Source organism: Lysinibacillus sp. NPDC094177 (assembly GCF_050279145.1).
GTDB lineage: Bacteria > Bacillota > Bacilli > Bacillales_A > Planococcaceae > Lysinibacillus.
In genome coordinates this window covers 230687-288357 of record NZ_JBNNTW010000002.1, presented here as the reverse complement: position 1 = coordinate 288357, position 57671 = coordinate 230687, and the positions used below count along the sequence as shown (strand labels likewise).

Here is a 57671-nt window from a genome sequence, read left to right as displayed (position 1 = left end):
CTTTCAGGACTCTCTCCCCCTTACGCTAATCTATGCTTCTTATCATTAAACATATGCCTTGCGAGAAAGATATAGACCCTGAATTGCCTATTATTTCATTACTTGTAAACCGAGATGTACCAAGAGAGATTTCTTCATTTGTTGTTTCATACTTTACTTGCCTTAATGTTACATCTTTAATAGGCTCTTCATGTGCAAAGAAAGACAGATAACGGTATTGCTCATTTGCTTCAATGATGTGTGTGCCTGGCATTAAAAATTGCAACATATTTGCATGATTAATAATCTTCAATACTATTTGTGGATGCTCTTTTTGTAAACGATAAATCGAACGAACTGCTGCTTCATAATGATCTAAACGTCCACCTGTAACACCTGTAAGTACAATTTCTAGCGGTGTATAGGTCAAGGCTTTTAATAACGCTAAGTCTGTGTCTGTTTCGTCTTTTTCTTCCTGGAATCTTTGTCTATCATTTGTATGTGCCATCACCAGCTCATATTCCTCTTGCGATAGTGAGTCAAAATCTCCTACTATGGCATGTGGTATGATTCCTTGCTCGATTAAGTATAGCGCTCCTCGGTCAGCTCCGATAAATAACACATCTCTTTGCTCTTTAAATGGACTAAATGAACAGAGTTCCTCTCTTGGTCCACCTGCACAAACAACGACTACTGTCATCCTTGAATCGCTGCCTCACCAGCAGCTAAAATTTCCTGTAAAGCTGCTGAACGATCTTCTTTACTATAAATTGCTGAACCAGCTACAAAAATTGTTGCACCTGCTTTTGCACAAGGAATAATCGTCTCTGCATTAATACCACCGTCGATCTCTATAGCAATATCGAGATTACGTTCTTTAATAATTGTTGCTAATGCTTCAATTTTTGGCACAACAGAATGAATGAATTTTTGTCCACCAAACCCTGGATTCACTGTCATAAACAACACCATATCAATATCCTCTAATATATGCTGAATAGATTCAATTGGTGTATGTGGATTTAATACAACACCAGGTTTTACTCCACATGAACGAATTAATTGGATTGTACGGTGTAAATGGCGGCAAGCTTCTACATGCACCGTAATATAGTCTGCTCCTGCTTTGGCGAATTGTTCAATATATTGATCCGGATTTTCGATCATTAAATGAACGTCTAGCGGTAAATCCGTTAATGGACGGATTGCATCTAATACGATAGAACCAAAAGAAATGTTTGGCACAAAATGACCATCCATAACATCGATATGAATAAGCTGAGCCCCCGCCTTTTCTACTTCCTTTACTTCTTCTCCTAATTTAGCAAAGTTAGCTGCTAAAATTGATGGTGCTATTTGTATCATCATTAATACCTCGGCTTTCGATCCATAATTTCTTGCATAAATTGTTCGTAGTGTTTATAACGATAGTCACGAATTTCTCCCACTTCTACCGCTGCCTTTACTGCACATTTAGGTTCCTTTAAGTGTAAACAGCCTCTAAATTTACAATCATCTGCAATACGGGCCATTTCAGGGAAGCACGCACCTAATTCTTCTTTTTCTATTTCATCAAAATCAAATGAACTAAATCCTGGGGTATCTGCTAATAAGCCATCACATACCTCGATTAATTCAACGTGGCGAGTTGTATGTTTCCCACGCCCTAAGCTTTGTGAAATAATTCCTGTTTTTAAATTTAAATCTGGAATCAATGTATTTAGTAGTGTGGATTTCCCAACTCCAGATTGCCCTGCTAACACGGAAGTTTTCCCCTTTAAAATGGGTTGTAGACGATCAACTAATTCTTCCTCACCCTTATAGGTTTGTAGCACCGTATAACCCATACTTTCATAATCTGCTATATAACCTTGTAATTCCTCACGTTCATGGTCTTCTAGCAAATCCATCTTTGTTAAACAAATAATCGGATGAACATGAAATGACTCTAAAACAACTAGGAAACGATCCAGTAAAATTGTATTAAAATTAGGTTCTTTTACAGAAAACACTAAAATGCCTTGATCAATATTAGCAATTGGAGGACGTACTAATTCATTTTGACGTTCCATAATTTTTTGGATAGTTCCGTCCGAGCCTTCTGTTTCCAGAGTATATTCTACCATGTCGCCAACGAGTGGGGATTCCCCGCGATTGCGAAATACCCCACGTCCTCGACATTGTAATAGTTGTTCTCCATCATATACATAGTAATAACCGCTTAATGCTTTACGAATTTGGCCTTGCGCCATCCAATTCCCCCTTATTTAACATCATCAGAGCTGAAACTATCTTCAGCAATGATTTCCGAATCACGTATAACTTTATATGCGCCTACTTGGCCCTCTTCAATGACAAGCTGTATTTTATAGTCTGTATCAGCCGTAATAGTAAATGAATCAGCTGCTGATGACATCGTATGGTTTTTATCTTGAATCACAATACGAATATTTTGCTTCATACCTTCCTCAGCTGGTTCATATGGTATTTTCACAGCCACAGTTTTCACCAAAGTTTTTTTAGGTTTTTCGGCAGGTCCCTTACTTATGACAACAACGATTGTAGATCCTACTTCAACTTCAGTCCCAGCTTTTGTCAATTGCGAAATAACACTTCCAGCAGCCACTGTATCATTATAGTCTTCCGAAGAAATACGCCATTTTAGGCCTTTTCTACTTACATACTCATCCATTTGAGCCTTTGTGTAATTCTCAACATTATCCACGGTTACCATTTGCACTCCTGCGCTTACCGTAAATTTCATCGTTGTATCTTTAGCAATTACTTCTTCTTGAGGTTTCGGCTCTTGCTCAATAATTTGTCCTTCTGGCTCTGTTGAATGCACGTACTTAATTTCAGGCTCTAAAAATTTATCCTTTAACATTGATTTAACTTGGCTAATTTGCTGTCCTCTATAATCTTCCACTTTCGTCGTCTCTATCCCAAGACTAACGATTAAGTCTATTTCCGTACCTTTTACACGCTCTGTACCCTCAGAAGGGTCCGTTTCAATGACCTTACCCTTTTCGACGCTCTCATCATAACGCTCCTGAGGTTCTTTACCGACAGTAAAACCTTCAGCCACTAATTTCTTAGTAGCTTCCTCAGTTGTCATATTAGCCACACTAGGTACAGGTATCTTTTTCGGGCTAAATAGATTTGTGGCAAAGAATAAGAATAGGAAAATGGCGATGGCTGCTATTACTAGTCCAGCAACATATATTGGCCATTTTTTCTTTTTCTTTACAGGTACTGCCTTTTCAACAGGCTTCTTAGCTTCGGGTTTCGGCTTTGATTGTGCAATTGGTTCGATTACTCTTGTCTTCGTTAAATCTTCGTCTTTACGTATAGTTGGCTCTTTTATAATCGGAATAGCCTTTGTAATATCATTATCTTCCGGTATTACAAACTTCGGTTCATTGATACGATTTGGTGATAAAACTGTCTCTAAATCTGCTTGCATTTCTTCTACAGTTGAATAACGATGAGAAGCATCTTTTGCTGTAGCTTTTAGCACAACATTTTCCACACTTTGTGGAATTGTAGCATCGAATGCACGAACTGACGGTGTCTCTGATTGTAAATGTTTAAGCGCTATAGAAACAGCTGACTCGCCTGAAAATGGCAATTCCCCTGTTAATAATTCATATAAAACAATGCCAAGTGCATAAATATCAGATCTGTTTGTTGCCGTACCACCACGAGCCTGCTCTGGTGATAAATAATGCACCGTTCCAAGCACGGAGTTCGTTTGTGTAAATGACGTTGCACTAAGCGTCATCGCTATGCCAAAATCAGTTATTTTAACATTGCCCTCTGCATCCATTAATATATTTTGAGGCTTAATGTCACGATGGATAATATGATTTTCATGAGCATTGGCAATTGCTGATGTTAACTGCTTCATAATATGCACACTTCTGGCAGGAGAAATTGGTGCAAATTCCTGTATGTACTGCTTCAATGTTTTTCCTTGAACATACTCCATCACAATATAATGTAGATCACCATCATCACCTACATCATAAATACTTACGATATTTGGATGAGTAAGGCTTGTAGCAGAAAGTGCTTCACGTTGAAAACGTCGATGCAAATCATCCTCATTGGTAAAATCATAGCGTAATATTTTGATCGCTACATCACGGTTTAAAATCATGTCATGTGCTAAATAAACATTGGACATACCACCGCCACCAATAAGCTTAATAATTTTATAGCGGTCACTAATTCGTTTACCTACAAGCATACTTACACCTCCTCATCTTGCCTTGTGAGCAGCACGAGGGAGATATTGTCTTCCCCCCCGCTTGCATTTGCTAATTCCACAAGTTTTCTTCCCTTTTCTTCTATAAAATCTGGATACGTAATAATTGATGCCATTTCATACACTGTAAGTTTATTGCTTAAACCGTCAGAGCAAATGAGTAAATACGATTCTGATGCTAATTCAACTTCATAAAAGTCTGGTTCAATCGTTTCTTCTGTACCAACAGCTTTTAAGATGAAATTTTTCTTCGGATGTGTCAACGCTTCCTCTTCACTAATTTCACCATTTTCAACCAGAACATTTACATAGGAGTGATCTCTTGTTATTTGTTGTGCACCATCATCAAAGAAATAATACACACGACTATCGCCAACATGGGCGATAAAGCAATGATTTTTTTCAATTAACACTGCAATAAACGTCGTGCCCATTCCTTTACAGTCTTCATGTGATAAAGAATAGTCATATATACTTTTATTCAATTGCTTGACTGCTTGTAATAACCACTCTTTTTTTGTTGTCGTTGATGCAAAATGATGTGCCTCTGCCTGTAAAAAAACGGATTCTATCTGTTTCATCGCCATATCGCTCGCTACATCGCCAGCATTATGACCACCCATGCCGTCCGCTACAAGTGCTAGTGCAAGCCCGTCTGGACGATTAAAAAATGCCGCACGGTCTTCATTGATTGCTCGTTTTAACCCAATATCACTTTCGACTGTGTATTCCAACACTGGTCACCTCGTCTCTTCAGATCTCTCTTGCGCACGTAATTGTCCACACGCAGCTGCAATATCAGAACCTTGCTCTCGGCGGATCGTTACGTTAATACCATTCTTCTTTAATGTTTTTTCAAAGGCAAAAATTTGACTACGAGATGTTCTGACATAATCACGTTCTGGTACGTAGTTAACAGGAATTAAGTTCACGTGGCATTTAATTCCTTTTATTAATGCCGATAATTCTTCTGCAATTTCAACTGAATCATTTTCGCCAGACATTAAACCATACTCAAAAGTTACACGTCGGCCAGTTTTTTTAGTATAGTAACGGACAGCTTCCATTAATTCATCCAATTTGTAAGCACGTGCAATTGGCATCAGTTTTTGACGAGCCTCTTGATTTGGTGCGTGTAATGATACTGCAAAATTGATTTGTAGCTGTTCATCAGCAAATTGATAAATTTTTGGAACAATCCCTGATGTTGATACAGTGATGTGACGAGCTCCGATATTTAACCCTTTTTCATTATTGATAACTTTTAAGAAGTTCATCATCGCATCATAATTATCGAAAGGTTCTCCAATACCCATAATGACGATATGTGAAACACGCTCGCCCACTTCATCTAAAGTCTGCTGTACTTTGACAACTTGCTCCACGATTTCCCCTGCTTGTAAGTGACGTTTTAATCCACCTAAAGTTGATGCACAGAACGTACAGCCGATTCGGCAGCCTACTTGTGTCGTCACACAAATAGAATTCCCATATTCATGACGCATTAATACCGTTTCAATAGAATAGCCATCTTGTAACTGGAATAAAAACTTGATCGTACCATCTTTTGATTCCTGTTTAATAATCGTTGACAATGTCGTCAATACAAAACTTGTTTCAAGCTTTTCACGTAATCCCTTTGAAAGGTTAGACATTTCCTCAAATGTTTTTACACGTTTATTATAAAGCCAATCAAAAATTTGTGCTGCACGGAACGGTTTTTCACCGTTTTCCTTTAACCATTCTTCTAACTGTTGCGGCTGTAGTGAGTATACCGATTCCTTTAAATTTGGTTTTTCTTTTTTTTCGCGTCGAACAGGCTTGTCTTCTGCTTCCTCAACTAAGTCGTTAATACGCTCATTAAATTTCTCTTGATCCACCATTAGTTGGATTCTCCTTTTTTACGAAAGGCGGCAACGAAGAAACCGTCACTGCCAAAGTCTTGTGGAAAGACTTGAAGCATGCCATTTGCTTGCTTTTCCGCTAATTTTGTTGGTAAAGATTCTAGTTGTATAGCTTCCATTTCTGGATGCGTTGTTAAAAAGGCCTCTACAGTACCTTCATTTTCCTTTTTATCGACAGTACATGTACTGTACACAAGCTTGCCATCTATTTTCAATACTTTTGTTGCAGCATCTAATAGCGCCAATTGTATTTTTTGGAGGTTTTCTAAATCTTCCTCACGTTTTGTATATTTAATATCTGGCTTGCGGCGCATAACACCTAAACCACTACAAGGTGCATCGACTAATATAGCGTCGTATGATTCTAATTGTAGAAAATCTGGTGCCTTACGTCCATCGATTGGAGCAGTCTCTACTATATCAATCCCTAGACGATCAGTATTATGGTCGATTAAATCTAATTTATGAGGGTGAAGATCGGTCGCTAAAATCGAACCTTCGTTTTTCATAATCTCGGCTATATGTGTTGTCTTTCCACCTGGAGCAGCACACATATCTAAGACGCGCATGCCAGGAGATGGATGCAAAACATTTGCTGGAATCATGGAGCTTTCATCCTGAATAGTAATAAGCCCATCTTGGAATGCCTTTGTTCGAGCCGGCTGACCATTTGTTACATGTAAACATTCAGGCATTAGCTCGCTTCTTTTCGCTGATAAACCTTCCGCTTCTATGCTGGCAATCGCTTGCTCAACGCTTGCTTTCGTTGTATTTACACGTACAGTCTGCACTGGAGGCACATTATTTTCATGTAACATTTCAGCCGCTACTTTAATACCATAGTTATCGACAAAGCGTTGTACTAACCACACAGGATGACTCGTTTCAATAGCAAGACGCTCTATCGGATCTTTAATTTCATCAGTAGAAGCTACACCCTGACGTAAAATAGATCGTAAAATACCGTTGACCATTGAAGCAATACCCTGGTGACCTCGACGTTTAGCAATTTCTACAGCCTCATTTACCGCTGCATGTGGTGGAATACGCGTTAAATAATGCATTTGATATAAAGATAAACGTAAAAGCCAGCGCACCCAATGATCCACTGAGCCACGAATAAATGGCTCTAAATAGTAGTCTAGTGTCATTTTATATTGTAAAGTGCCATACGTAATTTCTGTTAAAAGCGCACGATCCTTCGCTTCGATTTTATGTCGCTTTATCGTTTCATTTAAAAGCAAATTACTATAGGCTTGATTTTTATCTACTGCTAACAGAATAGAAAGTGAAGCATCACGCACATTTCCATCCCAAATTACTACGCTTTTTTTACTCATTTAAATTGGTCCCCAATCTGTAATTTAGAACCTGTACCACGCAAATATTCCACTGCTGTCATGCGTTTCTTACCAGCTGGTTGTACATCATACAGGGCAAGTGTTGTCCCATTTCCTGCTGCAACTTCAAAATGATCCTTTGAAATCGCAACAACCTCACCGGGTATAGCATCATGCTTCGTGTCACCGACCTGTGCCCACCAAATTTTAAAGTTGCCATCTTCAAATGTTGTATAGGCAACTGGCCACGGATGAAGACCACGCACTTGATTGTATAAAGTTGTAGCATCCTTTGTCCAATCAATACGTTCTTGTTCACGTGAAATATTGCTAGCAAAGGTTACTTGTGCTTCATCCTGCACTGTACGACTATTTGTGCCATTTATAATAGAAGGAAGTGTATCTTTTAATAATTCGCAACCTACAACACTTAGTTTGTCAAATAGTCCACCCGTATGATCATCCTCTTCAATCGAGATAGCCTTTTGAGATATGATATCACCGGCATCAAGTTTTTCCGCCATGTACATGATTGTTACACCAGTTTCTTTTTCACCATCAATAATTGCTTGGTGAATAGGTGCTCCACCACGATACTTCGGTAAAAGTGACGCATGGACGTTAATGCAACCAAGCCGTGGTGCATCCAGCAATTCTTTCGGCAAAATTTGGCCAAACGCGGCTGTTACCACTAGGTCAGGCTGTAAATCAATAATTTGCTGTAATTCCTCAGAACCACGTAGCTTTTCAGGCTGAATAACTTGTAAACCTAACTCCATTGCTTCTGCCTTAACAGGCGGTGGTGTTAGCACACGCTTACGCCCAACAGGACGGTCTGGTTGTGTAACTACAGCTTTAATATCATAACCTTCATGATGTAGCATACGCAAAATTGGCGCGGAGAAATCAGGAGTTCCCATAAAAATTATCGAAGTCATGTTATTCCTCCTCTTCAGCGTACATTGCTTCAAGCTCTTCTTCAGTTACAATGCGTTTGATTTTTGAATCAAATAACACGCCATCTAAATGATCGATTTCATGTAAAATTGCTCTTGCATCAAAGCCACCCGCTTCTAGCTCATATACACGACCTTCACGGTCACATGCTTCAATTTTCACATAATCAGGTCGTTCAACCTCACCGTATAATCCTGGGAAGCTTAAGCATCCTTCAATATCTACTTCAGCTCCATCCGTTTTAATGACAGTCGGATTAATCATTTCTAAAATATCTCGTTCCTCGCCAAGCTCGACAATTGCAACACGTAATCCTACATTTATTTGTGGTGCTGCAATACCAACGCCATCGTATTCAACCATTGTGTCATATAAATCATCTAATAATGTAATAATTTCTTCATTTATTTCTGTTACTTCCGCGCACGGCGTTGATAGTATCTTTGCTGGATTTTCAACAACTTTTTTAATTGCCATCTTATGTTCCTCTTTTCTATATTTAAGGTCAAGTGTGTTGATTAGCTATTTTTATCATTCTAATTATTTAGAAGGCTCTGATTTCCGCTACGGGCTACTCGCTTTCCCGCGGGAGTCGAGTAGCTCTCTGCTTCAATCAGTAAAAAATGGGGATATATTAGCAAGATAGCAACAAAAAAATTCTTCTATCAGCCAACACAAACTTATATTCACCAATCAATATACTGATTTAAAGTTATACCTTATTTAATTGGACTCCATATAACTAGCTACGACTCTTTCAGCATTTAATAAGCTCAGCATCATAACTCGTAGTTGATTTTCGTTCCGGCTGGGCGCTTTCATGGGACGTTAGGTCAGCAAATGTTTTATATGTGTGAAAGCAAAGCGACAACAGCACCGATGTTGGTCACGAAGGCGTTATCACAGGACGTGATGGTTTTAGCCTTCGTTCCTCTATTGCTAATCCCCAAAGAGTCACCCAGTCTCCACTCCAATCAATTTATCCACATGACATACATTTTCACAAAATGTCATCCCAAACTTTCGTTGATGGAGCATTTTATATAGTTGACGGATCTAAATCTACCGTCATTAGTATACCTTGTTTAATCCATTCTGCTCGATACATCGCAAGAAGGCGCTGTAACACAGGAATGAGATTTGGTTCAATTTTATATTTTATCAAACATTGATAGCGATATCTATTTTGGAGACGACTAATACTTGCAGTTGTTGGACCAATAATTGCTACTCGGTTTGATAAGTTTTCCCTTAGCCAATCTGCCGCACGTCCTGCATACTCTGCCGCTATCATGACATCTTCATGGGATATTTGAACAAGTGCTACATAATAATACGGTGGATAGCTTGAGCGGCGGCGTAAAAACATTTCACGTTCGTAAAATGGCTCGTAATCTTGTATTTTTGCCAATTCAATTGCATAATGCTCTGGTGTATACGATTGAATAATAACCTCACCGTGCTTTTCATGACGTCCAGCCCTACCACTAACCTGCGTTAATAATTGGAATGTACGCTCCGCTGCACGGTAATCAGGAAGATGCAGAGATGTATCAGCACTAAGTACACCAACAAGCGTAATATTAGGAAAATCAAGACCTTTAGCAATCATTTGCGTCCCTAGCAAAATATCTGCCTGTCCTTCCCCAAATGCTTGCAAAATTTCTTCATGTGCACCTTTTTGCTTTGTTGTATCAACATCCATTCGAAGAACCCTTGCCTCAGGAAACAGCTTATAAATTTCTTCCTCTACTTTTTGTGTTCCCGTACCAAAATAACGGATATGCTCACTCTGGCATTGTGGACATATTTGTGGAACACGCTCCTCATAACCGCAATAATGGCATTTTAATTTCTCTGTTGTTCGATGATACGTTAACGAGATGTCACAGTTCGGACATTGTACAACCGTTCCACAATCACGACAAAGCACAAAAGAAGAATAGCCACGACGATTTAAAAACAACACCATTTGTTCTTTTTTCTCAAGTCTTACACGTATAGCATCAACAAGCTGCTCCGAAAACATAGAACGATTCCCTTTTTGAAGTTCTTCTCGCATATCGGCAATAAAAACTGTTGGTAATGGTTGATGCAAAGCACGTCGCTTTAATGATAGCAAACTATACACGCCCTTTTTTGCTCTCGCAAATGACTCAAGCGCAGGCGTTGCACTACCTAATATAACTGGACATTTGTAAAATTCACTTCGCCATATCGCTACATCTCTAGCGTGATAACGTGGTGAATCTTCTTGCTTGTATGTGGATTCATGCTCTTCATCCAAAATAATTAGACCTATATTTGTAAAAGGTGCGAAAATTGCCGAACGAGCTCCAACAACAACGCTTACCTTTCCTTGCTGAATTTTACGCCATTCATCATACTTTTCACCGACAGATAAGCCACTATGCATCACAGCAACCATCTCACCAAAACGACTACGAAAACGCTCTGTCATTTGTGGTGTTAATGATATTTCAGGCACTAGCATAATGGCTTCCTTACCTTCATCTAACACCTTTTGTATCGCTTGCAAATATATTTCAGTTTTACCACTTCCCGTGACGCCGTGTAGTAAAAAAGTTTTCGCAGTCTGTTCTTCCATCGATCTAGTAATAGCCTTTAGTGCTATGTGCTGCTCTTCCGTCAATTGTAAAGATTGTGTACGGGAAACCTCCTTCGTAAAGGGATCTCGATACACCTCTTCTTGTATAAAATGAGCGGCTCCTTTTTCAATAACTGACTGTAATACCGCGGTAGATGTGCCTGTTTCCTCATAGATTTTCTGTGGCAAAAGGACCTCTCCAAGATGTTTGCCCATCCATTCAATCAGCTGGCGTTGTTTAGCTGCTCTCGCTGCACTTTCCATTGCTTTGTCGACATCTTGCTGATTATCTGAAATTTTGACCATCCGTATTTCTTTCACATTACCTTGCTGCTTCACAACATTTTCAATTTTTACAAATTTATTAGTGATAAGCTGTTTTAATAAAGGAAGTAATTCTGCACGCTCGAACTCTTTGAAATTAGCCTGTTGTCGCTTGCCAAAAATAGCTTGAGCTTCAGCTGGCAAAGCGTCTTTCTCCACTAGTAGCGTTACGATTTTTTCATACTTCGCTCGAAGCGCTGAAGGGAGCATGACCTGTAAGGCATCAATTTCATAGCAAATCGTTTCGTTTTTCAGCCACTTTGCCATTAACAGCATTTCTTCGGTTAATACAGGCTCTATATCTAAAATTTGCGCAATAGACTTTAATTTATTTGATGGTACATCTGTTTCATTTTTTACCCCGACCACAAAGCCTAAAACATTTCGTGGCCCAAACGGTACTTTTACACGACAGCCCATCTCTATAATATGTGCCCATTCTGTTGGTACTTCATAGTCAAATGGACGATCTACATGGTAAGTTGAAACATCCACTATAACCTCTGCAATCAAAAAACTCATTGCTTCTCACCCTGCAATACATATGTCCAAAATGCTTGCGCAAACTGCGTGGCATTTGTCGTATCCCACAATTGACCATTTACTTCTGCCGTTTCACTAAAATCAATCCACGTGTCAGACATAATTGTTAACATTGGTTCACCAATAACCTTTTGTCCAAAAGTAATTGCGCTAATTCCTTCTACGGATAGTATCGGTGCCCCTTCAATTGTAGGCGTATTTGCAGCATGGATAAAAAATGCAGATGGATATTGCTTTTTATAATCCTCAAGCAGTTCAAAGAGCTTATACACGCTTGTTTCTTTCTCATCTATTAGGATAACATTTGCCCCAAGTGTTTTTGCCTCTTTTGCTATTGCCTGACCAATTTTACTATTCGACTGTGTACTTATAATATGGTGCTCGTCCAGCGGAACATAGAAAGCTCCAGTTGTAACAACTACCGTTTTACCAGCTAATGGTTTAAGCTTCTCTGAAAAAAATTCTTGCACAATGGCCGTTATTTTTTCTGGCTCCTCTAAACGGCCTTTACCAACATAGCCACATGCCAAAAATCCTTCTGAAGGCTCTATAAATTGATAGCCATCAGTTTGTAACTGAGCCAAATTTCGTTTTACCGCTGGATGGTCATACATATGTACATTCATCGCTGGTGCAAGCCATACAGGGGCAGTTGTTGCAAGCAAGATTGTCGTTACCATATCGTCTGCAATTCCATTTGCTAATTTCCCTATGATATTTGCGGTAGCTGGTGCAACTAAAATTAAATCTGCCCAATCCGCCAAATCAATATGAGCAATAACACTCGAATCCTTTTCATCAAAAGTATCGAAAAAAACATCATTTTTAGACATAACTTGAAAGCTCAACGGATTAACAAATTGTCTTGCCGATGCTGTCATGACGACCTTTACATTTGCCCCTGCCTGTGATAGCTTGCTAACTAGAGCGACAGCCTTATAAACCGCTATACCACCTGAAACACAAAGTAAAATATTTTTATTCATATACAATCGTCCTTTCAAATGATAAGCTCCCAAAGGAAAATTCCTCGGGAGCTCTCGGCATTCTGTATAATCAAAAATCCACTGCAAACTTTAACATTAATTGCAAAAGCTTATTTACACCAATGTTAGATTTCGTCTTCGTACACAGTTGACTCATCCTGTGATACCTTCGTAAGTACACCTGCCGCCACTTCTTCAAGTGCTTTCCCTACGTATTTATGTGAAACATACTTGTGTAAGCGTTCAGTGTTTTGTTCCTCTTGCATTTGACGAGCACGTTTAGATGCTAGACTTACTAAAGAGTATTTTGAATCGATTTCTTTTTTTAATGTATCTACTGATGGGTATAACATGGGTTTATTCTCCTCTCAACATTGACAAATATCTTTTTTCAACACGTTCTCTACGACAATGCTCGGCTTTAATAATCGCATTTATACGATCACAGGCATTTGTCACTTCATCATTTTCAACTACATAATCGTAAAGGCTCATCATTTCAAGCTCTTCACTTGCAGTTGCAATACGTTTTGCAATAACTTCGGCTGTTTCTGTCCCACGACCAACTAAACGGTCTTTTAATTCCGTCAAGCTTGGTGGGGCTAAGAAAATAAATAATGCATCTGGTGCTTTTTTACGGATTTGTGCAGCACCCTGTACTTCAATTTCTAAAAACACATCACGACCTGCATCAAGTGTTTCATTTACGTAGGCTAACGGTGTTCCGTAATAATTCCCTACAAATTCAGCATGCTCCAATAAGCCACCCTGTTCAATCAACGCCTCAAATTCTTCACGTGTCTTGAAAAAATAGTCTACACCATCTACTTCACCTTCGCGAGGATTTCGTGTTGTCATCGAGATGGAGTACTCATAATTTGTATTCGGCTGAGAAAATAATTCTTTTCGCACTGTCCCTTTACCTACACCAGATGGGCCAGACAGAACAATTAATAATCCACGTTCTTTTATCATTTATTCTCTATATCTCCCTTAATTTATAACAGATACATACAAGCTATTCGATATTTTGAACTTGCTCGCGCATCTTTTCTAAAATCGTTTTCGCCTGAACTACCGCTATGGCCGCCTCTGTTGATTGATTTTTCGAGCCTATCGTATTGATCTCACGGTGTATTTCCTGCATTAAAAAGTCTAATTTACGGCCAACCGAAATCTTTTCTTGTAATGTTTCTTCCAGTTGATTGAAGTGACTATCTAATCGGTCCAACTCTTCGGTGATGTCCACACGTTCTGCGAATATCGCTACTTCAGCAAATAGGCGATCTTCTAGTACCGCTCCATCCGCCACTTCAGTAATGCGTTCCAATAATCGAGTACGATATTTTTCAACAGCAAGAGAGGCGCATGAACGAATCTGGTTCACTTGCTCCATTAACTGTTCTTTATATTGTACAACAACATCTTGCAATTCTTGCCCTTCACGCTCACGCATTTGAATCAGCTGTTCAAGTCCTTGCTTAATAGCTTTTTCAACAGCACAAAGTAAATCCTCAGGTGTAAGCTGTGGCTTTTCCTGTACAAGCGCTTGTTCAAGCGATAATAACTCTTGCATCGTCCATTTTTCTTCTAATGGTACTTTACTTGCTAGTTGCTCTTTTGCCTTACGATACGCTTCAATTAATGACCAATTAATTTCAATAGATTGCTCGACGTTATCTAAGTCCTTAACATAAACCATCACATCAATTTTGCCACGTGACAAAGCTTGTGAAATTAATTTCTTTGCAAAAATTTCTGCTTCAAGCCATTCTTTCGGAAATTTCGCATTAACTTCTAAAAATCGATGGTTGACCGAGCGCATTTCTACAGTTAATTGAAAGTCTCTTGTTGTTGTGACACCTCTGCCAAAACCAGTCATACTACGCACCAAGGTTCGTCACACCTTTCTTTGCATACTGGGATTATTATAACATAAGCTCTGACATTTATGACGGAAAAAATTACATAGAGCAAAAGCAAATTCTACCACAATTGAAGCTATATTTTAATATTCACCTAAAAAATGCTATGATAAACATAAGAAAAACAGGTGTGTTGATTAACCATTATTATAAATTTGAATTAATTCGAAGAGGCTGATTTCCGCTACGGGCTACTCGCTTTCCTGCGGGCGAACGTCGAGCTTTCCCGCGGGAGTCGAGTAGCCCTACACTACAATCAGTTAAAATGGGAATATATTAGCAAAATAGCAACAAAAACTCCTTTTACTGCTCATCATAAACCTATTTTTCCCTAATCAACACGCCTGAAGAAAAAACTCATCACCAAAAGAAAGAGATGACATTTTGTTAAAACGTTGTCATGCATATAAGTTGATTGGAGTGTAGGCTGGGCGGCTCATCGGACGCCCCCAGGAAAGCGCCCAGCCGAAATGGAAATCAACCACACGTTATGCAGATAAGTCATAAATAAAGTGCATTTGTGCTCCAGCAGAGTGATGAGAATGCACCATTAAAAAAATAAATACGAAAGTACCAAGGATGCTTATATCGTTGGAAAGAGGAATTCATATGGCATTTGACGGCTTATTTACTTACTCAATGACAGCCGACCTACAACAATTAGTAACCGGTCGGATCACTAAAATACATCAACCAAACGCTCAGGAGGTTGTTCTACATATCCGCGCGAACGGAAGCAATCATAAATTACTTTTTTCGATTCATCCTTCTTACGCACGTGTTCACCTTACTGAGCAGTCTATTGACAATCCAGCAGAACCCCCTATGTTTTGTATGCTATTACGTAAGCATATAGAAGGTGGTTTTATTTCTTCTATTAAACAACACGATTTTGATCGCATTATAATAGTAGAAATCGAAAGTAAAAATGAAATTGGCGACCCTATTATAAGGGAGTTACATGCTGAAATTATGGGCCGTCACAGTAACCTGTTGTTAATTGATAAGGAGCATGGAAAAATAGTTGACAGCTTAAAGCATTTGCCACCTTCCGTGAATAGTTTTCGAACAGTTTTACCAGGTCAACCTTATATCGCACCGCCTACACAGAATAAATGGCACCCACTAGTAGTAACCGACGAACAGCTTACAATATTTTTTTCTGAACTAAAAACGGCTAAGGAAGTTGTTTCGCAATTTACTGGTTTCTCACCTATACACGCTGAGGAATTATTATTCCGATTAACAGACACAGTCGATCGTGTAAATTGCTTTAAGAATTTTATTTCTTCCTTTAATAATGGTGGAATAAAGCCGATGTATGTAATTTCAAATAATAAAACTTACTTCTCACCAATCGCTCTAACACATTTACAAGGAGATGTAACGATTTATCCAAATGTACATGAGCTACTTGACCGTGTATTCTTTGCTCGAGCTGAGCGTGATCGTGTCAAACAGCAGGCAGGTGATTTGGAACGCTGGCTGCAAAATGAAATTGACAAGCTTATATTAAAAACTAAAAAGTTAAATAAAGACTATGAACGCGCATCTAAGCTTGATCAATTTCAATTATTTGGGGAGTTACTGATGGCGAATATTTACGCGTTTGAAAAAGGTGTAAAGGAAGTAACTGTCATTAACTATTATAGTGAAACTGGAGATGAGAAAATCATCATTCCAGTGAGTGAACGTAAAACACCTATTGAAAATGCTCAAAGCTATTACACAAAATACACAAAAGCAAAAAATGCCCTTATTATGGTTCAAGAACAGTTAGAGAAAACGAAGGAAGAAATAGTTTATTTTGAAATGCTTGCTCAACAGGTACAACAAGCTTCTCCTGGAGATATAGAAGAAATTCGCGAAGAATTAGCAGAACAAGGTTATTTGAAATTACGTCATGCAAGAAAAAAGAAAAAACAAGTAAAACCTGAGCCTGAACGTTACATCTCTTCTACAGGTGTAGCGATCTCTGTTGGGAAAAATAACAAACAAAATGACATGCTTACATTTAAAATCGCTAAACGTACAGATATTTGGCTGCATACGAAGGATATCCCTGGCTCACATGTTGTCATCCATTCAAGTGAGCCTGACGAAACAACCTTACGAGAAGCTGCAACACTTGCCGCCTATTTTTCAAAAGCAAGAGAATCTTCCTCAGTTCCAGTAGATTACACAGAAATACGTCAAGTAAAAAAGCCAAATGGTGCTAAACCTGGTTTTGTTATTTACTTTGAACAAAAGACTTTATACATCGATCCAGATGAAGCTGTCATTTTGCAGTTAAAAAAACAGTCTTAAATGGTTGGAATACGATACGCAATATATCGTATTCCTTTTTTTATGGCCATTAACACGTAATCTGCACTATACATCTATTTATTTTCCCTTTGACTTGATTGTTTTTTATAGCTATTATCCCTTAGCATTCTTGATAGCAAAAGTTGAGTGACAATAGTATAGACTAACCTCATACAGCACAATGATTACCCTTCATTTTCTTTAGGAAAAACTATAACTACTGTTTATTTTTAGGAAGACTACCATTTAGCAATGTATTTATGGTAAAATAAACCACATGAAGAACATAAGTAATTTCTACTCATTAAGTTCTACTTACACGATTTTTTAGTAACTATATGTAGAAGCTTCCTCCTAAGCAAGACAAATGGATTCCTCCATAAAACAACATCATTCGAGCATTCAAGATCAGGATTATTTTCCCATTTACTATCTACTCAATATTACTTGATTCAATGCTCCGTTTTTTTATACATCGTTGTATATTCAAGTAATGTATAAATTATCTCAAAAAAACATATTCTACTAAAACAACATATATTTATTCTTTAAGAAAGGAACATTTTTTCATACATTTACTCTACTTCTTCTTTTTTCTCTCATATAGTAGATAATCTTAGATAAATACAAAACAAGTTTCTTATATATCATTAATAGATATAAATATTCATTCTTTGAGATTATAAATTACAAAAAAATACCTATCCAAGAATCTAAATCACTCAGTTTTACAGTGATTTTCTACAAATTCATCCAAATCTCTTATAGCATCACACCCGTGACTTTTGAATCATTTTTTATATAGCAATAATATTATCAAAAGAATATGAATTTTCGGTATAATAAGTCATTTTTTTATTTTTATTTTATTTTTGATATTCAGAACAATAAAATATCAAATTATTATTATGAAAACGCCTTCATTCTTTAGTGTGATGAATCGAAAAAAATTATTATTCTCTTAGATGTCAGATAATACTATATAAATTTGAATCTTTTTTATTTTGTACACAATGATTTTTTTGGTATATTAAATAGGAGCTTCACAAAAGGCTTAAAATTGTATAAGGGGGATTCACATGAATAAAAACAAAAAGTTTTTATTATTAACGGTCCTTGCAGTCTTTTCATTAGTACTAGCTGCATGTGGCTTCGGCGGTGATAAGTCTGATAATTCTTCATCTTCAGACGGTAAAAAAGATTCTGGTTCAAAAGCTAAAGAAATTAACTTAGCAATCACTTCAGAACCACCATCTTTACACCCACAACTTGCAACAGATACTACATCTAGCGCAATCTTAATTAACGTTTTTGAAGGTTTAACTGTTTCAGACGCTGAAGGTAAGGCTACTCCAGGTATGGCTGAGAAATGGGAAATAAGTGATGATAAGAAAACTTATACTTTCCATTTACGTGATGCAAAATGGTCAAATGGTGATCAAGTTGTAGCTGGCGACTTCGAATATGCTTGGAAATGGGCATTAAATCCAGAAAACCTTTCTGAGTATGCTTCTATCTTCTATCCAATTAAAGGTGCTGAAGATTACAACTTAAATGGCGGCTCTGCTGATAACGTTGGTATCAAAGCTGAAGATGACAAAACTTTAGTCGTAACTTTAGCAAATCCAACTCCGTATTTCTTAGAATTAACAGGATTCAAAACTTATTTACCAGTTAACAAAAAAGTGACTGAGGCCAACAAAGAATGGTACGCAGACGCAGGTGAAAATTTCGTAACAAATGGTCCTTATAAATTAAGCGACTGGAAACATAACGATTCTATGGTTCTTACAAAAAATGCAGATTATTGGGATGCATCAAATGTTGATGTTGATACTGTAAATATTGCTATGGTTGAAAAAGAAGCAACTGTTGCTACTAAGTTTAAAGGCGGCGAGCTTGACTATATCGGTGCGCCATTCCAAACAGTAGATCTTAATGCAATTGATGGATTCAAAAAAGATGGTTCTTTAAGAATCAAAGACCAAGCAAGTATTTATTGGTATAAATTCAATACAAAAGACAAAATTATGTCTAATGCAAATATCCGTAAAGCTCTTACTCTAGCAATCGATCGTCAAAAATTAATTGACAACGTAACTAAAGGTGAACAAAAACCAGCTACTGGTATGGTTCCAATCGCAATTCCTGGATTTGAAAATGACCGTGGTTACATGAAAGATAACGATGTTGATGGAGCAAAAGCTGCTCTTGAAGCTGGTATGAAAGAACTTGGCATTAAAGACCCTAAAGATATCACAGTAAACATTTCATTTAACACTTCTGAAGCACATGCTGCAATTGCTCAATTTATTCAAGAAGAATGGAGCAAAAAACTTGGTATTTCATCTAAATTAGATAATTCTGAATGGCAAGTTTATTTAGAAAAATTAAGAACTAGTGACTATCAAGTAGGTCGTATGGGCTGGGTAGCTGACTATCTAGATGCATATACATTCCTTGAAATGTTCGATACTGCTAAAAACGGTAACAACCAAACAGGCTGGGAAAATGCTCAATACAAAGATTTATTGAAAAAGTCAGTTGCTGAGGTAGACGAAGCAAAACGTCTTGACTATTTAAAACAAGCAGAAGCAGTTATTATGAAAGAACTTCCAGTTGCACCTATTTACTACTACACTAATTTATCAGTAGTTAAAAAAGGTATTGAAAACTTAGAGCCAAATCCAACAGGTGATATTCACCTTAAAGACGTAAAGATTAAATAATTTTTTTAAAATTACCTTTTAAGCTCTAAGAGGAGAGCTGCCTCGTAGCCACTGCGGCGCGAGTCAGCTCTTTTTAAAATACGAAAGCACTAATTTGTCAGATAATTGACAAATTGAAGGAGGAGTTTTATGTGATTAAATATATTTTGAAAAGGCTGATGTATATACTTCTCGCGCTTTTCGTCATCGTAACGGCTACGTTTTTCCTATTGCGTGTTGCTCCTGGTAACCCATTTGCATCTGAACGTAATTTCCCTCCTCAAATAGAGGAAAAGTTAAACGAAACGTATGGATTAAATAACCCTTGGTATATTCAGTACAAAGATTATTTAATCGATGCGGCCACTTTTGATTTCGGTGAATCTATGAAATATAAAGCGCGTTCAACTAATGATATGATTGCAGAGGGCTTCCCTGTATCTTTAACTTTAGGAATTGAAGCGATGCTGCTTGCTATTGGATTTGGTGTATTAATCGGCGTAGTAGCAGCGCTTTATCATAATAGGTTTCCAGATTATTTGGCAACGACCTTTGCGGTGCTTGGAATTTCCGTTCCATCTTTCATATTAGCTGGACTTATGCAGTATTTCCTTGCATACAAACTTCAGTTATTCCCGATTAGTGGATGGAAAGGCTTTACTTATAGTATATTACCAGCCTTAGCTATTGCATTTTCGCATATGGGCTTTATAGCTAAACTGACACGTTCAAGTATGCTTGAACAAAATAATAGTGATTATGTAAAAATGGCTCGTGCAAAAGGTATAGGCAAATGGACAGTCGTCTTCCGCCATACTTTACGTAACGCCTTATTACCAGTCGTTACTTATTTAGGTCCATTAACTGCTGGTGTTGTTACAGGTAGCTTCATTGTAGAGCAAATTTTCGCGGTTCCTGGATTAGGTAAACACTTTGTGCAAAGTATTACGAACCGTGATTATACAGTTGTTATGGGGACAACCGTATTCTACGCAATCATTCTTTTATTTGCGGTATTCATCGTAGATATTTTATATAGCGTAATCGATCCGCGAATTAGACTGAAAGGAGCGAAAAAGTAATGACACAGCAACAAATCGAAAAAGATAAGTTTAAAATTGTTGGTGGAAATCACGAAGCCACTGATAAATTAGCAGATAAATCTGTCTCCTTTTGGAAGGAAGTATTTATTCGTTTTTCCCATAATAAAATGGCGATTTTTGGATTAATTACTTTAGTAGTTATTATTTTAATGGCTACATTTGTGCCGATGTTTTCACAATACCACTATAGTGATCAATTAGGTTCTTTTAATACCCCACCATCATCAGAATTTTGGTTTGGTACAGATGATTTAGGGCGAGATATTTTCGTTCGAGTATGGGCTGGCGCTCGTATTTCTTTACTCATCGGGTTTGCTGCTGCCATTATTGACTTGATCATTGGCGTATTATGGGGAAGTATTTCTGGTTTAGCAGGCGGTCGTGTTGACAATATTATGATGCGTATTGCCGATGTTTTAACAGCTGTTCCTTACCTTTTAGTTGTAATCGTACTTTTAGTAGTATTAGAACCAGGTATTGTGCCAATGATTATCGCATTATCCATTACAGGTTGGATTAACATGGCCCGTATTGTACGTGGTGAAGTATTATCTATTAAAAATCAAGAGTATGTTTTAGCCGCTCGTACTCTGGGCGCACGCACAGGACATTTAATTTTAAAACATTTAGTGCCAAATGCACTTGGTGCAATTTTAGTAACGATGACATTAACAGTGCCATCTGCTATTTTTACAGAGTCTTTCCTTAGTTATCTCGGACTTGGGGTTCCTGCTCCACAAGCTTCTTGGGGTACAATGGCTTCTGAAGGAAACGGAGCGATTGCAGATTATCCTTGGCGTTTAATATTCCCTGCATTATTCATTTCACTAACAATCTTTGCGTTTAACGCAGTTGGTGACGGCTTACGTGATGCATTAGATCCAAAACTACGTAAATAAGGAGGTGGCCGAAAATGAGTAAAACAATTTTAGAAGTAAAAGATTTAAAAATAAACTTTAAAACTTATGCAGGTCTTGTTCATGCCGTTCGTGGTGTAAACTTTGACTTAAAAGAAGGTGAAACACTAGCAATCGTTGGTGAATCAGGTTCCGGTAAGAGTGTTACGAGTAACGCATTAATGAAACTAATTCCACAGCCACCTGGTATTTATGAGTCAGGACAAATTTTATTTAATGGCCGTGATTTAGTGCCTTTAAGCGACAAAGAAATGTCAAAAGTACGCGGAAATGAAATTGCAATGATTTTCCAAGATCCAATGACAAGCTTAAACCCGACGATGAAGGTCGGACGTCAAATAACTGAAGTTATTTTACAACATAAAAAAGTATCAAAAGCTGATGCTAAAAAACGTGCAATCGAACTTTTAACTCAGGTAGGTATCCCCTTCCCTGAAAAACGTTATAACCAATACCCGCATGAATTTTCAGGCGGTATGCGTCAACGTGTTGTTATTGCCATCGCACTTGCAGCTGATCCTAAGCTTCTAATTGCCGATGAACCGACAACTGCATTAGACGTTACAATTCAAGCGCAAATTTTAGAGCTAATGAAAGAAATCCAAAAAAATTCGAAAACATCTATCATTTTCATTACCCACGATTTAGGTGTCGTGGCAAACATTGCCGACCGTGTTGCAGTTATGTATGCAGGTCAAATCGTTGAATATGGTACTGTTAATGATATTTTCTATAATCCTAAGCATCCTTATACATGGGGTCTGCTTGGTTCAATGCCAGACTTAGATAACGATACTGATGAGCTATTACGCACGATTCCTGGTTCACCACCAGATCTTACCAACCCTCCAAAGGGCGATGCGTTTGCCGCTCGTAATGAATTTGCAATGGCTATTGACTATGAGCAAGAGCCACCGATGTTCCAAGTAAGTGAAACACACTTTGCAAAAACTTGGTTGATGCATCCTGACGCACCAAAAATTCCGCTTCCAGATGCGGTTGCTAAACGTATTGAAGGATATTTAGCAAAGGAGGCACAATCAAATGACTAAATCGGGCGCAAAAAAAATTCTTGAAATAAAAAATGTAAAGCAGTATTTCGGTTCAGCAAGTAACCCTATTAAAGCTGTTGACGGTATTAGTTTCGATGTATACGAAGGTGAAACACTAGGTCTTGTAGGAGAATCAGGCTGTGGTAAATCAACAACTGGTCGTTCCATCATTCGTCTGTACGACATTACAGATGGGGAAATTATTTTCGATGGCGAGAACGTCCATGGGAAAAAATCCAAAGATGAATTAAAGAAATTCAATCGTCAAATGCAAATGATTTTCCAAGATCCATATGCTTCATTAAACCCGCGTATGACAGCAGGAGAAATCATTAGTGAAGCCTTTACGATTCACGGTCTTTACAAAGATAAAAAAGAGCGTCGTGAAAAAGTTAATCAACTGTTAGAGGCTGTTGGCTTAAACAAGGAGCACGCAAACCGTTATGCACACGAATTCTCTGGCGGTCAACGTCAACGTATTGGAATTGCTCGTGCGTTAAGCTTAGATCCTAAGTTTATTATCGCCGATGAACCTATTTCTGCACTTGACGTATCGATTCAAGCGCAAGTTGTTAACTTATTAAAACAACTGCAAAAAGAACGTGGCTTAACATATCTTTTCATTGCCCATGACTTATCAATGGTAAAGTATATCAGTGACCGTATCGCTGTTATGTACCGTGGTAAAATCATGGAAATCGGTAAAGCAGATGATATTTACAATCACCCTGTTCATCCGTATACAAAATCATTATTATCAGCAATTCCACTTCCTGACCCAATGTCAGAAAAACGCCGTCAACGTATTCCGTACAAGCATACAGAAGTTGACGATAGCGCAACATACCATGAAGTGGGCGATCAGCATTACGTTTATGGTACTGCAGATCTTATGAAAACTTGGGTTGCTAATCGATAAAACTATAACTTCCATCTACAGTATAAACGCTGTGATGGGAGTTATTTTTTTCATTGCTTCAAAGCTACACCTTACAGATGACGCATTATTCTTCAATACATTCTACCAAAACACTTGTAGCTGATGTTTTTTACTTTCACTATCAAAACACTTGTAACTACCGTTTCACTTGCGTTACTTAAAGCATCTGTATCTGTCGCTTCGCTTTCGGTACAAAAAACATCTGTACCTGTCGCTTCGCTTTCGGTACAAAAAACATCTGCTGAAAGATGTTAAACTAATTCTCCGTACTATTTGTCTTACTGCATTTATAGTAGGTCCTGTTTCTGCTGCTACTATACCCTAGGATGTGATTTAAAGCCTAGTAAAGAAAGACCTTAACGAAAATAAGGACACCTACTTTTAAGGGTGCCCTTATCTTTTGTTTAATGTTTTATGATTTAATCGTTTAAACCAAACTTATTACCTTCTTGATTTTGGATTTAATGCATCCTTTAAACCTTCTCCAATGAAGTTGATCGACAAAATAACTAATGTAATGGCTGTTGCAGGTGGCACCCACATCCAAAGCTTATACTTAAGTACATCTGAGTTTCTAGCCTCAAATAACATATTGCCCCAGCTCGGAGTATCAGCTGGTACACCAAATCCTAAAAAGCTTAAACTGGATTCAACAACGATTGTTACGGCCATTAATAATGTTGCTTGTACAATAATCGTCGAGGCAACGTTTGGCAATAAGTGTTTCATGATTATTTTTGAAGGCTTACAACCTATTGATTGCGCTGCTAATATATATTCATTTTCCTTTTCAGCTAGCACCCTACTACGCACAATCCTTGCAACGCTTCCCCAGCTTAAAAGCGAAATGACAATTATTATTGTCCATAAACCAGAAACTTTTCCTGAAAGGATCGTATTAATAACAATGACGAATATTAAGAATGGAAACATTAATACGAAATCAGTAAATCGCATTAAAATTTGATCCATCTTTCCTCCAAAATACCCTGATATCGCGCCAACAGCAGTACCAATTATTACAATAAAAAACATACAACTTAACCCAACCAATAAAGATGATCTTCCAGCGTAGAGCATTCTAGTAAAAACATCACGTCCATTCGTATCCGTTCCTAACCAATGCTCATTTGATGGAGGCAGACTAATTTTCATAAAGTCGACACGAACAATATCTTTTGTTGTAATATAAGGAGCTAAAAACGATAAAACGATAACTAATAGTAAAAAAATAAGACTAATCATTGCTAATTTATTTTTAACAAACTTTCGTCTCGCTATTACCCATGGCGAGGGGCTTTTTTTTGGCGTTTTTGGAGATAAAACTTCTTGATTAGTTACCAATGTCATAATTTCCCCTCCTTAATCTAGTCTAATACGTGGATCTACCACGCCATATAATATATCCGCCACTAAATTCCCAAAAAGTACTAAAAACGAAAGTAGCATTGTTATCGACATCATGACTGCATAATCTCTTCTTCCAACGGATTCTAAGAAGAGTGCGCCTATTCCCGGATAAGTAAAGATCGTTTCTGTTATTACCGCACCACTAATTAATGTTGCAATATCAAAACCAAGAAAAGTAATTATTGGAATAATGGAGTTCCGTAAAATATGTTTGTTATAAATTTTCGATTCTTTCGTTCCTTTTGCTCTCGCTGTTCTTACATAATCTTTTCTACTATTTTCAATAATGTCATTTCGTAAAAATTGTGTATAGGACGCCGTTCCCATTAATCCTAAAATAAGTGCCGGTAATAAAACATGGTGAATCCTACTCATGTAGTACTCCCAAGTCCCCTCCCCTATGCCTACACCTACGGAACCATTAAAAGGAAACCATCCTAGCTTAAAGGAAAAGAGATAAATAGCAACAATCCCTGCAACAAACGATGGAATTGCTAATGCTAAATAATTATAAGTTGCTATTAAATTATCCCCAAGTGTATAAGGCTTTCTTCCAGCATACATCCCCATAAAAAATGCAAAAATGTACGTAAAAATTAATGATATTAATGCTAAAAATATTGTATTAGGTATTCGCTGAGCAATAATCTCTGCGGCTGGTTTTTTATAAACAGTAGATTTCCCGAAATCGCCTTTCAAAAATTTACCAACCCATCTACCGTATTGCACGATAATCGGATCATTATAGCCTAATTTTTCTCTCATTTCTTCGATGTATTGTGGATTCGTATTAGACGGATTGATTTCACCAGCAAATGGATCTCCTGGCATCATTTTCGCTAAAAAGAACACCACCACAGAAATAAGGAGTAACAATGGAATCATGCCAAGAAATCTTCGAAGTGTGTATTGCAGCATATGACGTCTCCTTATCTAGAAATTTACTAACTAGGCCCAATTCATGAAGTGGACCTAGTTAGTAGGCTTTAACTTCTCTTCGTTAGTCTACAATTTATTCCTTAATGTACCATTTATAAACGTCTGTTTGGAAACCAACAGCGTTGATATGAACACCTTGTAGTCGCTTATTAATGCCATATAAATCCATATTTTCCCATAACGGAAGAGCTGGTAATTCTTCATTGAAGTATTTTTGCCACTCTACATAAGTTTTCTTACGCGTATCTTTGTCAAATGCTTTTACACTTAAGCCTTCATCTAATAATTTTTGGTTCTTAGCATCTACATAGCGACCATAGTTCCATTCTGCATCGTTACCCCATAATCCAGATGGGTCAGGATCTGAACCTGTATTCCAAGAACCGAAGAATGCTTCTAATGCAGCATCATCATTATCTTTCATATCATTATATAAGTTAAATTCTATTAATGTACCAGTAGCTAATTCTGTTTTCACTCCGATATCATTCCAAGCTTGAATAATCGCTTGAGAGCGACCTTCAAAGACAGCAGGACCGGCATAGTGACCAAACGAAATTTTAAATGGTTTACCTTTAGGATCTTCTACAAATCCATCACCATTTATATCTACATAGCCTGCAGACTTAAGAAGCTCTTTAGCCTTTTCTGGATTGTATTCATATTGATTTAAGTCAGATTCCTCTGCAGCAGTCCAGAAGGCACGTGGAATCACAGTATTCGCAACATTAGCTTTTCCTTCTAAGAAAGCATCGATCATTGCTGGACGGTTAATTGCGTATAGTAGTGCTTGACGCAATTCTTTTGATTTAAACTTATCAAAATCAGCTACATTTTTAAGAGCAGCTTTATCACGATGACCAAAACGAAGACCAATATATGAGTAACTTACACCATTCGTTTGTTCAATGCGTACGTTATCTAATGCTGACAATTCTTTTACAGCTTGTGGTCTAATATCCATGATGTCAATTTCTCCGTTTTGGAACGCACCAGCTGCCAATGATGGGTCAATTACTTTTACAATCACTCCATCAAGCTGTGGTTTGCCCTTCCAGTAATCATCAAAACGCTCTAATTCAGAATATTCACCGTCTACAACTTTTTTCACTTTAAACGGCCCTAAGCCAACAGGATTCGTACGAACTTGTTTCGACTCGCCTAAGTCTTTAACAGCAATACCTTCATAATGTTTTTTAGGCATTGGGTTATTCCACAAGCTTTCCAAATTATTAATTTTCACTTCTTCAAAAGTAATTTTTACAGTATAGGGATCAACGACTTCAATTCCTGCGATTTTGTCAGCTTTCCCTTGTTTTTTTGCTTTTGCACCTTTAATATTTTCAACATAATCAAATCGTGGGCCGTCGTAATCCTTATCAGCTAGTGTCTCTAATGCAAATACCCAGTCATCAGCAGTTAACTCCTCACCATTGTGCCATTTTACACCTTGCTTAAATTTAAACGTATAAGTTAATTTGTCCTCACTAATTTCCCAAGTTGCTAAATTAGGAACATACTCTAAGTTATCATTTACATCATAAATACCTTCAGTTGTAAAATTTTGAATATAACTATCTACAATACTTCCATTAAAGGCTGGATCAAATACACCTTCAGGTGCTTGGTCAGTACCAAAAGTTACAACTCCACCTTTTGCCGATTCACCTGTTGTTGCGGATTCTCCCTTGTCTTTTTCCTTATCTTTTTCATTTGTCGATGTGTCGCTATTACACGCTGCTAAAAACAAAGCAGATACTAGCATAAGCATGAAAGCCCATAATGCTGATTTTTTCATTCTTTATCCCCCCGTGAATTTTATTTTGAAAATAATTAATACACTATTCTCTTGTTATTTTTTAATATAAATGGCATGCAACTCTATGCCCCTGCTTCACCTCCTTTAAGGTTGGTTTTGATAATGAACACTCTGCCATTGCCTTCGGACACCTTGGATGGAAAGGACACCCCTTTGGAGGATTAGCCGGACTAGGGATATCCCCTTCTAATACTATTCGGCTACTCTTCTTCCTTGGATCAGGTACTGGAATTGCAGAGATTAATGCCTGTGTATAAGGGTGCAGTGGTTCCTCATAAATATGTTCCTTATCCGCAATCTCCACAATATTTCCTAAATACATAACACCGATTCGATCACTCATATGTTTTACAACACTTAAATCATGAGCGATAAATAAAAATGTTAAGTCAAACTCATCCTGTAATTCTTTTAGAAGATTAAGAACCTGCGATTGTACAGATACATCTAAAGCTGAAACTGGCTCATCTGCTATAATTAGTTTTGGCCTAAGTGCAAGAGCTCTCGCAATACCAATCCGTTGACGCTGACCACCTGAAAATTCATGTGCATATTTGTAATATGCATCTTCTGGTAAGCCTACTTTTTGTAAAAGCTCCATCACTTCATTTTTTAAAGAGTTCAGTGATTTTTTATGGAAATTCATGATCGGTTCAGCTATGATACTACCTACCATTTGCATAGGATTTAACGATGCATAGGGATCTTGAAATACCATTTGAATATCTTTCCTTATTTCCCTTAATGATTTTCCTTGTAATTTTGTAATATCCTGGCCGTTAAAAATGATTTTTCCATCTGTTGAATCCAGCAATCTTAAAATAGTACGACCAGTTGTAGACTTTCCACAGCCAGATTCGCCAACTAGTCCTAATGTTTCACCGCTTTTTATTGAAAAAGAAATATTATCAACTGCTTTAACATAGCCAATTGTATGTTTGAATAATCCACCTTTAATCGGGTAATAGGTTTTTAAATCAATTAACTCCAATAAATTTTCTTTATTTTGTTTAATTGCTGTTTGCTCCATATTGTCAGCTCACGCCCTTTCTAGAATTACTGCCTTCAAAAAGTAAACAAGAGACTTCATGATTGTCACCTACTAAGGCAAGTTGCGGTGTAACATTGCTACATTCAGGCATTGCCGACGGGCATCTATCAACAAAACGGCAGCCTACTTGAGGCATATTTTTTAAAGAAGGTACTATACCTTTAATAGTGGTTAACTCATTAACTTCTGTATCTATTCTCGGTATCGATGCCATCAAGAGCTTTGTATATGGGTGTTTGGGATTGTAAAACAAATTATCAACATTTGTCCGTTCTACAATCTTCCCTGCATACATAATAATTACTTCATCACACATTTCCGCAACTACACCTAAATCGTGAGTTATCAAGACAATGGACATGTTATTTTTCTCTTGAATATTTTTCAGTAAATCTAGTATTTGGGCTTGTACAGTTACATCAAGTGCAGTAGTTGGTTCATCCGCTATTAAAAGTCTAGGCTGACAAGCGATGGCGATAGCAATCATTACTCTTTGTCTCATACCACCTGACAATTGATGAGGATATTCATCTATAATTTTTTCAGCTCTTGGAATACCAACCTGTTTTAATAATTCAATCGCTTTTTCTTTAGCCTCAGCCTTCGAAATCTTACTATGATTAAGCATAATTTCTTCAATTTGTGAACCTATAGTAAAAACTGGGTTTAAGGATGTCATAGGTTCTTGGAAAATCATGCTTATATCTTTTCCTCTAATTTTATTCATCTCGTCGCTCGAATGATTTTCTATGTTTTTCCCATGGAATTTTATTTCTCCGCCAGTGATTTTACCAATTCCTTTGGGAAGAAGCTGCATAATAGAAAGAGACATTACACTTTTTCCACATCCAGATTCGCCAACTACCCCTACGATCTGACCTGATTTAACCGAAAATGAAACATCATCCACTGCATGATATATTTCTCCATCTATATCAAAGCCAGTTTTAAGGTTTTTCACTTCTAACATTAAGCTCATTTTATATCACACCTTTTAAGAGTTTTTACTTAACTACTGCTGCCAATGAGTTAGCAGATGCCGCGTGTTAAGAACGTTTTTTTACAAAAAATCACTTTCAGTTATCCATTTTATTAATTTAATATTCCGAAAAAATCGATTTTAATAAACTTATTTCACAATCATATCAAAACAAAAAAACATCAATATAAAATACTTTTAAAAAAAATCATTTTTTTCTTTATAAAGAAATTTAATGCAAGTGTTAAATAATACAATATTCAGATAATTAAGTGTATTATCATTTTATCTAGTAATAACACATTTAATCAAGAGAATTTTTACATTTCTTATATTCTTATATACAAACTAAACCATACAACTATTCCAATTTCTCTTAATAAATTTGTATTTTTCTTAAATGAATGTTTGTTTAATTCCCACTTTATCGGTTTAAAGTATTATTTTTTTATTATTATAATATAGTAATTATTTTATTTATTCCTTTTCCCTTTTCCTAGTAATATCTAAATTTATTCGTGTTTCTTTATTATTAAAGGTTTTTTATTCAAATTTTTACAATTCAACATATTTATACTTATCCCCTAATCACTATCAATGAATAATTTTTTCAATTATCACACCAACTCCTTGAAGCAAATAATATTACAGCAGAAAAATAACTTTTTATAGGGATTTGTTTACGGACTTCTCCTTATTTTTTATGTAAAAAAAAACTAATTTTTTTACATAAAATAGATAATAATTCTTGATTCAGTTCTAATTTGATGAAAGTAAAGCTGTAATATCCTATCCAACAATTGCTTTTTCTTGCCCCTTTTAGTTAATGCAGATCCGACACTTTGAAACACCCTACATTTAATTTAATATTTCGGCTTCCTTTGATCGTGCGTGTACTTTTAAACGCTTGCCTACATTTTCGCGTTTCTTGGTGTGATACCCGTCCAAGAATCAAGAAGAAACGCTGGTGTGGGAATGTCTATATTGTAAAAAAAAAGAAAACAATTTATCATAAAAATATTAAACTACAGCTTCCTCTTATAAGGATTATATGTAGGAAAGAATAGGTGAAATGTAAACATATGAAAAATCGCATTGTCCAACTGCTATTTGCTTTTGCTATTGCAGCAATTATGCTCATATTCTTAAATAAGTCCATCATTCCGTTATCTACCTTAATCGGTGTAATATGGCCGATCACACTTATAGGGATTGCCTTCATTATTTTTATTGAAAATCGTTCCCCGCAAAGTACATTAGCTTGGTTTTTAATATTAGCCATTCTCCCTGGTATCGGTGTACTTCTGTACTTACTTTTCGGAAGAAGTCGCTGGAGAAGAAAGAAACATTTATATCGTTCAGAAGAAAAAAGGAAGTTATTCCGTGAAATTTTAGATGGAAGAAGTTTTAATTTAGAACCCCCTTCCCCATTAAATGAACGATCCACCCATTTAACACAAGTTATACAAAAATTTGGCGGTGGTCCTGTTGCTCATAAAACAACAACAAAACTCTTAACAAATGGTGATGAAACATTTACTGAGATTATACAAGCGATTGAAAATGCTACACATCATATTCATATTCAATACTATATTTATCGATCAGACGAAATCGGTACAAAAATTCGAGATGCCTTAATAAGAAAAGCAAAATCTGGCGTGATCGTACGCTTTCTTTACGATGGACTTGGAAGTAACAAATTACGTAGGAGTTTCTTACAACCAATGAAAGAAGCAGGAATTGAAGTAGTCGAATTTGATTCTATTCTTTCACCTTGGCTATTAGAAACCGTCAATTATCGGAACCACCGTAAAATTGTGATTGTAGATGGGTCAATTGGGTTTACAGGTGGACTCAATGTCGGGGATGAATATCTTGGTCGTTCGAAGAAGTTTCCTATTTGGCGTGATAGCCATTTAAAAATAGAAGGAAAAGCATTATATAAACTACAAGCCATTTTCTTAGAAGATTTTCTCTACGCCACTAGTAGTTTAAATACTGAGTCTTGGAATCAATATATGGATAGAGCATACTTTCCAGCACAAGGCATCCATCAGGCAGAAGGTGCCGTACAGATTGTTGCGAGCGGACCTAGCTCAGATGATACAAATATTCGAAATGCTTTATTGAAAATTATGGGCTCCGCCAAAAAGTCAATTTGGATTGCCACTCCATACTTTATTCCTGATCAGGAAACATTAACATTATTACGTTTGAGTGCACTTTCCGGGGTAGATGTCCGTATTTTATATCCTGGAAAAGGTGATAGTATCATTAGTGATCAAGCATCCCAATCATACTTTACTCCGCTTCTAAAAGCGGGAGTCTCTATTTACTCCTATAAAGATGCTTTTATGCACGCTAAGATTGTACTTGTTGATGATGAAGTTGCATCAATTGGTACAGCAAATATGGATATTCGTAGTTTTGAGCTTAATTATGAAATCATTGCGGTCCTATATGAATCTAATACGGTTCTAGATATAAAAAATGATTTTGAACAAGATTTTAAAGAATCCATAAAAATTACATGGGAGTCATTTCAAAAGCGAAGTATTCAAAAACGCATGCTTGAATCTCTAATGCGACTCATTTCTCCTCTATTGTAAATTATTAAATAAAGTGTAGTTCTTGGTCAAAACGAGGGGTTGATTTCCGTTCCGGCTGGGCGCTTTCCTGTGGGCGTCCGATGAGCCGCTTCACTCGCGTTGCTCGCTCCAGGGTCTCATCTGTGACGCTAATCCCCAAGGAGTCGCCCAGCCTCCACTCCAATCAACCACTTCACATATCATGTATCTTATTGAGTGTCATTCTACTTTTTTGAGGAGTCACCCTATCTCAAGCATCCCAACATTCGCAAAGATTCCCTTTACTTTTCAGACTGTAAACAAACTCAAAAAAATATTGAGTCTGTCAACAGTCTTTTTTATGACGCAAAAGTTTTTCAACAAATGAAAGGGTGGTATGAATTAATTTCATACCACCCTTTTTTTATTAAAGCGCTCCTGCTTTTAATTTTCCATGCCAGTCTTTTAAGAATGGAATATCTTCTTCTTGAATAGCGCCTGATTCATTAGCTGCTTCAATTAAGTAATCGAAATTTGTTAGAGATACATATTTAATGCCGGCTTCTTCAAATGCTTGTTCAGCACGTGGAAGATTGTATGTGTAGACACAAACAACGCCTAGTACTTCACAGCCTGCTGCACGTAAGGCTTCTACAGCTGTAATGGATGAGCCACCTGTAGAAACGATGTCTTCTACTACTACGACTTTTTGACCTGCTGCGTATTTTCCTTCGATTTGGTTGCCACGGCCATGCTCTTTTGCTTTTGAGCGGACGTAAACCATTGGTAATTCTAAAATATCACTTACCCAAGCTGCATGTGGAATGCCCGCTGTTGCTGTACCTGCTACGATTTCAGTTGTACCAAAGTTTTCTTTAATAAGAGATGATAAACCGTTTGCTAATTGCTTACGAATTACAGGGTCAGAAATTGTCAGACGTGTATCACAGTAGATTGGGGATTTAATGCCTGATGCCCATGTGAATAGTTCTGTTGGATTTAATTCTACTGCACCTACCTTTAACATAGCGTGTGCGATTTCATTTTGTAATGTCATATTTATGCCTCCCATAATTCACTTACGATTTTATATGCTGCTACTGGATCTTGTGCACCTGTAACTGCACGTCCAACGACGATTAACGAAGAACCATCACGTTTTGCGCCGTCTGGTGTTGCAATGCGCTTTTGGTCGTGTGCGTCGCCACCTGCTAATCGGATACCAGGTGTCACACGTAAGAAATCTTCACCGCACGCCTCAGCAATAGCTTTTGCCTCATGTACGGAGCAGACAACACCATTTAAACCAACTTGTTTTGTTAAGCTTGCATAATGTAATACAGACTCCTGTAAAGATAAAGCAATTTTTTGCTCTGTCTGCATTTGCTCTTCTGTTGTAGAAGTCAGCTGTGTTACGGCAATTAATGCCGCTCGTTCACGTCCTGCTGGAGTACCCGCTTCAAGCCCTTCAAGCGCTGCCTCCATCATTGGACGTCCGCCCGCCGCATGAACGTTAACTAAATCTACCCCTAATTTTGCTAAGCCTTTCATAGCAGAGCCAACTGTATTAGGAATATCGTGTAATTTTAAATCCAGAAAAATATCATGACCTAGATCTTTTACTTTGCGTACAATATCCGGTCCTTCCTGCATATATAATTCCATACCAATTTTCACGAAAAGAGGCTCGTTAAAGTGCTTTAGAAAGTTAAATACTTCAGCTTCACCAGGAAAATCTAGTGCAAGTATTGGTTTTGTATTCATGAGCGATGGCTCCTTCCGATAATTTCTGAAATATGCTCCACTCCTAATTTATCGAGCATTGCTGGTAGTTCATCAATAATATTTGGACAAACGAAGTGATCGACAAAGTTTGCTGTTCCAACAGCAACTGCAGATGCGCCGGCCGACATAAAGTCAATAACATCCTGCGCTTCTGTCACGCCACCCATCCCAATAATCGGAATATTGACAGCCTTATACACCTCATAGACCATGCGAATCGCAACTGGCTTTACAGCAGGACCAGATAAGCCACCTGTACCATTGGCAATCACTGGTTTACCTGTACGCTCGTCTAAACGCATACCAATTAGTGTATTAATCATTGTAATACCATCTGCACCACCCGCTTCAACAGCTTGTGCAATTTCTACGATATTCGTTACGTTAGGAGACAATTTCACGTATACAGGTACTTCAGAAACAGCTTTAACAGCTTTAACTAGCTCACGTGCAGTTGCAGGGTCTGTACCAAATTGAATTCCACCACATTTAACGTTTGGACAAGAAATATTAAGCTCTAATGCTTTAACATTTGGTGCAGTAGAAATGCGTTGCGCAACTTCTACGTAATCTGCTGTCTCTGTACCAGCAACATTTGCAATGATCGGCACATCATACGCTTCTAAAAACTTTAATTCTTCATTCATTACTTTTTCAATGCCGGGATTTTGTAAACCAATTGCATTCAACATCCCCGCTGCTGTTTCTGCTACGCGTGGAGTTGGATTGCCGGGACGTGTTTCCACAGTCGTAGCTTTAATCATAATAGCGCCAAGCTTTGATAAATCATAAAGCTGTGCATATTCACGTCCAAAGCCGAAGCAGCCGGATGCTGGCATTATTGGATTCTTTAATTCTAAGCCTGGTAATTGAATAGTTAATCGACTCATAATGCCACCGTACCTTTCGGGAAAACTGGACCGTCAGAGCATACTTTGACATAATCTTTTGCTACTTGATCTGTTGTTTTACATACGCATGCGAAACAAGCACCGATACCGCAGCCCATACGCTCTTCAAATGATAAATAACCTTCTTTTTCTGGATAGAAACCTTCTAATGCTTTTAACATTGGTAGCGGACCACAAGAATAGAATACATCGAATTCAGGTGCTCGTGACTCTAATACATTTGTAACAAAGCCTTTTGTTCCTTTAGAACCGTCAACCGTTACATAATGTGTTTCTCCTAGGGCACTGAATTGTTCCTCATAGAAACATACATCCTCTGTTTGGAAGCCAAGTACATGGATTGTTTTAACACCACGTGCATTTAATTGCTTAGAAAGCTCATGTAATGGTGGTACACCGATTCCTCCACCAACTAGTAGGGCTGTACCTCCCTCTTTTACCGCTTCTACAGGGAACCCATTACCGATTGGTCCAAGTACATTAACGAGCTGACCCTCGCGATTTGTCGCTAAAACCTTTGTTCCACGACCTTCCGCACGATAGATCATCGTAAATTCGTTGTTATCTTTGTCTATGTTTGCAATACTGATTGGTCGACGTAAAAGCGGCTCCATTGAATCTGACACCTTTACATGGACAAACTGGCCAGGTGTCATATCCTGAACCAGTTCTCCACGAAGTGTCAATTCGAAAATGTTTGTCGCAATTTGCTTTTGAGAGACGACCTTCATTTTCTCTTGACGAATCATATTAGTGTACTACCTCCGCTTTTGGCATTTGTTCTGCTGTGAATGTCATTGATTCAATAACACGGACCATCGCTTCTGCTGTGTCTAATGAAGTTAAGCAAGGTACGCCGTTTTCAACTGACTCACGACGGATTCGGAAGCCATCACGTGCCGGCTGCTTACCTTTAGTTAATGTGTTAACAACAAGCTGTGCCTCACCGTTTTGTATTAAATCGATTAATGTCTCACCTTTTGCACCGATTTTGCCAACTACATCTGTGCGTACACCTGCCGCTTCAAATGCTTTAGCTGTACCTTCAGTAGCGACAATTCGATAGCCTACTGTTGAGAAGCGTTTTGCAAGTGCAATTGCTTCTTCTTTATCTTTATCGGACACAGTGAACAATACTGTGCCTTCTGTACGAATTTCCATACCTGCTGCAACTAAGCCTTTGTAAAGTGCTTTTTCTAATGTTGCATCTTTACCCATTACTTCACCTGTTGATTTCATTTCAGGCCCTAGTGTAATGTCAACACGGCGTAATTTAGCGAATGAGAATACTGGTACTTTAACAAAGACACCTTTTTGCTCTTGCGCTAAACCTGTTGGATAGCCTTGTTCTACGATTGATTTGCCAAGAATCGCTTTCGTTGCGATATTCGCCATCGGAATATTTGTAATTTTACTTAAGAACGGTACTGTACGAGATGAACGAGGGTTAACCTCGATGACGTATACCTCGCCTTGTGAAATTACATATTGAATGTTCATTAAGCCTACGATGCCAAGACCTTTTGCAAGGCGAGTTGTATAATCCACTAACGTATCTTTTTGCGCTTGTGTTAATTTTTGTGGAGGGTATACAGAGATAGAGTCACCAGAGTGAACCCCTGCACGTTCGATATGCTCCATAATACCTGGAATTAATACATTTTCACCGTCACAAATTGCATCTACTTCAATTTCTTGACCAGTTAAGTAGCGGTCTACTAATACTGGATGATCAGGAGATGCTTCTACTGCGTTCTCCATATAGTGTTTTAATTCCTCTTGGTTGTAGACAATTTCCATCGCGCGTCCACCTAGTACATATGAAGGACGAACTAGTACAGGGAAGCCTAGACGTTCACTAATAGCAAGAGCTTCCTCCGTAGATACAGCTGTTTGACCTAGTGGCTGTGGAATGTTCAAGTCACGTAATGCTTGCTCGAATTTATCTCGATTTTCCGCACGGTCGATATCTTCAAGAGTTGTACCTAGGATTTTCACACCATTGGCAGCTAATTTATCAGCTAGATTAATAGCTGTTTGACCACCGAATTGTACAACTACACCAATTGGTTGCTCAAGATCGATAATATGCATAACATCTTCGATTGTTAATGGCTCAAAGTATAATTTATCTGAAATCGAGAAGTCAGTTGATACTGTCTCTGGATTCGAGTTAATAATAATCGCTTCGTAACCTGCTTCTTGAATTGCCCATACTGAGTGTACTGTTGCGTAGTCGAATTCTACCCCTTGACCAATACGGATTGGACCAGAACCAAGTACGATAACTGATGGCTTGTCTGATTTAATAGATTCGTTTTCTTCCTCATATGTGCCATAGAAGTATGGTGTTTCAGATTCAAACTCCGCTGCACATGTATCGACCATTTTATATACTGGGATAATGCCATTTTCTTTACGATATGCATATACTTCTTCTGGAGTTGTTTCCCAAAGCTCAGCAATTTTTTTATCTGCAAAGCCTAGTCGTTTTGCTGTACGTAATACTTCTTTATCATTTTTATTGTTAGCAAGCGTTTGCTCCATATCTACGATGTTTTTGAATTTATTTAAGAAGAATAAGTCAATTGCAGACCATTCATGAATTTGCTCAATTGTAACACCGCGACGAAGTGCTTCACCGATGAAGAATAGACGCTCGTCACCTGCTTTGCGAATACGTTTTTCAATCCAAGAATCAGAGTTTTCTTCTGCATGTTTAAGCTCTAAGTGAACTTGACCTGTTTCAAGAGAGCGCACTGCTTTTAGCATAGCTTCCTCAAATGTACGACCAAGTGCCATTACTTCACCAGTCGCTTTCATTTGTGTACCAAGATTACGCTTTGCTGATTCGAATTTATCGAACGGCCAGCGTGGAATTTTCGCCACAATGTAGTCTAGAGCTGGCTCGAAACAAGCATACGTTGAACCTGTTACAGGATTTTTGATTTCATCTAATGTTAAACCAACTGCGATTTTTGCTGCTAGCTTTGCAATTGGATAGCCTGTTGCTTTTGATGCTAACGCTGATGAACGTGATACACGAGGGTTTACTTCGATTACATAGTAATTAAAACTATATGGATCAAGTGCTAATTGTACGTTACAGCCACCTTCTATTTTTAGTGCACGGATAATATCTAAAGAGATATTACGTAGCATTTGGTTTTCACGATCTGAAAGTGTTTGCGTAGGTGCCACTACGATTGAGTCACCTGTATGAATCCCAACTGGGTCAACGTTTTCCATGTTACATACGACGATTGCATTGTCAGCAGCATCACGCATTACTTCATATTCGATTTCTTTATAACCAGCGATTGATTTTTCAAGTAAACATTGTGTTACTGGAGAATATTTTAGACCAGATGTCACAATTTCCTCTAGATCTTGATCATTGTAGCAAATACCGCCTCCTGTACCGCCAAGTGTGAAGGCAGGGCGAACGATTACTGGGTAACCAATTTTCGCTACAAAGTTTTTCGCTTCGCCTAAGTTATGGATAATATCTGATTCAGGTACTGGAGCACCTAGCTCATACATTAAATTACGGAATAGATCGCGGTCTTCTGCTTTATGGATCGCCTCTAATTTTGTACCAAGAATTTCAATATTAAGCTCATCTAAAATTCCTGATTTATCTAATTCAATAGCCATGTTTAAACCAGTTTGACCACCAAGTGTTGGTAGGATAGCATCCGGACGCTCTTTACGTAAAATACGTGATACAAACTCAAGTGTAATTGGCTCAATATATACTTTGTCGGCAATTTCTGTATCTGTCATAATTGTCGCAGGATTTGAGTTTATTAAGATTACACGATAGCCTTCTTCTTTTAGTGAAAGACAAGCTTGTGTTCCTGCGTAGTCAAATTCTGCTGCTTGTCCGATAACGATTGGACCTGATCCGATTACTAAAATTGTTTCAATATCTGTACGTTTAGGCATGTTGTTTCCCCTTCCCTGCTTCTACTTCCATCATTTCGATAAATTCATCAAATAGGTGATTTGAATCCTCTGGACCTGGTGATGCTTCTGGGTGATATTGCACTGTGAAGATTGGATATTTCTTGTGACGTACACCCTCACAAGTACCATCATTTAATGCAATATGTGTTAATTCTAAATCTGTATCTTCTAATGAATCAATGTCGACTGCATAGCCATGATTTTGAGATGTTAAATCAGTACGGCCAGTACGTAAATCTTTTACTGGATGGTTACCACCACGGTGACCAAATGGTAATTTAAAGCTTCGCGCACCACATGCTAGTGAGAAGATTTGGTGGCCTAAGCAAATACCGAACATAGGAACTTTTCCGATTAAATTGCGTACTGTTTCAATACCCTCTTGCACATCTTCAGGGTTACCTGGGCCATTTGAAAGCATGATGCCGTCTGGATGCCACGCTAAAATTTCTGCTGCTGAAGTATTGTAAGGTACAACTAGCACATCACAATCACGTTTGTTTAACTCACGAAGAATACCATGTTTCATACCAAAGTCTATTAATACTACGCGTTTGCCTCGACCTGGTGATGGGTAGGCTGCTTTCGGTGATACTTCATGTACATGGTTTGTAATAGCTGGTGTTGCCTGCAATTTTGCCACGATTTCATCCACATTAACTTCTTCATCAGCCGCTGTTAAAATAGCTTTTACTGACCCTTTACTGCGAATAATGCGTGTTAATTTTCGTGTATCGATCCCTTCAATCCCAGGGATATCCTTTGAAGTTAAGTACTCATCTACCGTTAAATCACAACGGAAGTTTGAAGGTGTTTTTGCTAATTCACGAACTACAAATCCACGAATAGCAGGTGTGATAGATTCAAAGTCATCACGGTTAATACCGTAATTACCGATTAAAGGGTAAGTTAACGTTACGATTTGTCCGTAGAACGAAGGATCTGAAATTGTTTCCTGATAACCTGTCATCCCTGTTGTGAATACAACCTCACCTTGTGAAGCTCGCTCACTGCCGAACGCTGTACCTGTAAATACTGTGCCATCTTCTAAAATAAGTAAACGTTTTTTCATTACTCTGCCTCCTGGTATACGATATTGCCTTCAAAGATTGTAAGGACTGGCCAACCTTTTGCAACCCATCCATTGAATGGTGTATTGCGTCCTTTAGATACAAAGCCTTCTGCATCAATTGTTTGTTCTTTATTTAAATCTATTAAAATCATATCTGCTGAAGCTCCAACTTCTAATGTGCCGTATGGTAAATCAAAAATTTGAGCTGCCTTTACAGACATCCAGTCAATCAGCTGTTTTAAAGTCCATTTCCCTGTTTCTACAAACTGTGTGTAAAGTAGTGGGAAGGCTGTTTCAAAGCCTACAATGCCAAACGGTGCTCCAACCATGCCACAGCATTTTTCTTCTACTGTATGTGGAGCGTGATCTGTAGCGATACAATCGATTGTTCCATCCATCATAGCTGCGTGAAGTGAGTCTTTATCATCTGCAGCGCGTAATGGCGGGTTCATTTTCCAGTTTGCATCATCTGATGGAATATCCATTTCTTCAAGTAATAAATGATGCGGGCAAACTTCTGCAGTAACACGAATACCTGCTGCTTTAGCGTCTCGTACTGCACGTACAGATTCCTTCGTTGATACGTGACAAACGTGGTAGCGTGCACCAGCAGCCTCTGCTAATAGAACATCTCGCGCAATTTGAACGGATTCACAAATCGATGGAATCCCTGGTAAACCAAGTTCTTGATTGCGCTTCCCTTCATGCATAACACCGTCATAAATTAATGAATTATCTTCGCAGTGTGCTACAACTACCATATCGTGCTGTGCGGCATCCTTCATTTGCTCATACATTGTTGATGCAAGCTGGATCCCAACACCATCATCTGAAAATGCAACAGCCCCATGTGCTTTTAATTCTTCAATACTTGTGCGAACCTCACCTGAGATGTCCTTTGTTAAAGAGCCGTATGGAAGTACTCGAATAACTGCGCTTTCTTTAATAAGCCCGTTAATCAACTGCATATTTTCTACTGAATCTGGAACTGGTTTTGTGTTTGGCATCGCACAAATTGTTGTAAAGCCGCCTTTTGCTGCTGATGCTGAACCTGTAGCAATTGTTTCTTTATGTTCAAAGCCTGGCTCACGTAGATGTGTGTGTACGTCGACAAATCCTGGTGCAACAACTAAACCATTACCTTCTATAATTTCTGCGCCTGCTACATTTACGTTTTGTCCAATTTCAGTAATTTTGCCATCTACCATAGCGATATTGACTGTCTGTAGTTCGCCTTGTTCATCTAACATTTGTACATTTTGAAGAACCTTTGTCATATTATTCTCTCCCCTTTAAAATTGTTTCGACAATAGCCATTCGCGTATATACTCCATTTCGAACTTGCTCGAAAATTCGAGAACGCTCGCATTCAACTAGCTCTGAAGCAATTTCCACATCACGATTGACCGGTGCTGGATGCATAATAATGGCCTTTTCCTTCATTTGTTTTTCACGTTCAATGGTTAAACCGTACTCGTTATGATAACTCTCTTTTGAGAAGCTTTTATTAACCTTATGACGTTCATGCTGCACACGAAGTAACATAATCACATCACTTATTTCGATTAAATCATCCCAAGAGTGATGTGCTTCGAAATTGCCTGCCCACTCTTCTGGACAAAGGAAATGAACATTTGCCCCCAATCGCTGTAACGCTGATGCATTTGATTTTGCTACACGGCTATGGGATATATCCCCAGCGATTGTTACATTCAACCCTTCAAAAGAACCAAACTCTTTTTTGATTGTATAAAGATCCAATAATGATTGGGATGGGTGTTGGCCTGCACCATCACCTGCGTTAATGATTGACACATTAATGCCTTCTAGCAGTTCATTGTAATACTCGTCTTCTTTTGCGCGGATGACTACTGCATCCATACCAATCATTTCTAACGTTTTTACCGTATCGTACATTGTTTCCCCTTTAGTGACACTTGAAAAACCCGCATCAAAAGGGATAACAATACAGCCAACTTTACGCTCTGCCATTTCAAAGCTCGTTTTCGTACGTGTACTCGGTTCAAAAAATAAGTTTGCTACGTTGTATTCTCTAGATAACAATGATGCTTCACCATTTTCAAAAGCTTGCGCACGATCTAGAATGTGGTTAATTTCTTCAGTTGTTAAATGTTCCATCGATAATAAGTTCTTCATCATATGCCTCCATTAGATTGTGTTTCATGAACGTCTATGTATAAACGTTCTGCATTCAGTAAGCTGAGTATAGTAAAAGCCCCGTTGATGTCATCAACGAGGCATAAGGAGGCGCGACAAACTACAGCAGGATACAGTCCTACTTCTAGCTTGACTACAACTTCCCTTTTTTTGCCTCTCTGGACAATTCATTAAAAGGTACTTCTATGAATTTTTATTTTGATTGTATGGTAATGGTATTTCCGCTTCTTTTTTACCTGGAAGGATAGCATTTAAAAGAACACCGATAATAGCTGCTAATGCCATACCTTCGATACTTAGTGATTCTGAAATGACGAACTTCGCACCACCGATGCCAATTACTAAAATAACTGAGGCAATGACCAAGTTACGACTGTTACCAAAGTCGACATGATTATCAACTAACATTCGTAATCCACTTGCTGCAATTATACCGAAGAGTAAAATCGAAACCCCACCAAGTACTGCTGTTGGAATCGTTGCAATAACTGCCATTGCTTTCCCGAAGAATGAAAGTAAAATTGCTACGACTGCTGCTCCTGCGATAACGTATACGCTGTATACACGAGTGATAGCAAGAACTCCGATATTTTCACCGTAAGTTGTTTTCGGTGGACCACCGATTAATGCACTGATAAATGTTCCAATTCCATCCCCTAAAAGTGAACGGTGTAAGCCCGGCTCTTTAATGTAGTCTCGATCAACAACTTTACCTAATACTAACTGGTGACCAATATGCTCTGAAATAGTTACGATAACGATTGGCACCATTGTTAGGAGTATCTTTGTTGTGATTTCAAAGTCATAGTGAACACCTGGGATTAAGAAGTTTGGTAGTGCAAAGAAATCTGCTTTGGCAATTGGTGAATAATCAACAATGCCGATAATCATTGAGTAAACATATCCTACGATTAAGCCAATTAAGATCGGCATTGTACTTAAAATGCCTTTAAAGGCAATCGTGAAAATAATGGCTGTAAATAATGTTACTAACGCTGCTGAGAAGTGTAAAAAGCTATATTTACCATCTACATTCATCGCCATATTGACTGCTGTACCTGATAACCCAAGTCCAATTACCATAATTACAGGGCCCACCACAATCGGTGGCAAAATTTTCATGATCCATTTATAGCCGCTTTTCCAGATGACAAGGGATACGATACCATATGTAATCCCGACTGCCATAGCACCAATCATTGCATGACCTGGATTTACACTTGAACCATCTTTATTTAAACCTCCCGCCGCAAGTAAAATCGGCGCAATAAAGGCAAATGATGATCCTAAATATGCGGGTACTTGAAATTTTGTAATTAATAAGAAGAACAGTGTAGCAATCCCACTTGTTAATAGGGCAATCGCTGGACTAAGACCTACCAACTGAGGAACTAAGATCGTTGACCCAAACATGGCAAACATGTGTTGGAAACTTAATGTCACTAGTTGGATTGGGGTCGGTTTATCCTTAATATCTAATACTGCATTTGACATAGTGTTTCCTCACTTTATAGTTAGTCTTCTTTATAAATATTGACGCAATCTTCTCCGTCTACTTCTTGTAAATTTACGACAATACGTTCAGTTCCAGATGTTGGAACATTTTTACCAACATAATCTGCACGTATTGGAAGCTCTCTGTGACCTCTGTCGATAAGGACTGCCAGTTGAATTTGTGCAGGTCGTCCTAAATCCATCACTGCATCTAGTGCTGCTCGTACTGTACGCCCAGTATATAATACATCATCAACTAGAATGATCTTTTGATTACCTACAACGTAATCAATATCAACTTGTTCAACATGCGCCTGCTCGTTTTCATGCTTTGTTGATAGATCATCTCGATAAAGTGTAATATCAAGCTCCCCAGTACGAATTGGTTTACCTTCAATTTTTTCAATTCTTTCTGCAAGGCGTTTTGCGAGAAAAGCACCTCGTGTTTTAATACCCACTAAAATACATTCATCGATTCCTTTATTGCGTTCAATAATTTCGTGTGCAATGCGTGTTAACGCTCTCGCCATAGATGGCCCATCTAATAATTCATTTTTTGCCATGTAAGTTTCCTCCTCTCTTCTATCTCTTGTTGGCCATGTGTCCATAAAAAAACCTCTCGAGGCGAATAGCCTGAGAGGGTTAAAATACGTGTTCAAATAGTATGTCGAAAAATTTGCAGCACAAATTTTTTCAACACATTCACATGTACCTTCTCAGCCTCTCTGGACTGCCATTAAAGGTGAATATTTAGTTAAGTTGTTCATTCACTTTCGTTAGTATAGACCTTCTTTTTCTATACGTCAATGCCTATTTCTTAAATCAAGTAATAATTGTTCATAATCAGCAGGAATTGGTGCTTCAAACTGCAAATATTCACCTGAAGTAGGATGATCGAAGCCTAATACACCCGCGTGTAATACTTGTCCACCAAAGTCTATTGTCTTCTTTGGTCCATATTTTGGATCACCAACAAGTGGGAAGCCAATATAATTCATATGGACACGGATTTGATGAGTTCTTCCTGTTTCCAAACGACATTCTACTAGAGTATAGTCACCAAAGCGTTCGATAACTTGGAAGTGGGTTACTGCATGCTTACCGTTGTCGACAACTGCTTGTTTTTGACGATCTTTTTGATCTCGTCCAATAGGTGCATCAATTGTTCCTTTATCATGTGCAATATGCCCGTGAACTAGCGCAGTATATTTACGTGTCACTGTTTTATTGACTAGCTGATTCACTAACGATTCATGAGCTGCATCATTTTTAGCAACCATCAATAATCCTGATGTATCCTTATCAATACGATGCACAATTCCCGGACGCATAACGCCATTGATCCCCGATAGATCCTTGCAATGATACATTAAACCATTAACGAGAGTACCCGTCATATGTCCCGGCGCTGGATGTACTACCATGCCCTTTGGTTTATTCACAACAAGAACATCTGCATCTTCATAGACAATATCAAGGTCTAAGTTTTCAGCAATTACATCTAAAGGCTCAGCTTCGGGTACATCTATTTCTACAATATCTCCCGCTTTTACCTTATACTTCGCCTTTACAGTCTCTCCATTAACTTTGACAATGCCCTCAGTAATCCAATTACCAATTTGTGTACGCGACCATTCTGATTGCACACTTGAAAGAGCCTTATCAATGCGCTCTCCCTTTTGTTGTTCTTCCATTGTATATGATACTTGCGTCATTATTTCACCTGTTTCTTTTCTTTTTTATCTTCAACGATTAAGCCAATCATTAATATCACTACCGCAATTGTTAAAGCAGCATCCGCAATATTGAAGATTGGGAAATCATAATTAATTACTGGAATTAAGACATGTACAAAATCGACCACTTCACCTCTAAATATACGGTCAATAAAATTACCTACAGCTCCGCCTAATAAAAGCATTAAGCCTACTTGAAAAATAGGTTTACCCTTCGCCTCTTTATGATAAAAGTATAGGATAGCACAAATTACGCCTATCGTGACAATGCTAAATAACCACATTTGTCCTTCTAACATTCCCCATGCGGCTCCTCTATTTCGATGAGACAATATCCCAAACCACGGATCCCATACTGAAATTCTTTCACCAAACTCCATATTTTTCACAATTAGCCATTTTGTCCATTGATCTAAAATAATCACGAATGCGGCCAATCCATAATATTTATACACAGACACTCCTCCGTTCGCTCAACATCTAACCTATTCTACCATAACAGCCCATCTCAGAATAACTAATATAGCATGAAAATATGGCTCAATACTATTATGTGGGGTTGATTTTTGCTCCGATTTGGCGCTTTCTTTTGGGCGTTCGCTGAGCTATCCGTCGTTTTCGACTTTGTATCCGTCGTTTTGGCTCTTCTTTCCGTCGCTCTGGACTTCCTATCCGTCGCCTTGGCTCTTCTTTCCGTCGCTCTGATTTTCATCCGTCGCTTTGGCTCTTCTTTCCGTCGCTCTGGGTTTCTTCCGTCGCTTTGGCTCTTCTTTCCGTCGCTCTGGACTTCCTATCCGTCGCTTTGACTCTTCTTTCCGTCGCTCTGATTTTCATCCGTCGCCTTGGCTCTTCTTTCCGTCGCTCTGGACTTCCTATCCGTCGCCTTAACTCTTCTTTCCGTCGCTTTGATTTTCATCCGTCGCCTTGGCTCTTCTTTCCGTCGCTCTGGGTTTCTTCCGTCACTTTGGCTCTTCTTTCCGTCGCTCTGGACTTCCTATCCGTCGCTTTGACTCTTCTTTCCGTCGCTCTGATTTTCATCCGTCACTTTGGCTCTTCTTTCCGTCGCTCTGGACTTCCTATCCGTCGCCTTGGCTCTTCTTTCCGTCGCTCTGGACTTCCTATCCGTCGCCTTGGCTCTTCTTTCCGTCGCTTTGGCTCTTCTTTCCGTCGCTCTGGACTTCCTATCCGTCGCTTTGGCTCTTCTTTCCGTCGCTCTGGGTTTCTTCCGTCACTTTGGCTCTTCTTTCCGTCGCTCTGGACTTCCTATCCGTCGCTTTGACTCTTCTTTCCGTCGCTCTGATTTTCATCCGTCACTTTGGCTCTTCTTTCCGTCGCTCTGGACTTCCTATCCGTCGCTCTGGACTTCCTATCCGTCGCTTTGACTCTTCTTTCCGTCGCTCTGGGTTTCTTCCGTCGCTTCAGCTCTTCATTCCGTCGCTCTACATCTTCTTTCCGTCGCTTCGACTCCTCTTCCTGTCTCCAGACTCTTCTAGTAGCCGCTTTCGTTCCCTCAAAAAAAAAGCTATTACCATCACTTCATAAGTAATGGCAATAGCTTTTCAAATTTAAGGTTATACAGATGCAAAAGTTATTAGACTGTTTCTGACTCTTTTGAATGCACACGCTTCATGAAATCATTGACATCAGCTGGTACTTTTCTATCTAATAAAGACACAATAACAACTGATAAGAAGCCCACTGGTACCGTTACTATTCCAGGAATTTTAAATTGTAAGAAGCTTGGTAGGGTTCCTGGCAGAAAAATCATCCACATAGATACACCAAGACCAATGAGTAAACCTGCAATCGCTCCTTTTTCTGTCATCCCTCTCCACCAAATACCTAAAATAAATATTGGTGTAAACGTACTTGCTGCAACAGTAAAGGCTAGTGCCACTAAATGTCCAATGGATGCGTCCTTAACTAGTAAGCCCAATGCTCCATATAAAATGCCTAATAAAACAATTGCTACTTTCCCTGCAATAACGCGTTGTTTTTCTGTAATATCCTTTTTCATAATGCTTGCATATAAATCGTGAGCTAATGCACCTGAGCTTGTAATAAATAACCCTGATAAATTTGAGAATATGGCCGCAAATGCACCTGCTATGACTAGCCCAAGAAGCCATTTGCCTCCAAGTGCAAGTGCTGTTGTAGGAATAACCATATTGTTTCCGCCAAGCACTAAATCGCGCATTACTTCCTCACTTGCTGTACCCGAGATAAAAATAGAACGACCTACAACACCTAAAAATACAGCTAATAAGAAAAACGTACTTGCAATTCCAATCGCCATTAATGCAGATTTACGAGCCGCCTTCGCACTCGGATTCGTATAAAACCTTAGTAATATATGCGGCAGACCAATTGTACCTAATGCTAAACCTATTGTCATACTGATAGTTTGCCAAAATGTAGGGAAATAAAAGCCCGTCCCTGTCCAAGCAGCACCATCAAAATTAACATCATTTCCATCTAGTGCATATGGTGAGGTTCCTGCAATCGGTCCGCTGAATGAATTAATAGCAGCTAAAATCTTATCGTAATGCAAACCACCATAAATTGCTGTAATCAACATAACAACAAACGCACCAAGGCGAATCCAAAGCTCTAAAGCTTGGTTGATTGTTGTTCCTTTCATACCGCCTATACCTACATAGAAAATCATTACTATACAAGTAAAGATGATGCCGAATTCATATGAAGTCCCAAAAAACATACTTAAAATTTGTGCCGCTCCTAATAATTGTGGCGCTGCATAAAAACCAGATATCGCTAAAACAACAGCTACCGCTACTAGCCGAGCTCGTCTACTATGAAAACGGTAGGCTAAAAAATCGGCAACAGTAAATGCGCCAAAACGTCGTAATGGACCAGCTACAAAAATAGCTAACAACGTTAATCCAATGGAGAAGCAAAATGCATAATAAGCACCATCATACCCTAATTGAAAAGTTAAACCGGCTATCCCAAGAAATGTAGCTGCACTTAAATAGTCTCCCCCAATTGCCGAACCATTTGTAAACCACCCAAAACTTCGTCCCCCAACAAAGAAATCGGACGCCGTTGCATTTCTTTTTGTTAAATACGTAATGTATACAATTGTTCCCATTAAAAAAATAGTCATTAACATCTTCGGTTCTAATAGAGCTTGCATCATTCAACATATCCCCCCTTAGCTATTAAATATTTCGTATTTCTTTAAGCGTTTTTCGTACAATGCTGTATGCACATACGCAATAATAAAGGCCATTACCATCATAACGACTGTTGTCACAAACCATGTAACTGTCATACCACCCCAAATTTTCTTAAAAGCCAGCTCTGGAGCGAACCAGTTCATAACTGGAATACTAAAAATTAAAATGAAATAAAATACCGTTAAGCTAAAACCTGTAGTAAACTCATCTTTCATAATTTTGTTAGTAGTTGCATCGAGTGGTGGAAGATCCTTAACATCTATAGTTCCTGCTTCCACGTATTCATAATCTTTACTCCCTACTTCTGCCATATTTCAACTCCCCCTTTCTATATAAGTAAATAATTATCTGAAATTTCAAATTATTATTCACTACAATTATTCTATTCTATTTAATCTATAAAATAGTTACAAATTATTGCTGTATTAGTACAAAAAAATGCTATTTTAAGTTAAAATGTTTTTATTGTTTTTATTTACAAGAGAAGGGAGCTGTTAGCATTTTAAATATTGTTTGGTACATTGAAAATTCGAATGAGAAACAACAAATGGACTACTGGCTAGAAGAATTTCTACCTAATACCTTTATTAACTGCGAAGAACCCAAAACAGAAATTTCCGCCATCATTTTCTATGAAATTAACCGTTTATTTGACTGGGTAAAGATAAATCGGTTAAAAAGAAATTATCCTAATAGTATAATTATCCCTATTGTTGCAGAACACCTTACCTACTCAACTGGTATAGCAATTGAACTAAGTTTGCCCGCACTTCTTATAAAACCATTACAAAAAGCAAAATTTCTAAGAATTGTTAAAAAGCTTTATACTTCCTACAAAGAAAAACAGGCGAGTACTCTTACAATGCTTGAGTTATCACAGCAAATTTCGCAAGACCATACTTCACCTTTCCGAGAAGCATTTTTAAAACGCCTTATACGAGGAGAGGTTGAAAGTGAGCAGGAAATAATCCAGTCATCCTCTTTTTTATCGAGGCATTGTATCCCAAATATCGTGTTTTTAATCCAGGGCTATATAGATGTGAATGAAGGTCGACCTATCACTCATGATGCAAGTAGTGTTATAACCAATGTGTTTCACCAAAACTTTGCTAGTAAAGCACCACTATCATTTTTACATTTTGAACGTTACTTACTGTTGCTTATGCGCATTCCTAATGAATACACATCATTTAAGAATTGGTCTGAGGGGATAGCTTGTTTACTTGAGGTTATTGAAGTTCTAAAAAAAGATTATTGCATCCATCTTTTTATGGGGATTGGTGGAGTTTTTCAGGACGCCATGCAAGTCAAGGAATCCTATAGCCAAGCTCGAAAGGCACGGAGGAAACCGCCCGTCCATAATCTTCATATACGATTTTATGAAGATTTAACAAAACAAGAACAACTCCAAAAGGCTATCCAATATATCGAAGAGCACTATGATGAACAACTTACGATCAGTGCTGTTGCCAAATATATCAATTTTAGCTCTACACATTTTAGTAGATTGTTTAAAAAAGAGTCCGGTCGGAATTTTGTTGATTATGTAGCTATTACACGTATCATCAAGACACTGCCGTATTTACGAAAATACGATTACACCATTGAAAAAATCTCCTCCATTTGTGGTTTCAACACACCTAATTATTTCAGCCTTACATTTAAGAAATATGTCGGTATATCACCAACTGACTACCGTAATACGCAAGAAATATTATTTAAATAGTTCATAACACGTAAATGAAGCATTCAAATTTCTGAAAAAGTCACTCCATAACAAAAAAAGAATCTGCTAGAAACCTCAATGACAAAGTAAACAACGCAAGCCCCCCATTATCAAGGAGACTTGCGTTATTAATTACATAGAATGCAGATTCTTATTTTTAAATTGCATTATTGTTTGCTTTTATCAATTATGCCTCGACATAATTGCGTCCGGAATCGGCTTTGTGCCTGCACAAAAAATTCCTTTCCAATTCCGTGACATCCGCCGGAGGCTTTAACAAGCGGACTTTTGGACACCCGCAGAAAAGTGACTTAAAACAGCATTCATCTCATCACCTATAGAGGTAGGCGACTACTGTACCTGTCGCTACGCTTTCGGTACAAAAGACATTTGCTGAAAGAAGTTAAACGTAATACTTTTCTACAACTTCTGCACAACGCGCGCACACTGTTGGTTGTGTTTCATTTGAACCGACCGTTTCAGAAATAGACCAGCAACGCTCACATTTTTCACCAGTTGCCTTCTCTACAACAATTGATGCATGTTCTAGAGCTAATGCATCTGCAGGAGCAGCTTCTATTGAAGCTACTTCAAAGGCAGAAACGATTGAAAGCTGTGCAAAATCAATGCTTGCATCATTTAATAATGCTGCCACATCTTCTTTCGCATAAACTGTCACTTTCGCTTCCAGTGATTTACCGATTGTTTTTGCATTACGAGCTTCTTCTAATGCTTTTAAAATATCATCACGAACATCAATAATTTTCACCCATTTTGCACGTAGACTTTCGAAGTTATCATGTTCATTAACCTCTGGGAAATCTGTTAATTGTACAGATACCTCTTCTACAACACCTTGAGCATGTAAGTAAGACCACATCTCGTCACTTGTATGAGGAATAATAGGTGACATCACTTTTACTAATGTCATTAATGTGTCATAAATAACTGTTTGCATCGCACGACGATCTTTGTTGTCATGGCCTTCGATGTACACAACATCTTTAGCAATATCTAAATAGAATGAAGATAATTCTACTGCAACAAAGTTATTTACCGCATGATAAACAGCTGCGAAATCATAGCGATCATATGCAGCACGTACAGTTTTTAAAACATCTTGTAGGCGCATATACACGTACTGATCCATTTCACGAAGATTCTCATATGCTACTCGATCTTTCGTTACATCGAAATCAGCTACATTTCCGTGTAAGAAACGGAATGTGTTACGGATTTTTCGATAAACCTCAGAAACTTGCTTCAACATATCCATTGAGATACGAACGTCGGCTGTATAATCCACAGAAGCAACCCATAAACGAAGAATATCTGCTCCGTATTGATCCATAACCTTTTTCGGGATAATGACATTTCCTAAAGATTTACTCATCTTACGACCTTCACCATCTAAAACAAAACCATGTGTTAATAGTCCCTTGTATGGTGCATAGCCATTAATAGCTACAGAAGTAATTAATGATGAGTTAAACCATCCACGGTGTTGGTCAGAGCCCTCTAAATATAAATCAGCTGGATATTTCATACCACGTTCTACTAGCACACCTTGGTGAGAAGAACCTGAGTCAAACCAAACGTCCATAATATCGTTTTCTTTTGTAAATTCGCCGTTCGGGCTACCAGGGTGTGTGAAGCCTTCAGGTAATAATTCCTTAGCTGTTTTTTGGAACCAAATATTTGATCCATGTTCACGGAATAAAGCTGAGATATGGGCAATTGTTTCTGGTGTAATAATTGGCTCACCATTTTCAGCATAGAAAATTGGAATTGGCACACCCCATGCACGCTGACGTGAAATTACCCAGTCCCCACGGTCACGAATCATATTATAAAGACGAGTTTCACCCCAAGCAGGTGTAAATGCTGTTGATTTTACAGCCGCTAGTAACTCATCACGGAATGCATCAACGGACGCAAACCATTGTGGTGTTGCACGATAAATAACTGGTTTTTTCGTACGCCAATCATGTGGATATGAGTGTGTAAAGAAGTTAAGCTTTTCTAAAGCGCCTACTTCTTTTAATTTTTCAGTGACCATTTTGTTTGCATCATTGTAGAATACACCTTCAAAACCAGGTGCTTCATCTGTATAGCAGCCGCTATTATCAACAGGGCTAAGAATTGGTAGACCATATTGTTTACTAATATGATAGTCATCTTCCCCGTGTCCTGGTGCTGTATGAACACAGCCAGTACCCGCTTCAGCAGTTACGTGCTCTCCAATCATTACAAGAGATTCACGGTCATAGAATGGATGCTGTGCAACAATTCGATCTAATGCTTCACCTTTAACTTCTTGAACAACTTCATACGCTTCCCATTCAAGTTCGTTAGCAACTGTTTCTAATAACTCTTTTGCAATGATGAATTTTTTATCTGCAACTGCCACAACAACATAGATAAACTCAGGGTTTACAGAAATCCCTAAGTTCGCTGGAATCGTCCAAGGTGTTGTTGTCCAAATGATCATTTTAGCGTCTGTAGGGACAACACCTTTAGCATCTTTTAGCGCAAAGCTTACATAAATAGAAGCCGATTTAACATCTTTATATTCAATCTCAGCTTCTGCAAGTGCAGATTCAGATGATGGAGACCAGTAAACTGGTTTTAAACCTTTATAAATATAGCCTTTTTCAGCCATCTTACCGAATACTTCAATTTGACGTGCTTCAAATTCAGGCTTCAATGTAATATATGGATTTTCCCAATCACCACGAACACCTAAACGGCGGAATTGTGTACGTTGGTTGTCGATTTGCTCGTAAGCATACTCTTCACATAATTTACGGAATTCAGCAACAGACATTTCTTTGCGCTTTACACCTTTGTTCGTAAGTGCTTGCTCAATTGGTAAACCATGTGTATCCCAGCCTGGAATATAGTTTACATGGTAGCCAGTCATAGAACGATGACGCGTAATCATATCTTTCAGTACTTTATTTAAAGCATGTCCGATATGGATATCACCATTCGCATATGGCGGTCCATCATGTAACACATATTCAGGGCGTCCTTTAGTACGTTCCATCTGTAATTTATTGATGTCCATTCCATCCCATTTTTCTTGCATCTTCGGTTCATTTGCCGGCAAGTTTCCACGCATTGGGAAATCTGTTTTTGGCATTAATAAAGTATCTTTGTACTCAACCATTTTTCAATTCCTCCTTTTTGTTTACAAACAAAGAACAAACGCACTTAAGCGCTCATTCACATACGACAGTTATTAGACTCATCATTATAACGTGAGGTTAATTTCCGCTCCGGCTGGGCGCTTTCCTGGGGGCGTCCAGCCTTCACTCCAATCAACTTATATACATGGCGTACTTTTTGTGAAATGCCTTCTCTAAGTTCTAGTTATTAGCAAAATCAACACATTTCAACAACGAAAGTATAAGTTCAAACATAGTATACATCCATTCTCCACCAAGAGAAATAAAAGCATTCCGTCATTTGAACATAAAAAAGCCTCTCAATCCCTCAAAGGGACGAGAAGCTTATACTCGCGGTACCACCCTAATTGTAGTACAAAATTGTACTACCACTTAAAGCACGTTAACGTCGTGCATCACGAAATAACTTACTTGATTCAGCTATTTAGCTCCGAAGTGATGTTCATTGTTATTTGCTTGTTTGGGCTCACACTATCCCCAAATCGCTTTAACTACGCCTAACAAATACTGTCTTCGTCTCTGCCTATTTGCATATTTGTTCAAATTAATTACTATTTCAATAGTATATGAAAATCAAACAATCACGTCAAGTTTCACTTATTACGTTCAAATAACTAATAACAACGATTAAACTTGATCGGCTTCCTGTGCTTCTTCAACAGATGTTTGAATTTCAGTAAGGTCAATATCATATTGTAGCAAATGATCCCAATCGTCTGCATTTAGTAAATCCAGCTGTGCCTCTACAAGCATTTTAAAACGATTACGGAATACCTTCGATTGCTTTTTCAGCTCATCAATTTCAATTGTCACTTTTCGAGCCTTCGTTAAAGCCTCATTGATAATACGATCCGCATTTTTTTCTGCTTCCTTTACAATGAGTTTAGCTTCTTTTTGAGAATTTCTACGTACTTCATCAGCTGCCTCTTGCGCAACAACAATTGACTTTTGTAACGTTTCCTCTAAAGAGTTAAAATGTCTCGCTTGTTCTAAGGATATTTCTAGTTGTCTGTCTACTTCCTTTTTTTCACGTAACAAAATCTCATAGTCTTTAATAATTTGATCTAAAAATTCGTTTACTTCATCTTCAGCATAACCTCTGAAGGATTTAGTAAACTCCTTATTATGTATATCAATAGGTGATAATGGCATACGATCCTTCTCTCCTTTACATGTACATTCGTACTTTCTATTATACAATTGTTCCAACAACTTAGCAGTAAAAATTAATGAAATTTACTTGATTTTCAGCTTTTTTGGGTCAAACGACCGATTTGCAAACGAATTTTATCCTTTTTTGTACGGCCTTCAGTCATCATAATTTTTATTCGACCACTTCCGCGTACAGATAAAATATCTCCTTCTTGTAATTCAAAAGCAACTGTATCCCGTTCAGTCCAATTAACACGTACCTTTTTACCTGTAATTAATGCTTGCGCCTTCTGACGGGAAGTTTTTAGAATAGTGGAGATAATAACATCTAAACGCATAGAAGAAACCGTATGAGACTCTTCTAGCCACTCTTCCTCGTTTTGTAGCAATGGCTCCGTCTCTTTAATCGATTCTACATGTACTTTTACTTTGCCGATGCCTGTTAAATGTAAGCGTACATATTCCGCTACCTCATTCGCTACTACAAATTGTACTAGATGTTCATTTACACGAATATCACCGAATTTGCCACGGTTCAATCCTAATGATAATACAGCTCCAAGAACATCTGGATGCCGTAGTTGTACAAATTTCACAGGATATTGAATCGTAAATACTGTAAGCTGAAAATCTTCCTCCACAGGCTCATAATATGTAGGATAAATCAGCATACGTTCTCTTTCTGCATCATCAAAAAGCCCAGCACTAGCTGTTTTCAATGTATCATACTGTCCAATGATCGATGCAACAATAAAGCGTTGTCGAGGATCTAGAAAATCAGTAAGCTTTGGAGCATATCGATCCTCTACCTCATGCTGCCAGCTCACAACCTGTTCGATAAAAGGCTGTTCATCTTTTCTAAAATGCTGTATTAAATGCTCCATATAACTCCACCTCTATTATCTCTCTTTTACTAGTTCAATTTCATTGGTATTTTAAGGATTTATAAAAAATAGGCTCATAACCATAACGTGGATAAAACATTGTCGCTGACGCTTCGCTTTCGCTACCAAAACAGTTGCTGAAAGAAGTTAAATTTAGTATTCCCCATAAATAAAAAATCCCCACCATTCGTGAGGATTTCTTTTAAGCCAACATATCGTATATTTTTAAAATAACAATAAAAAGACCTTTTTGAATATAATTAAGGAGAAATATTGCTACGATAGGTGAAATATCAATCATACCAATTGGCGGAATAAATTTTCTAAAAATAGAAAGATAAGGTTCGCACACTTTTGCTAATAAACGTCCTATTGATGAGTTTTGGACGGCTGGCACCCAAGACATTAAAACATATGCGACTAACATTAGTGAATAGGCATAAAATGCTACTGACACATACTTCAAGATTAAATAAAAAGTCATATAAACTACAATCCTCGCTATTAATTATCGTCTAAAATAAAATTCGAAATTTCGCCAGATACTTCTACATTATCAGGTGTGCATAGGAAAATGTCTTTACCGATTCTTTGAATATCACCGCCAAGTGCATAAACTGTACCACTTAAAAAATCAATAATCCGTATACCTTGCTCTCGCTCAATACGTTGTAAATTGACGATCGCTGCACGCTTATTTTTTAAATGTTCAGCAATGTCCTGTGCTTCGGCATAAACTCTTGGTTCAACTAATACAACTTTTGAACCTTTTGAATTCATTGCTGCCTGCAAACTTACAATGTTGTTTGTAGATGTTGTACTCTGCGGAAAAATTTCCTGAACCGGTGCCTTACGTTCCTTTATAACTTTTTTAGGCTTCACAGATTGAATCTGTTGCTGTTGTTGTACGGGTTGTTGCTGTTGAATAGGAGCTTGCGTGATTTCTTCTTCTAGTTCTTCCTCAAGATAAAAGAAATTTTTAATTTTATTTTTCATGCTCATCCAGTTCCCCTCTTTCATTTCCAACAAGAGCCGTTCCAACTCGAACAAATGTAGCCCCTTCTTCTACCGCAATTTCAAAGTCATTAGACATGCCCATTGATAACTCGGTACAAGGTGCATGTGCGAATTCTTGCTCGGCTATTTGCTGTTGACATTGTTTTAATTGCTTAAAAACAGAGCGAATAGTAGAATCCTCATCTGTGTTTGGTGCCATTGTCATTAAACCAACAACTTGAATTTTCGTAAAACTCTTTAATGATTCAATAAAAGGCAGGACTTCTTCAATCGATACACCATGTTTTGATTCTTCGCCAGATACATTAACTTGTACAAAGCATTTAACAGGTTTGTCTGCTCTTTTTTCAATTTCTTGTGCTAAACTCAAACGATCTAATGAATGTAAAAAATCAATACTATTAATAACTTGTTTTACCTTACGTGTTTGTAAAGACCCAATATAATGCCAATGTACATCAGCTTGAATCGCTTCAATTTTACGATTTAAGCCTTCAGGACGGTTCTCTCCTAAATGAATAAGTCCTGCATCAATTGCTTCTTGTGTTCTTTCTACAGAAACTTCTTTTGTCACTGCAATAATTTGGACATTCTCTGCTTCATGATTTGCACGTTTTTTTGCTGCTTGTATAAAATCGTTAATTTTCTTCAAATTTGTTAAGATTTTTGTCACTGTTTTTCCCAACTTTACAACAATAGTTTCCTTTATTGTAACAAGCAATGCTTGA

51 protein-coding genes and 1 other annotated feature (1 of these 52 cut by a window edge) are annotated in these 57671 nt (G+C 38.0%); of the genes, 11 read left to right on the top strand and 40 right to left on the bottom strand.

Annotated elements, in window-relative coordinates:
• From spoVM to ACQKNC_RS04840, 15 genes are all read right to left on the bottom strand, one after another.
• Window positions 1–7 carry the start of a stage V sporulation protein SpoVM gene (gene spoVM / locus ACQKNC_RS04910; RefSeq protein WP_156304606.1) on the bottom strand. It extends 95 nt beyond the left edge of the window, so only the first 7 of its 102 coding nucleotides appear in the window; the start codon lies at window positions 5–7; its stop codon lies off the left edge, out of view.
• A gap of 18 nt (window positions 8–25) precedes the next feature.
• The gene (locus ACQKNC_RS04905; RefSeq protein ID WP_427423750.1) at window positions 26–679 is read right to left on the bottom strand and encodes a thiamine diphosphokinase; all 654 of its coding nucleotides are present in this window, start codon (window positions 677–679) and stop codon (window positions 26–28) included.
• Window positions 676–1344, bottom strand: a complete 669-nt coding sequence (gene rpe, locus ACQKNC_RS04900) for a ribulose-phosphate 3-epimerase (protein WP_427423749.1) — start codon at window positions 1342–1344, stop codon at window positions 676–678. The genes ACQKNC_RS04905 and rpe overlap by 4 nt, the downstream gene beginning before the upstream one ends.
• A 2-nt stretch (window positions 1345–1346) precedes the next feature.
• Entirely contained in the window at window positions 1347–2231 is an 885-nt protein-coding gene (gene rsgA, locus ACQKNC_RS04895) for a ribosome small subunit-dependent GTPase A (RefSeq protein ID WP_427423748.1), read from the bottom strand.
• A gap of 11 nt (window positions 2232–2242) precedes the next feature.
• A complete protein-coding gene (pknB, locus tag ACQKNC_RS04890; protein ID WP_427423747.1) occupies window positions 2243–4228 on the bottom strand; it encodes a Stk1 family PASTA domain-containing Ser/Thr kinase in 1986 nt (661 codons plus the stop codon).
• 2 nt (window positions 4229–4230) lie between these two features.
• On the bottom strand, window positions 4231–4980 hold the full coding sequence (locus ACQKNC_RS04885) for a Stp1/IreP family PP2C-type Ser/Thr phosphatase (RefSeq protein ID WP_427423929.1): 750 nt from the start codon (window positions 4978–4980) through the stop codon (window positions 4231–4233).
• A 6-nt stretch (window positions 4981–4986) separates the two neighbouring features.
• Window positions 4987–6129: a 23S rRNA (adenine(2503)-C(2))-methyltransferase RlmN gene (gene rlmN / locus ACQKNC_RS04880; protein WP_427423746.1), complete on the bottom strand. Its 1143-nt coding sequence runs from the start codon at window positions 6127–6129 to the stop codon at window positions 4987–4989.
• The gene (rsmB, locus tag ACQKNC_RS04875) at window positions 6129–7490 is read right to left on the bottom strand and encodes a 16S rRNA (cytosine(967)-C(5))-methyltransferase RsmB (protein WP_427423745.1); all 1362 of its coding nucleotides are present in this window, start codon (window positions 7488–7490) and stop codon (window positions 6129–6131) included. The genes rlmN and rsmB overlap by 1 nt, the downstream gene beginning before the upstream one ends.
• On the bottom strand, window positions 7487–8428 hold the full coding sequence (gene fmt, locus ACQKNC_RS04870) for a methionyl-tRNA formyltransferase (RefSeq protein ID WP_427423744.1): 942 nt from the start codon (window positions 8426–8428) through the stop codon (window positions 7487–7489). The genes rsmB and fmt overlap by 4 nt, the downstream gene beginning before the upstream one ends.
• A 1-nt stretch (window position 8429) precedes the next feature.
• Complete coding sequence (gene def / locus ACQKNC_RS04865) at window positions 8430–8924, bottom strand: peptide deformylase (RefSeq protein ID WP_427423743.1); 495 nt, start codon at window positions 8922–8924, stop codon at window positions 8430–8432.
• A 562-nt stretch (window positions 8925–9486) separates the two neighbouring features.
• Window positions 9487–11901 carry a primosomal protein N' gene (gene priA / locus ACQKNC_RS04860; RefSeq protein WP_427423742.1) on the bottom strand — a complete coding sequence of 805 codons (2415 nt, stop codon included), beginning with the start codon at window positions 11899–11901 and terminating at the stop codon, window positions 9487–9489.
• Window positions 11898–12908, bottom strand: a complete 1011-nt coding sequence (gene coaBC / locus ACQKNC_RS04855; protein ID WP_427423741.1) for a bifunctional phosphopantothenoylcysteine decarboxylase/phosphopantothenate--cysteine ligase CoaBC — start codon at window positions 12906–12908, stop codon at window positions 11898–11900. The genes priA and coaBC overlap by 4 nt, the downstream gene beginning before the upstream one ends.
• A 125-nt stretch (window positions 12909–13033) precedes the next feature.
• The gene (rpoZ, locus tag ACQKNC_RS04850) at window positions 13034–13261 is read right to left on the bottom strand and encodes a DNA-directed RNA polymerase subunit omega (protein WP_427423740.1); all 228 of its coding nucleotides are present in this window, start codon (window positions 13259–13261) and stop codon (window positions 13034–13036) included.
• Window positions 13262–13265: 4 nt separating this feature from the next.
• Window positions 13266–13883: a guanylate kinase gene (gmk, locus tag ACQKNC_RS04845; RefSeq protein WP_053594155.1), complete on the bottom strand. Its 618-nt coding sequence runs from the start codon at window positions 13881–13883 to the stop codon at window positions 13266–13268.
• A gap of 43 nt (window positions 13884–13926) precedes the next feature.
• Window positions 13927–14802, bottom strand: a complete 876-nt coding sequence (locus tag ACQKNC_RS04840) for a YicC/YloC family endoribonuclease (protein ID WP_427423739.1) — start codon at window positions 14800–14802, stop codon at window positions 13927–13929.
• 640 nt (window positions 14803–15442) lie between these two features.
• Between ACQKNC_RS04840 and ACQKNC_RS04835 the strand changes: the two genes are divergently transcribed.
• The 6 genes from ACQKNC_RS04835 to ACQKNC_RS04810 all read left to right on the top strand — a co-directional run bounded on the left by ACQKNC_RS04835 (window position 15443) and on the right by ACQKNC_RS04810 (window position 23839).
• Window positions 15443–17140: an Rqc2 family fibronectin-binding protein gene (locus ACQKNC_RS04835; RefSeq protein ID WP_427423738.1), complete on the top strand. Its 1698-nt coding sequence runs from the start codon at window positions 15443–15445 to the stop codon at window positions 17138–17140.
• 1079 nt (window positions 17141–18219) lie between these two features.
• Entirely contained in the window at window positions 18220–19869 is a 1650-nt protein-coding gene (locus ACQKNC_RS04830) for a peptide ABC transporter substrate-binding protein (protein ID WP_427423737.1), read from the top strand.
• Between the two features lie 131 nt (window positions 19870–20000).
• Window positions 20001–20930 carry an ABC transporter permease gene (locus tag ACQKNC_RS04825; protein WP_427423736.1) on the top strand — a complete coding sequence of 310 codons (930 nt, stop codon included), beginning with the start codon at window positions 20001–20003 and terminating at the stop codon, window positions 20928–20930.
• Window positions 20930–21850: an ABC transporter permease gene (locus ACQKNC_RS04820; RefSeq protein ID WP_427423735.1), complete on the top strand. Its 921-nt coding sequence runs from the start codon at window positions 20930–20932 to the stop codon at window positions 21848–21850. The genes ACQKNC_RS04825 and ACQKNC_RS04820 overlap by 1 nt, the downstream gene beginning before the upstream one ends.
• Window positions 21851–21864: 14 nt before the next feature.
• Window positions 21865–22920, top strand: a complete 1056-nt coding sequence (locus ACQKNC_RS04815; protein ID WP_387079883.1) for an ABC transporter ATP-binding protein — start codon at window positions 21865–21867, stop codon at window positions 22918–22920.
• Entirely contained in the window at window positions 22913–23839 is a 927-nt protein-coding gene (locus tag ACQKNC_RS04810; protein ID WP_427423734.1) for an ABC transporter ATP-binding protein, read from the top strand. Before ACQKNC_RS04815 ends, ACQKNC_RS04810 begins: the two co-directional genes overlap by 8 nt.
• Window positions 23840–24301: 462 nt before the next feature.
• Here the strand turns inward: ACQKNC_RS04810 and opp4C are convergent, their stop codons facing one another.
• From opp4C to ACQKNC_RS04785, 5 genes are all read right to left on the bottom strand, one after another.
• The gene (gene opp4C, locus ACQKNC_RS04805; RefSeq protein WP_427423733.1) at window positions 24302–25210 is read right to left on the bottom strand and encodes an oligopeptide ABC transporter permease; all 909 of its coding nucleotides are present in this window, start codon (window positions 25208–25210) and stop codon (window positions 24302–24304) included.
• Between the two features lie 12 nt (window positions 25211–25222).
• Window positions 25223–26188 carry an oligopeptide ABC transporter permease gene (opp4B, locus tag ACQKNC_RS04800; RefSeq protein WP_427423732.1) on the bottom strand — a complete coding sequence of 322 codons (966 nt, stop codon included), beginning with the start codon at window positions 26186–26188 and terminating at the stop codon, window positions 25223–25225.
• Window positions 26189–26282: 94 nt separating this feature from the next.
• Window positions 26283–28007 (bottom strand): oligopeptide ABC transporter substrate-binding protein, encoded by a 1725-nt coding sequence (gene opp4A, locus ACQKNC_RS04795; RefSeq protein ID WP_427423731.1) that lies wholly within the window; start codon window positions 28005–28007, stop codon window positions 26283–26285.
• A gap of 61 nt (window positions 28008–28068) precedes the next feature.
• Window positions 28069–29058 (bottom strand): ABC transporter ATP-binding protein, encoded by a 990-nt coding sequence (locus ACQKNC_RS04790; protein ID WP_427423730.1) that lies wholly within the window; start codon window positions 29056–29058, stop codon window positions 28069–28071.
• Window positions 29059–29062: 4 nt separating this feature from the next.
• Entirely contained in the window at window positions 29063–30058 is a 996-nt protein-coding gene (locus ACQKNC_RS04785) for an ABC transporter ATP-binding protein (protein ID WP_427423729.1), read from the bottom strand.
• Window positions 30059–31140: 1082 nt separating this feature from the next.
• On the opposite strand from ACQKNC_RS04785, the gene ACQKNC_RS04780 reads away from it, so the two are divergent.
• Window positions 31141–32670 (top strand): cardiolipin synthase, encoded by a 1530-nt coding sequence (locus ACQKNC_RS04780; protein ID WP_427423728.1) that lies wholly within the window; start codon window positions 31141–31143, stop codon window positions 32668–32670.
• A 385-nt stretch (window positions 32671–33055) separates the two neighbouring features.
• Here ACQKNC_RS04780 and pyrE read toward each other — a convergent pair whose 3' ends face one another.
• The 12 genes from pyrE to lspA all read right to left on the bottom strand — a co-directional run bounded on the left by pyrE (window position 33056) and on the right by lspA (window position 46228).
• Window positions 33056–33685, bottom strand: coding sequence for an orotate phosphoribosyltransferase (pyrE, locus tag ACQKNC_RS04775; protein WP_427423727.1), 630 nt, complete (start codon window positions 33683–33685; stop codon window positions 33056–33058).
• Window positions 33686–33687: 2 nt separating this feature from the next.
• Window positions 33688–34392: an orotidine-5'-phosphate decarboxylase gene (gene pyrF, locus ACQKNC_RS04770; protein WP_427423726.1), complete on the bottom strand. Its 705-nt coding sequence runs from the start codon at window positions 34390–34392 to the stop codon at window positions 33688–33690.
• Window positions 34389–35303: a dihydroorotate dehydrogenase gene (locus tag ACQKNC_RS04765; protein WP_427423725.1), complete on the bottom strand. Its 915-nt coding sequence runs from the start codon at window positions 35301–35303 to the stop codon at window positions 34389–34391. Before ACQKNC_RS04765 ends, pyrF begins: the two co-directional genes overlap by 4 nt.
• Window positions 35300–36073, bottom strand: coding sequence for a dihydroorotate dehydrogenase electron transfer subunit (locus ACQKNC_RS04760; protein ID WP_427423724.1), 774 nt, complete (start codon window positions 36071–36073; stop codon window positions 35300–35302). Before ACQKNC_RS04760 ends, ACQKNC_RS04765 begins: the two co-directional genes overlap by 4 nt.
• 1 nt (window position 36074) lies before the next feature.
• A complete protein-coding gene (gene carB, locus ACQKNC_RS04755) occupies window positions 36075–39272 on the bottom strand; it encodes a carbamoyl-phosphate synthase large subunit (protein WP_427423723.1) in 3198 nt (1065 codons plus the stop codon).
• Complete coding sequence (locus ACQKNC_RS04750) at window positions 39265–40365, bottom strand: carbamoyl phosphate synthase small subunit (protein ID WP_427423722.1); 1101 nt, start codon at window positions 40363–40365, stop codon at window positions 39265–39267. Before ACQKNC_RS04750 ends, carB begins: the two co-directional genes overlap by 8 nt.
• Entirely contained in the window at window positions 40365–41642 is a 1278-nt protein-coding gene (locus tag ACQKNC_RS04745) for a dihydroorotase (RefSeq protein WP_427423721.1), read from the bottom strand. Before ACQKNC_RS04745 ends, ACQKNC_RS04750 begins: the two co-directional genes overlap by 1 nt.
• A gap of 1 nt (window position 41643) precedes the next feature.
• Window positions 41644–42522, bottom strand: a complete 879-nt coding sequence (locus ACQKNC_RS04740) for an aspartate carbamoyltransferase catalytic subunit (RefSeq protein ID WP_427423720.1) — start codon at window positions 42520–42522, stop codon at window positions 41644–41646.
• A gap of 204 nt (window positions 42523–42726) precedes the next feature.
• Window positions 42727–44037 carry a solute carrier family 23 protein gene (locus ACQKNC_RS04735; RefSeq protein WP_427423719.1) on the bottom strand — a complete coding sequence of 437 codons (1311 nt, stop codon included), beginning with the start codon at window positions 44035–44037 and terminating at the stop codon, window positions 42727–42729.
• Between the two features lie 20 nt (window positions 44038–44057).
• Window positions 44058–44600 carry a bifunctional pyr operon transcriptional regulator/uracil phosphoribosyltransferase PyrR gene (gene pyrR / locus ACQKNC_RS04730; RefSeq protein WP_427423718.1) on the bottom strand — a complete coding sequence of 181 codons (543 nt, stop codon included), beginning with the start codon at window positions 44598–44600 and terminating at the stop codon, window positions 44058–44060.
• A gap of 240 nt (window positions 44601–44840) precedes the next feature.
• Window positions 44841–45752, bottom strand: coding sequence for an RluA family pseudouridine synthase (locus ACQKNC_RS04725; RefSeq protein ID WP_427423717.1), 912 nt, complete (start codon window positions 45750–45752; stop codon window positions 44841–44843).
• Window positions 45752–46228 (bottom strand): signal peptidase II, encoded by a 477-nt coding sequence (gene lspA / locus ACQKNC_RS04720; RefSeq protein WP_427423716.1) that lies wholly within the window; start codon window positions 46226–46228, stop codon window positions 45752–45754. The genes ACQKNC_RS04725 and lspA overlap by 1 nt, the downstream gene beginning before the upstream one ends.
• 111 nt (window positions 46229–46339) lie before the next feature.
• Here lspA and ACQKNC_RS04715 point away from each other — a divergent pair, with 111 nt between their 5' ends.
• Genes ACQKNC_RS04715 through ACQKNC_RS04705 form a run of 3 tightly spaced genes read left to right on the top strand, consistent with a single transcriptional unit; the run spans window position 46340 to window position 47315 of the window.
• Window positions 46340–46579 carry a hypothetical protein gene (locus ACQKNC_RS04715; RefSeq protein ID WP_427423715.1) on the top strand — a complete coding sequence of 80 codons (240 nt, stop codon included), beginning with the start codon at window positions 46340–46342 and terminating at the stop codon, window positions 46577–46579.
• Window positions 46534–47052, top strand: a complete 519-nt coding sequence (locus tag ACQKNC_RS04710) for a hypothetical protein (RefSeq protein ID WP_427423714.1) — start codon at window positions 46534–46536, stop codon at window positions 47050–47052. Before ACQKNC_RS04715 ends, ACQKNC_RS04710 begins: the two co-directional genes overlap by 46 nt.
• Window positions 47007–47315, top strand: coding sequence for a hypothetical protein (locus tag ACQKNC_RS04705; RefSeq protein WP_427423713.1), 309 nt, complete (start codon window positions 47007–47009; stop codon window positions 47313–47315). Before ACQKNC_RS04710 ends, ACQKNC_RS04705 begins: the two co-directional genes overlap by 46 nt.
• Before the next feature lie 49 nt (window positions 47316–47364).
• Here the strand turns inward: ACQKNC_RS04705 and ACQKNC_RS04700 are convergent, their stop codons facing one another.
• Together ACQKNC_RS04700 and ACQKNC_RS04695 are read right to left on the bottom strand one after the other, a co-directional pair.
• Complete coding sequence (locus ACQKNC_RS04700) at window positions 47365–48933, bottom strand: cation acetate symporter (RefSeq protein WP_427423712.1); 1569 nt, start codon at window positions 48931–48933, stop codon at window positions 47365–47367.
• A 15-nt stretch (window positions 48934–48948) separates the two neighbouring features.
• Window positions 48949–49284, bottom strand: a complete 336-nt coding sequence (locus ACQKNC_RS04695; protein ID WP_427423711.1) for a hypothetical protein — start codon at window positions 49282–49284, stop codon at window positions 48949–48951.
• Between the two features lie 236 nt (window positions 49285–49520).
• Between ACQKNC_RS04695 and ACQKNC_RS04690 the strand changes: the two genes are divergently transcribed.
• The gene (locus ACQKNC_RS04690; RefSeq protein WP_427423710.1) at window positions 49521–50699 is read left to right on the top strand and encodes a helix-turn-helix domain-containing protein; all 1179 of its coding nucleotides are present in this window, start codon (window positions 49521–49523) and stop codon (window positions 50697–50699) included.
• A gap of 403 nt (window positions 50700–51102) precedes the next feature.
• On the opposite strand, the gene ileS is transcribed toward ACQKNC_RS04690, so the two are convergent.
• From ileS to ACQKNC_RS04660, 6 genes are all read right to left on the bottom strand, one after another.
• Entirely contained in the window at window positions 51103–53871 is a 2769-nt protein-coding gene (gene ileS / locus ACQKNC_RS04685) for an isoleucine--tRNA ligase (protein ID WP_427423709.1), read from the bottom strand.
• 327 nt (window positions 53872–54198) lie between these two features.
• Window positions 54199–54419, bottom strand: a binding site (T-box leader).
• A gap of 98 nt (window positions 54420–54517) precedes the next feature.
• Window positions 54518–55042 (bottom strand): DivIVA domain-containing protein, encoded by a 525-nt coding sequence (locus tag ACQKNC_RS04680; protein WP_053483381.1) that lies wholly within the window; start codon window positions 55040–55042, stop codon window positions 54518–54520.
• A 95-nt stretch (window positions 55043–55137) separates the two neighbouring features.
• Complete coding sequence (locus ACQKNC_RS04675) at window positions 55138–55926, bottom strand: RNA-binding protein (RefSeq protein ID WP_427423708.1); 789 nt, start codon at window positions 55924–55926, stop codon at window positions 55138–55140.
• 202 nt (window positions 55927–56128) lie between these two features.
• A complete protein-coding gene (locus tag ACQKNC_RS04670) occupies window positions 56129–56410 on the bottom strand; it encodes a YggT family protein (RefSeq protein ID WP_427423707.1) in 282 nt (93 codons plus the stop codon).
• A 20-nt stretch (window positions 56411–56430) separates the two neighbouring features.
• Window positions 56431–56928 (bottom strand): cell division protein SepF, encoded by a 498-nt coding sequence (locus ACQKNC_RS04665; RefSeq protein WP_427423706.1) that lies wholly within the window; start codon window positions 56926–56928, stop codon window positions 56431–56433.
• The gene (locus ACQKNC_RS04660) at window positions 56912–57616 is read right to left on the bottom strand and encodes a YggS family pyridoxal phosphate-dependent enzyme (protein ID WP_427423928.1); all 705 of its coding nucleotides are present in this window, start codon (window positions 57614–57616) and stop codon (window positions 56912–56914) included. Before ACQKNC_RS04660 ends, ACQKNC_RS04665 begins: the two co-directional genes overlap by 17 nt.
• Window positions 57617–57671: the final 55 nt, after the last annotated feature.

What these genes read in the sequence shown, in the direction of transcription:
- ACQKNC_RS04690 (WP_427423710.1), top strand. Translation starts at nt 49,521, where the DNA reads ATGGACTACTGGCTAGAAGAATTTCTACCTAATACCTTTATTAACTGC.
- ACQKNC_RS04680 (WP_053483381.1), bottom strand. Translation starts at nt 55,042, where the DNA reads ATGCCATTATCACCTATTGATATACATAATAAGGAGTTTACTAAATCC.
- ACQKNC_RS04835 (WP_427423738.1), top strand. Translation starts at nt 15,443, where the DNA reads ATGGCATTTGACGGCTTATTTACTTACTCAATGACAGCCGACCTACAA.
- pyrE (WP_427423727.1), bottom strand. Translation starts at nt 33,685, where the DNA reads ATGACATTACAAAATGAAATCGCACACGCTATGTTAAAGGTAGGTGCA.
- ACQKNC_RS04810 (WP_427423734.1), top strand. Translation starts at nt 22,913, where the DNA reads ATGACTAAATCGGGCGCAAAAAAAATTCTTGAAATAAAAAATGTAAAG.
- ACQKNC_RS04735 (WP_427423719.1), bottom strand. Translation starts at nt 44,037, where the DNA reads ATGTCAAATGCAGTATTAGATATTAAGGATAAACCGACCCCAATCCAA.
- ACQKNC_RS04750 (WP_427423722.1), bottom strand. Translation starts at nt 40,365, where the DNA reads ATGAAAAAACGTTTACTTATTTTAGAAGATGGCACAGTATTTACAGGT.
- fmt (WP_427423744.1), bottom strand. Translation starts at nt 8,428, where the DNA reads ATGACTTCGATAATTTTTATGGGAACTCCTGATTTCTCCGCGCCAATT.
- def (WP_427423743.1), bottom strand. Translation starts at nt 8,924, where the DNA reads ATGGCAATTAAAAAAGTTGTTGAAAATCCAGCAAAGATACTATCAACG.
- ACQKNC_RS04790 (WP_427423730.1), bottom strand. Translation starts at nt 29,058, where the DNA reads ATGGAGCAAACAGCAATTAAACAAAATAAAGAAAATTTATTGGAGTTA.
- ACQKNC_RS04745 (WP_427423721.1), bottom strand. Translation starts at nt 41,642, where the DNA reads ATGACAAAGGTTCTTCAAAATGTACAAATGTTAGATGAACAAGGCGAA.
- coaBC (WP_427423741.1), bottom strand. Translation starts at nt 12,908, where the DNA reads ATGAATAAAAATATTTTACTTTGTGTTTCAGGTGGTATAGCGGTTTAT.
- ACQKNC_RS04765 (WP_427423725.1), bottom strand. Translation starts at nt 35,303, where the DNA reads ATGAGTCGATTAACTATTCAATTACCAGGCTTAGAATTAAAGAATCCA.
- ACQKNC_RS04740 (WP_427423720.1), bottom strand. Translation starts at nt 42,522, where the DNA reads ATGAAGAACTTATTATCGATGGAACATTTAACAACTGAAGAAATTAAC.
- pyrR (WP_427423718.1), bottom strand. Translation starts at nt 44,600, where the DNA reads ATGGCAAAAAATGAATTATTAGATGGGCCATCTATGGCGAGAGCGTTA.
- rlmN (WP_427423746.1), bottom strand. Translation starts at nt 6,129, where the DNA reads ATGGTGGATCAAGAGAAATTTAATGAGCGTATTAACGACTTAGTTGAG.
- ACQKNC_RS04830 (WP_427423737.1), top strand. Translation starts at nt 18,220, where the DNA reads ATGAATAAAAACAAAAAGTTTTTATTATTAACGGTCCTTGCAGTCTTT.
- rsgA (WP_427423748.1), bottom strand. Translation starts at nt 2,231, where the DNA reads ATGGCGCAAGGCCAAATTCGTAAAGCATTAAGCGGTTATTACTATGTA.
- ACQKNC_RS04760 (WP_427423724.1), bottom strand. Translation starts at nt 36,073, where the DNA reads ATGATTCGTCAAGAGAAAATGAAGGTCGTCTCTCAAAAGCAAATTGCG.
- carB (WP_427423723.1), bottom strand. Translation starts at nt 39,272, where the DNA reads ATGCCTAAACGTACAGATATTGAAACAATTTTAGTAATCGGATCAGGT.
- opp4B (WP_427423732.1), bottom strand. Translation starts at nt 26,188, where the DNA reads ATGCTGCAATACACACTTCGAAGATTTCTTGGCATGATTCCATTGTTA.
- ACQKNC_RS04700 (WP_427423712.1), bottom strand. Translation starts at nt 48,933, where the DNA reads ATGATGCAAGCTCTATTAGAACCGAAGATGTTAATGACTATTTTTTTA.
- rsmB (WP_427423745.1), bottom strand. Translation starts at nt 7,490, where the DNA reads ATGAGTAAAAAAAGCGTAGTAATTTGGGATGGAAATGTGCGTGATGCT.
- ACQKNC_RS04780 (WP_427423728.1), top strand. Translation starts at nt 31,141, where the DNA reads ATGAAAAATCGCATTGTCCAACTGCTATTTGCTTTTGCTATTGCAGCA.
- gmk (WP_053594155.1), bottom strand. Translation starts at nt 13,883, where the DNA reads ATGATAAAAGAACGTGGATTATTAATTGTTCTGTCTGGCCCATCTGGT.
- pyrF (WP_427423726.1), bottom strand. Translation starts at nt 34,392, where the DNA reads ATGAATACAAAACCAATACTTGCACTAGATTTTCCTGGTGAAGCTGAA.
- opp4C (WP_427423733.1), bottom strand. Translation starts at nt 25,210, where the DNA reads ATGACATTGGTAACTAATCAAGAAGTTTTATCTCCAAAAACGCCAAAA.
- priA (WP_427423742.1), bottom strand. Translation starts at nt 11,901, where the DNA reads ATGAGTTTTTTGATTGCAGAGGTTATAGTGGATGTTTCAACTTACCAT.
- ACQKNC_RS04695 (WP_427423711.1), bottom strand. Translation starts at nt 49,284, where the DNA reads ATGGCAGAAGTAGGGAGTAAAGATTATGAATACGTGGAAGCAGGAACT.
- ileS (WP_427423709.1), bottom strand. Translation starts at nt 53,871, where the DNA reads ATGGTTGAGTACAAAGATACTTTATTAATGCCAAAAACAGATTTCCCA.
- opp4A (WP_427423731.1), bottom strand. Translation starts at nt 28,007, where the DNA reads ATGAAAAAATCAGCATTATGGGCTTTCATGCTTATGCTAGTATCTGCT.
- ACQKNC_RS04675 (WP_427423708.1), bottom strand. Translation starts at nt 55,926, where the DNA reads ATGGAGCATTTAATACAGCATTTTAGAAAAGATGAACAGCCTTTTATC.
- rpe (WP_427423749.1), bottom strand. Translation starts at nt 1,344, where the DNA reads ATGATACAAATAGCACCATCAATTTTAGCAGCTAACTTTGCTAAATTA.
- ACQKNC_RS04670 (WP_427423707.1), bottom strand. Translation starts at nt 56,410, where the DNA reads ATGACTTTTTATTTAATCTTGAAGTATGTGTCAGTAGCATTTTATGCC.
- ACQKNC_RS04815 (WP_387079883.1), top strand. Translation starts at nt 21,865, where the DNA reads ATGAGTAAAACAATTTTAGAAGTAAAAGATTTAAAAATAAACTTTAAA.
- ACQKNC_RS04665 (WP_427423706.1), bottom strand. Translation starts at nt 56,928, where the DNA reads ATGAGCATGAAAAATAAAATTAAAAATTTCTTTTATCTTGAGGAAGAA.
- rpoZ (WP_427423740.1), bottom strand. Translation starts at nt 13,261, where the DNA reads ATGTTATACCCATCAGTAGATACATTAAAAAAAGAAATCGATTCAAAA.
- ACQKNC_RS04725 (WP_427423717.1), bottom strand. Translation starts at nt 45,752, where the DNA reads ATGACGCAAGTATCATATACAATGGAAGAACAACAAAAGGGAGAGCGC.
- ACQKNC_RS04820 (WP_427423735.1), top strand. Translation starts at nt 20,930, where the DNA reads ATGACACAGCAACAAATCGAAAAAGATAAGTTTAAAATTGTTGGTGGA.
- pknB (WP_427423747.1), bottom strand. Translation starts at nt 4,228, where the DNA reads ATGCTTGTAGGTAAACGAATTAGTGACCGCTATAAAATTATTAAGCTT.
- ACQKNC_RS04785 (WP_427423729.1), bottom strand. Translation starts at nt 30,058, where the DNA reads ATGAGCTTAATGTTAGAAGTGAAAAACCTTAAAACTGGCTTTGATATA.
- ACQKNC_RS04905 (WP_427423750.1), bottom strand. Translation starts at nt 679, where the DNA reads ATGACAGTAGTCGTTGTTTGTGCAGGTGGACCAAGAGAGGAACTCTGT.